At 54.7% G+C, this 55,588-nt stretch carries 54 protein-coding genes and 1 pseudogene (2 of these 55 running past the window's edge); 25 read left to right on the top strand and 30 right to left on the bottom strand.

Annotated elements, in window-relative coordinates; translation table 11 throughout:
* Positions 1 to 228, top strand: the 3' portion of a protein-coding gene (locus tag J2Y56_RS02000) for a helix-turn-helix transcriptional regulator (protein ID WP_310348317.1). 42 nt of this gene lie to the left of the window's left edge; only the last 228 of its 270 coding nucleotides appear in the window; its start codon lies off the left edge, out of view; the stop codon is at positions 226 to 228.
* Positions 229 to 471: 243 nt separating this feature from the next.
* Here the strand turns inward: J2Y56_RS02000 and J2Y56_RS01995 are convergent, their stop codons facing one another.
* The 7 genes from J2Y56_RS01995 to J2Y56_RS01965 form a co-directional block, all read right to left on the bottom strand.
* Positions 472 to 936, bottom strand: a complete 465-nt coding sequence (locus J2Y56_RS01995; RefSeq protein ID WP_310348314.1) for a hypothetical protein — start codon at positions 934 to 936, stop codon at positions 472 to 474.
* The gene (locus J2Y56_RS01990) at positions 933 to 3,278 is read right to left on the bottom strand and encodes a hypothetical protein (protein WP_310348312.1); all 2,346 of its coding nucleotides are present in this window, start codon (positions 3,276 to 3,278) and stop codon (positions 933 to 935) included. Before J2Y56_RS01990 ends, J2Y56_RS01995 begins: the two co-directional genes overlap by 4 nt.
* The gene (locus tag J2Y56_RS01985) at positions 3,275 to 4,786 is read right to left on the bottom strand and encodes a site-specific integrase (RefSeq protein ID WP_310348310.1); all 1,512 of its coding nucleotides are present in this window, start codon (positions 4,784 to 4,786) and stop codon (positions 3,275 to 3,277) included. The genes J2Y56_RS01990 and J2Y56_RS01985 overlap by 4 nt, the downstream gene beginning before the upstream one ends.
* The gene (locus tag J2Y56_RS01980; RefSeq protein ID WP_310348381.1) at positions 4,786 to 5,658 is read right to left on the bottom strand and encodes a site-specific integrase; all 873 of its coding nucleotides are present in this window, start codon (positions 5,656 to 5,658) and stop codon (positions 4,786 to 4,788) included. Before J2Y56_RS01980 ends, J2Y56_RS01985 begins: the two co-directional genes overlap by 1 nt.
* A gap of 1,977 nt (positions 5,659 to 7,635) precedes the next feature.
* A complete protein-coding gene (locus J2Y56_RS01975; RefSeq protein WP_310348308.1) occupies positions 7,636 to 7,833 on the bottom strand; it encodes a hypothetical protein in 198 nt (65 codons plus the stop codon).
* Between the two features lie 207 nt (positions 7,834 to 8,040).
* Positions 8,041 to 8,283: a hypothetical protein gene (locus tag J2Y56_RS01970; RefSeq protein WP_310348306.1), complete on the bottom strand. Its 243-nt coding sequence runs from the start codon at positions 8,281 to 8,283 to the stop codon at positions 8,041 to 8,043.
* Between the two features lie 301 nt (positions 8,284 to 8,584).
* Positions 8,585 to 8,887 carry a helix-turn-helix transcriptional regulator gene (locus J2Y56_RS01965; protein WP_310348303.1) on the bottom strand — a complete coding sequence of 101 codons (303 nt, stop codon included), beginning with the start codon at positions 8,885 to 8,887 and terminating at the stop codon, positions 8,585 to 8,587.
* A 91-nt stretch (positions 8,888 to 8,978) separates the two neighbouring features.
* On the opposite strand from J2Y56_RS01965, the gene J2Y56_RS01960 reads away from it, so the two are divergent.
* From J2Y56_RS01960 to J2Y56_RS01950, 3 genes are all read left to right on the top strand, one after another.
* Positions 8,979 to 9,413 carry a hypothetical protein gene (locus J2Y56_RS01960; protein ID WP_310348300.1) on the top strand — a complete coding sequence of 145 codons (435 nt, stop codon included), beginning with the start codon at positions 8,979 to 8,981 and terminating at the stop codon, positions 9,411 to 9,413.
* A 63-nt stretch (positions 9,414 to 9,476) separates the two neighbouring features.
* Complete coding sequence (locus J2Y56_RS01955) at positions 9,477 to 9,698, top strand: BPSL0761 family protein (protein WP_310348379.1); 222 nt, start codon at positions 9,477 to 9,479, stop codon at positions 9,696 to 9,698.
* Positions 9,698 to 10,066 (top strand): hypothetical protein, encoded by a 369-nt coding sequence (locus J2Y56_RS01950; protein ID WP_310348298.1) that lies wholly within the window; start codon positions 9,698 to 9,700, stop codon positions 10,064 to 10,066. The genes J2Y56_RS01955 and J2Y56_RS01950 overlap by 1 nt, the downstream gene beginning before the upstream one ends.
* 73 nt (positions 10,067 to 10,139) lie before the next feature.
* Here the strand turns inward: J2Y56_RS01950 and J2Y56_RS01945 are convergent, their stop codons facing one another.
* Positions 10,140 to 11,678, bottom strand: coding sequence for an IS3 family transposase (locus J2Y56_RS01945; RefSeq protein WP_310348295.1), 1,539 nt, complete (start codon positions 11,676 to 11,678; stop codon positions 10,140 to 10,142).
* Positions 11,679 to 12,019: 341 nt separating this feature from the next.
* On the opposite strand from J2Y56_RS01945, the gene J2Y56_RS01940 reads away from it, so the two are divergent.
* The 3 genes from J2Y56_RS01940 (at position 12,020) to J2Y56_RS01930 (ending at position 13,321) form a co-directional block, all read left to right on the top strand.
* Complete coding sequence (locus J2Y56_RS01940; protein WP_310348293.1) at positions 12,020 to 12,238, top strand: AbrB/MazE/SpoVT family DNA-binding domain-containing protein; 219 nt, start codon at positions 12,020 to 12,022, stop codon at positions 12,236 to 12,238.
* Positions 12,239 to 12,272: 34 nt separating this feature from the next.
* Positions 12,273 to 12,584: a hypothetical protein gene (locus J2Y56_RS01935; RefSeq protein WP_310348291.1), complete on the top strand. Its 312-nt coding sequence runs from the start codon at positions 12,273 to 12,275 to the stop codon at positions 12,582 to 12,584.
* A gap of 260 nt (positions 12,585 to 12,844) precedes the next feature.
* The gene (locus J2Y56_RS01930) at positions 12,845 to 13,321 is read left to right on the top strand and encodes an antitoxin Xre/MbcA/ParS toxin-binding domain-containing protein (protein WP_310348288.1); all 477 of its coding nucleotides are present in this window, start codon (positions 12,845 to 12,847) and stop codon (positions 13,319 to 13,321) included.
* Positions 13,322 to 14,267: 946 nt separating this feature from the next.
* On the opposite strand, the gene J2Y56_RS01925 is transcribed toward J2Y56_RS01930, so the two are convergent.
* The 4 genes from J2Y56_RS01925 to J2Y56_RS01910 form a co-directional block, all read right to left on the bottom strand.
* A complete protein-coding gene (locus J2Y56_RS01925; protein WP_310348377.1) occupies positions 14,268 to 14,495 on the bottom strand; it encodes a BPSL0761 family protein in 228 nt (75 codons plus the stop codon).
* Between the two features lie 578 nt (positions 14,496 to 15,073).
* On the bottom strand, positions 15,074 to 16,825 hold the full coding sequence (locus J2Y56_RS01920; protein WP_310348375.1) for a UvrD-helicase domain-containing protein: 1,752 nt from the start codon (positions 16,823 to 16,825) through the stop codon (positions 15,074 to 15,076).
* A 41-nt stretch (positions 16,826 to 16,866) separates the two neighbouring features.
* A complete protein-coding gene (locus J2Y56_RS01915; protein WP_310348286.1) occupies positions 16,867 to 18,774 on the bottom strand; it encodes an AAA family ATPase in 1,908 nt (635 codons plus the stop codon).
* Between the two features lie 917 nt (positions 18,775 to 19,691).
* A complete protein-coding gene (locus tag J2Y56_RS01910; protein ID WP_310348282.1) occupies positions 19,692 to 20,687 on the bottom strand; it encodes a DNA-binding protein in 996 nt (331 codons plus the stop codon).
* 179 nt (positions 20,688 to 20,866) lie between these two features.
* Here J2Y56_RS01910 and J2Y56_RS01905 point away from each other — a divergent pair, with 179 nt between their 5' ends.
* A complete protein-coding gene (locus J2Y56_RS01905) occupies positions 20,867 to 21,847 on the top strand; it encodes a tyrosine-type recombinase/integrase (RefSeq protein WP_310348280.1) in 981 nt (326 codons plus the stop codon).
* Positions 21,848 to 21,948: 101 nt separating this feature from the next.
* On the opposite strand, the gene norW is transcribed toward J2Y56_RS01905, so the two are convergent.
* Complete coding sequence (gene norW / locus J2Y56_RS01900; RefSeq protein WP_310348279.1) at positions 21,949 to 23,082, bottom strand: NADH:flavorubredoxin reductase NorW; 1,134 nt, start codon at positions 23,080 to 23,082, stop codon at positions 21,949 to 21,951.
* Positions 23,079 to 24,521, bottom strand: coding sequence for an anaerobic nitric oxide reductase flavorubredoxin (gene norV / locus J2Y56_RS01895; RefSeq protein ID WP_310348277.1), 1,443 nt, complete (start codon positions 24,519 to 24,521; stop codon positions 23,079 to 23,081). Before norV ends, norW begins: the two co-directional genes overlap by 4 nt.
* Before the next feature lie 158 nt (positions 24,522 to 24,679).
* Between norV and norR the strand changes: the two genes are divergently transcribed.
* Positions 24,680 to 26,203, top strand: a complete 1,524-nt coding sequence (norR, locus tag J2Y56_RS01890) for a nitric oxide reductase transcriptional regulator NorR (protein ID WP_310348275.1) — start codon at positions 24,680 to 24,682, stop codon at positions 26,201 to 26,203.
* A 203-nt stretch (positions 26,204 to 26,406) separates the two neighbouring features.
* Here norR and J2Y56_RS01885 read toward each other — a convergent pair whose 3' ends face one another.
* Entirely contained in the window at positions 26,407 to 27,609 is a 1,203-nt protein-coding gene (locus tag J2Y56_RS01885) for a cytochrome P450 (RefSeq protein ID WP_310348273.1), read from the bottom strand.
* Between the two features lie 200 nt (positions 27,610 to 27,809).
* Between J2Y56_RS01885 and J2Y56_RS01880 the strand changes: the two genes are divergently transcribed.
* Complete coding sequence (locus J2Y56_RS01880; protein ID WP_046027260.1) at positions 27,810 to 28,157, top strand: hypothetical protein; 348 nt, start codon at positions 27,810 to 27,812, stop codon at positions 28,155 to 28,157.
* A gap of 19 nt (positions 28,158 to 28,176) precedes the next feature.
* On the opposite strand, the gene J2Y56_RS01875 is transcribed toward J2Y56_RS01880, so the two are convergent.
* Positions 28,177 to 28,350 carry a hypothetical protein gene (locus J2Y56_RS01875; RefSeq protein ID WP_310348270.1) on the bottom strand — a complete coding sequence of 58 codons (174 nt, stop codon included), beginning with the start codon at positions 28,348 to 28,350 and terminating at the stop codon, positions 28,177 to 28,179.
* A 1,333-nt stretch (positions 28,351 to 29,683) separates the two neighbouring features.
* Between J2Y56_RS01875 and J2Y56_RS01870 the strand changes: the two genes are divergently transcribed.
* Positions 29,684 to 29,998, top strand: a complete 315-nt coding sequence (locus tag J2Y56_RS01870) for a c-type cytochrome (RefSeq protein ID WP_046027259.1) — start codon at positions 29,684 to 29,686, stop codon at positions 29,996 to 29,998.
* Positions 29,999 to 30,064: 66 nt separating this feature from the next.
* Here J2Y56_RS01870 and J2Y56_RS01865 read toward each other — a convergent pair whose 3' ends face one another.
* The 6 genes from J2Y56_RS01865 to nosR form a co-directional block, all read right to left on the bottom strand.
* Positions 30,065 to 30,577, bottom strand: a complete 513-nt coding sequence (locus J2Y56_RS01865; protein ID WP_310348268.1) for a nitrous oxide reductase accessory protein NosL — start codon at positions 30,575 to 30,577, stop codon at positions 30,065 to 30,067.
* Between the two features lie 24 nt (positions 30,578 to 30,601).
* Positions 30,602 to 31,432 carry an ABC transporter permease gene (locus J2Y56_RS01860; RefSeq protein ID WP_046027257.1) on the bottom strand — a complete coding sequence of 277 codons (831 nt, stop codon included), beginning with the start codon at positions 31,430 to 31,432 and terminating at the stop codon, positions 30,602 to 30,604.
* Positions 31,429 to 32,352: an ABC transporter ATP-binding protein gene (locus tag J2Y56_RS01855; RefSeq protein WP_310348264.1), complete on the bottom strand. Its 924-nt coding sequence runs from the start codon at positions 32,350 to 32,352 to the stop codon at positions 31,429 to 31,431. Before J2Y56_RS01855 ends, J2Y56_RS01860 begins: the two co-directional genes overlap by 4 nt.
* Positions 32,349 to 33,611 carry a nitrous oxide reductase family maturation protein NosD gene (locus tag J2Y56_RS01850; RefSeq protein ID WP_046027255.1) on the bottom strand — a complete coding sequence of 421 codons (1,263 nt, stop codon included), beginning with the start codon at positions 33,609 to 33,611 and terminating at the stop codon, positions 32,349 to 32,351. Before J2Y56_RS01850 ends, J2Y56_RS01855 begins: the two co-directional genes overlap by 4 nt.
* 74 nt (positions 33,612 to 33,685) lie before the next feature.
* A complete protein-coding gene (nosZ, locus tag J2Y56_RS01845) occupies positions 33,686 to 35,605 on the bottom strand; it encodes a TAT-dependent nitrous-oxide reductase (protein WP_046027254.1) in 1,920 nt (639 codons plus the stop codon).
* Between the two features lie 78 nt (positions 35,606 to 35,683).
* Entirely contained in the window at positions 35,684 to 37,879 is a 2,196-nt protein-coding gene (gene nosR, locus J2Y56_RS01840) for a transcriptional regulator NosR (RefSeq protein WP_310348258.1), read from the bottom strand.
* Positions 37,880 to 38,397: 518 nt separating this feature from the next.
* Here nosR and J2Y56_RS01835 point away from each other — a divergent pair.
* Complete coding sequence (locus tag J2Y56_RS01835; RefSeq protein WP_310348255.1) at positions 38,398 to 38,943, top strand: DUF488 domain-containing protein; 546 nt, start codon at positions 38,398 to 38,400, stop codon at positions 38,941 to 38,943.
* A 31-nt stretch (positions 38,944 to 38,974) separates the two neighbouring features.
* Here J2Y56_RS01835 and J2Y56_RS01830 read toward each other — a convergent pair.
* Positions 38,975 to 39,223 (bottom strand): annotated as a pseudogene (locus tag J2Y56_RS01830) (hypothetical protein); the annotation flags it as partial.
* Positions 39,224 to 39,482: 259 nt separating this feature from the next.
* Here J2Y56_RS01830 and J2Y56_RS01825 point away from each other — a divergent pair.
* The 7 genes from J2Y56_RS01825 to J2Y56_RS01795 all read left to right on the top strand — a co-directional run bounded on the left by J2Y56_RS01825 (position 39,483) and on the right by J2Y56_RS01795 (position 47,707).
* Positions 39,483 to 40,190 carry a succinate dehydrogenase iron-sulfur subunit gene (locus tag J2Y56_RS01825; RefSeq protein WP_310348252.1) on the top strand — a complete coding sequence of 236 codons (708 nt, stop codon included), beginning with the start codon at positions 39,483 to 39,485 and terminating at the stop codon, positions 40,188 to 40,190.
* Between the two features lie 924 nt (positions 40,191 to 41,114).
* The gene (locus J2Y56_RS01820) at positions 41,115 to 41,465 is read left to right on the top strand and encodes a hypothetical protein (protein ID WP_046027251.1); all 351 of its coding nucleotides are present in this window, start codon (positions 41,115 to 41,117) and stop codon (positions 41,463 to 41,465) included.
* A gap of 405 nt (positions 41,466 to 41,870) precedes the next feature.
* Positions 41,871 to 42,086: a hypothetical protein gene (locus J2Y56_RS01815; RefSeq protein WP_310348250.1), complete on the top strand. Its 216-nt coding sequence runs from the start codon at positions 41,871 to 41,873 to the stop codon at positions 42,084 to 42,086.
* Between the two features lie 537 nt (positions 42,087 to 42,623).
* Positions 42,624 to 43,484 carry a cytochrome c gene (locus tag J2Y56_RS01810; RefSeq protein ID WP_310348248.1) on the top strand — a complete coding sequence of 287 codons (861 nt, stop codon included), beginning with the start codon at positions 42,624 to 42,626 and terminating at the stop codon, positions 43,482 to 43,484.
* A gap of 15 nt (positions 43,485 to 43,499) precedes the next feature.
* A complete protein-coding gene (locus tag J2Y56_RS01805; RefSeq protein WP_046027852.1) occupies positions 43,500 to 44,870 on the top strand; it encodes a cbb3-type cytochrome c oxidase subunit I in 1,371 nt (456 codons plus the stop codon).
* Entirely contained in the window at positions 44,870 to 45,685 is an 816-nt protein-coding gene (locus J2Y56_RS01800; RefSeq protein WP_080942983.1) for a CbbQ/NirQ/NorQ/GpvN family protein, read from the top strand. Before J2Y56_RS01805 ends, J2Y56_RS01800 begins: the two co-directional genes overlap by 1 nt.
* Entirely contained in the window at positions 45,686 to 47,707 is a 2,022-nt protein-coding gene (locus J2Y56_RS01795; protein ID WP_310348238.1) for a VWA domain-containing protein, read from the top strand. It abuts the gene before it with no gap.
* Here J2Y56_RS01795 and J2Y56_RS01790 read toward each other — a convergent pair.
* Positions 47,639 to 48,073 carry a CHAD domain-containing protein gene (locus tag J2Y56_RS01790; RefSeq protein ID WP_261398072.1) on the bottom strand — a complete coding sequence of 145 codons (435 nt, stop codon included), beginning with the start codon at positions 48,071 to 48,073 and terminating at the stop codon, positions 47,639 to 47,641. The genes J2Y56_RS01795 and J2Y56_RS01790 overlap by 69 nt on opposite strands.
* 50 nt (positions 48,074 to 48,123) lie before the next feature.
* Here J2Y56_RS01790 and J2Y56_RS01785 point away from each other — a divergent pair, with 50 nt between their 5' ends.
* Positions 48,124 to 48,282, top strand: coding sequence for a hypothetical protein (locus tag J2Y56_RS01785; protein ID WP_185752248.1), 159 nt, complete (start codon positions 48,124 to 48,126; stop codon positions 48,280 to 48,282).
* On the opposite strand, the gene J2Y56_RS01780 is transcribed toward J2Y56_RS01785, so the two are convergent.
* Entirely contained in the window at positions 48,270 to 48,509 is a 240-nt protein-coding gene (locus tag J2Y56_RS01780; RefSeq protein WP_046027248.1) for a DUF3079 domain-containing protein, read from the bottom strand. The two genes, J2Y56_RS01785 and J2Y56_RS01780, sit on opposite strands and share 13 nt — an antisense overlap.
* A 151-nt stretch (positions 48,510 to 48,660) precedes the next feature.
* On the opposite strand from J2Y56_RS01780, the gene J2Y56_RS01775 reads away from it, so the two are divergent.
* The 5 genes from J2Y56_RS01775 to J2Y56_RS01755 all read left to right on the top strand — a co-directional run bounded on the left by J2Y56_RS01775 (position 48,661) and on the right by J2Y56_RS01755 (position 52,212).
* Positions 48,661 to 49,008 carry a hypothetical protein gene (locus J2Y56_RS01775; RefSeq protein ID WP_046027247.1) on the top strand — a complete coding sequence of 116 codons (348 nt, stop codon included), beginning with the start codon at positions 48,661 to 48,663 and terminating at the stop codon, positions 49,006 to 49,008.
* Positions 49,009 to 49,095: 87 nt separating this feature from the next.
* Positions 49,096 to 49,626: an iron transporter gene (locus J2Y56_RS01770; protein WP_046027246.1), complete on the top strand. Its 531-nt coding sequence runs from the start codon at positions 49,096 to 49,098 to the stop codon at positions 49,624 to 49,626.
* Entirely contained in the window at positions 49,627 to 49,959 is a 333-nt protein-coding gene (locus tag J2Y56_RS01765; RefSeq protein ID WP_150636922.1) for a cupredoxin domain-containing protein, read from the top strand.
* A gap of 22 nt (positions 49,960 to 49,981) precedes the next feature.
* Complete coding sequence (locus J2Y56_RS01760) at positions 49,982 to 50,836, top strand: FTR1 family protein (protein WP_046027244.1); 855 nt, start codon at positions 49,982 to 49,984, stop codon at positions 50,834 to 50,836.
* Positions 50,824 to 52,212: a 4Fe-4S binding protein gene (locus J2Y56_RS01755; RefSeq protein WP_310348235.1), complete on the top strand. Its 1,389-nt coding sequence runs from the start codon at positions 50,824 to 50,826 to the stop codon at positions 52,210 to 52,212. Before J2Y56_RS01760 ends, J2Y56_RS01755 begins: the two co-directional genes overlap by 13 nt.
* Positions 52,213 to 52,245: 33 nt before the next feature.
* Here J2Y56_RS01755 and J2Y56_RS28395 read toward each other — a convergent pair whose 3' ends face one another.
* The 5 genes from J2Y56_RS28395 to J2Y56_RS01735 form a co-directional block, all read right to left on the bottom strand.
* Positions 52,246 to 52,950 (bottom strand): methyl-accepting chemotaxis protein, encoded by a 705-nt coding sequence (locus tag J2Y56_RS28395; protein ID WP_405046837.1) that lies wholly within the window; start codon positions 52,948 to 52,950, stop codon positions 52,246 to 52,248.
* 150 nt (positions 52,951 to 53,100) lie between these two features.
* Positions 53,101 to 53,865, bottom strand: coding sequence for an MCP four helix bundle domain-containing protein (locus J2Y56_RS28390; RefSeq protein ID WP_405046832.1), 765 nt, complete (start codon positions 53,863 to 53,865; stop codon positions 53,101 to 53,103).
* A gap of 93 nt (positions 53,866 to 53,958) precedes the next feature.
* Complete coding sequence (locus J2Y56_RS01745) at positions 53,959 to 54,654, bottom strand: anaerobic ribonucleoside-triphosphate reductase activating protein (protein ID WP_310348234.1); 696 nt, start codon at positions 54,652 to 54,654, stop codon at positions 53,959 to 53,961.
* The gene (nrdD, locus tag J2Y56_RS01740) at positions 54,651 to 54,818 is read right to left on the bottom strand and encodes an anaerobic ribonucleoside-triphosphate reductase (protein ID WP_017338867.1); all 168 of its coding nucleotides are present in this window, start codon (positions 54,816 to 54,818) and stop codon (positions 54,651 to 54,653) included. Before nrdD ends, J2Y56_RS01745 begins: the two co-directional genes overlap by 4 nt.
* 32 nt (positions 54,819 to 54,850) lie before the next feature.
* A protein-coding gene (locus J2Y56_RS01735) for a ribonucleoside triphosphate reductase (RefSeq protein WP_310348230.1) crosses the window boundary here: on the bottom strand, positions 54,851 to 55,588 show its final stretch. Its footprint extends 1,278 nt past the window's final position; only the last 738 of its 2,016 coding nucleotides appear in the window; its start codon lies beyond the right edge, outside the window; its stop codon occupies positions 54,851 to 54,853.

The following is a 55,588-nucleotide window of genomic DNA, read 5'->3' as shown; positions in this document are numbered from 1 at the left end:
CGCGTCAGCAAGGGACTTACTCAAGAGGACTTCTCAATTGTCAGCAGCCGCACCTTCCTTAGCTCTCTAGAGAGAGGGCTGAAGGGGGTCACACTCGAGAAAATTGATGAGCTAGCCTCAACAATAGGAGTACATCCGGTGACACTCGTAGTAGCCTGCTACCTTCAAAAAGACTCTGCCTCAGAGCTGAATGAGCTATTTAGCCAAGTCCGCGCGGAGCTGGAGTGAAATCGGAATATTTGACAGCCTTCGAAGCCAAAACATTTAGCCTGGAGGTACGATTAGACCAAGTGCATTCCGAGCCTCCTTGACGCTTCAGCCCTCGATGTTTTCGATCAGCGGCAACAGTATGTCTAAAGGAAGGGCAGGGTAGCTAACCCTGACGGAACCCATTTTAAGGCGGGGAAGTTTCAACAACACCAAACGCGTTTCAGCTGAGTATGGGGGTGATTGAATCGTGTTCCCCTGACATTAGACAGCCAGTTTTTCTGGTTTACCGTGGCTGGGAGTGGAAAACACTTCAGCATTGGGTAACGCTTGCAATTGTCTGAGTTGCTCCCGGGTTTCTTCCCATACAGGGAAAAATTTGCGCCATGCAGTCATACCGCCCATCTCACCAACAGCTAGAAGCATTGCTTTGTGGGATGCTACAAGTAGATCCCGCTCGCCTTTCAGCACATCATTTTCTTGCGTTAGACGCGCCACCTTTGCTTGTAGGTGGGTACGGGATTGTTTGTCTGTCTTTTCCATTAAGTTACGCAATTCGCGCTGACGCGTTTTGTACCGGTCCAGTAACGCTTTACGTTCGGGTTGACGAGTCACATCGCTAGCGTGCTTGAAGGGGCAGTCCGTTTCCCGAATTACAGAGCGCGCACTGATGTCAATGTTGTCGTTGAGCATTCTTTGGAGGATTGCGTCCAGCCTCTGGTCTTTCATGTGGGACTCCAAATCTTGGGTTCATCCAAGATGGTTGACCCTCGTTTGCTCTCAACGGGGTTGTATAGATCTTCACCATCTGGAAATGGCCGCTCGCCGGGAGCAGTAACAAGTATTTTTTCTAGGCTTTCAAGACGCGACTGCGCATGTTTTAGCTGGTTCTGCCAGCCAACATTTCGTGCATGAGGCGGACTTGTCTCAATAACGGTAACGACATCGATCATTCTCTGCTTCAGCTGTTGTAGATTCTGATTTTCCTCGGATATTGGCGAGCGAGTCAGATGCCGACAGTCGTAGCATTCTAGATGTTTAGGGCAGGGGGCAACCGTAAAACTGTTCACGCAGAACCCAAAAGGTGTTGCGTGTAAGCCGTCTGCCTCCGCAGATAAATAGCGAAAAGCTTCGTCGTCGCCCAGATCTTTCTGAATCTTCTGGAACTCGTCGACAATCGGCCCCCTAATTTTCTTGGCCATGATCATTTTCAGGGTTTCTTGAGCTCTAGGAGCCATATCCTCTGCGCCGGATGGCAGATCAATATTGGCTAGGTCCTCCGCTAGGCTACGATGGTCATACACATAGCTCTGGGCAACACTGTGCCTATTGAAGCGTTTGGTGATGATTGTGTCAGCCACGCCAAGTCGAAAAAGTTCAGCATTTTGAAGATGGCGGAGTGAATGTGTATTCAGACTTAGCGCGCGATCCGCTTCCGTCTGACCATAGCGAGAAAATATATTATTAGCGCCTCCGCCAAGATGAAACTGAAGATCTTGGTTAGATGCACGACCAACCGCAAAATAGCGATTGATATCAAGTAGTCCACCATTTCGCAATTCGATATGCGCTCGGATGGGCATAAGGAACATTAGTTCGGTGGGATACAGGCGCCCACCGTCGCGGAGTAAAAAAGCTTTAGTATCCGGCAGTTTTGAGGCCATGGAATTCTGGATCAGAACTTCCACCTCCCTTACTCTAAAATGAGCTTTACTCCAGTCAACCGTACCGACAAAAAGAGAGCCATCGGCGCGCCGAGGAGCGATAGGCCATTTGTTGAAGTACTTCAAACAATTATGGGACAACCCGTGAGTGTCAACGCGGTCAATTTGCCATTTGCGGATTTCATCTAAATATTTGGAGTCAAACGTTTTGCGGTATTTTTCGACTAAATCCTCAGGCATTGGCAGAGAAGTGAATTCAAGAGATCCCGTCACTCGACTGTAGATGTCCCAAGCCGGCGCTAAAGCATCCGATGCTAGCTCTGGCATTAGCCGTCCCGAGGTGATCTGAAGCCGTAGACGTTCGCGTAGAGGCGTTGTAAGTCTTTCTACTTCTCCAAGGGCTTCAGAAATCAGATCTTCGAAGATAGAAGGAGTGTGTTGAGTATTTTCGACAAGTACGATGCCCTCTGCGCCCACATCCTCATCCTGTTTTTCGGCAAAATTCCGAACTGACAGAGAACGAGAAATCCCCCCCTTCGCTCCCGCCGGGGAACCATCAGTTGCCAAATACTCATGCCAGCGTGCCCAATCTAGTGGAAGTAATGTGTTCTCACCAACGCGAAAACCGCAGGCTATGGCGACTTTGATTTGGTTGAAACGAATAGCGTCGACAAAAGTCTTGGGTTGTACGGTAAAGACAATACGAACAAGCTCCCAGAAAGCTTTGTCACTTGGTAGTTTCGCTGCTCCTTTTCGATCGGAAAGCTGCGCCCTCAGCTTGTTCGTTTGACGGTACGTATTATTGCCACGCTTGAGTTCTGCCACTTTATCCTCTGAGGAGGACTGATTTGGATAGGCGAAGCAGTGCGTGGAGAGTGGCGAGCGATCAGCGATATGCAGACCATCGATCAAGGTTCGAACGACCATGGAAATATTAGCGGCTATTTTTCCCGAGGAGCCGATATCTAGGGCGACGTTATATGCGCGCTGTATCGTAGCCGGGGTTAAGTCCCATGGTGCTTCTGAATCAGCGCATGTGGCGATGATCCGAAGAGGGCGCCCGACATTCAGCAGCGCATGTCCTGGCTTGTTACGCTTTACAAGCAGCTCATTCAACAAGGTAGCTTGATAAAAGTCACGCCAGTGTTCTGGTAGGGGCTGAACAGCAAGGCCCGGCAGATTCTGTTGTTCGCGCAGGACATTGAGAATGTCCAGGGCATTGACGTCGTAACCAAGCGATGAGTGCCAGAAGTAAGGTGGTGTTACAAGGCCGCAAAGCGTAGCTAGGTCCCAGCGTGCTGCCTTTGATACCTTTCCCACATCATCGACTGGCAGGTACCAAAGCAGCCCCCGCAATTCTGCCAATGATCTACCGTTCTCGATGAATCTAAGATAAAAATCATTCATGCTGGCTTAGCCTCATCATCAATCTGCATTAGGCGAACTTCCTCCGCTACTTTTAATGCTGCTTGAAACATTCGACGTAGCTGAGTATAAGCAGGGCTCTCGTCGTTATAGCGGGAGGCAGTAGCAAAGGCAGTAACAACTGGTCGCAAGCTCTCAACTACGGATTCATGGATTTTGGGATCAGATAACGGCAAAAATTTTCGGCAAGTGTAGCAACTTAAAATTGGGTTCTTAGTACACAGAGATTGTCCTGCGGAACAGCCACCAATACCGGCAATAGGTATACCGTGTGGAACTCCTCCAATCTGCTGATCTGGAGGAAGGCCGAGGAGGGCGGTCTTGTCTATCGTCCTAGTCCTCGCAACCTCCGCTACATTGGAGTAGATGTTAGAAAGGGCAAGCGCCTGGTTGACCCGCTGCGCCTGAGTAGGGGATGCATCAAAATAGACGTTGGCGGTCAATGTTGTTGCATGCCCCATAAATTCGGACAAGGAAATGTGGGATACACCGGAGTCGACAAGTCGTTGTGCGGCGCTGTGTCGCAGATCTGTCGCACTCCAACGTTGCCCAGTTATCTTCTCTGTCAGGCCCGCAATAGCTAAGGAGACATCTTTAGGAGGCATACGAAAAAATAAATGATTGGGGTAGTCGTTGTTTACAAATAGGTATGAGTTTGCATCAATGTAAGAGTTAAAAATTTTCACCCAGTCGGTTTTTATTCTGCGAGTGATAAGACGTTTTTTTTCTGTACCCCTTTGCTTTCCAAGAGGTACAGAAATGTGGAGTGTTTTGAGATTATACGATCGTACGTCAGCAGTTTGAATGCGGGCAATTTGCCCCGGCCGAAGACCAAACTGATGACTTAAAATTAGTAAACATGCATCTCTAAGGACTAGCGCAGCCTCTAGATTCAAGCTTGAATCCATCCGAGCTGCTATTTCATCCAAATACTCAATTATCAAAGATTGGTGATCAAGCGGAAGAAAACACTCCTGCATGCGAACGGTTTTATATGAGTCCATCTTAGGAGAAGGAAGCAGGCTTACATAATCACTCAAATCTAGCGTCCAACCGCCTAAATTTAATCTGCACATCGAATGAACGGCCGTTCTTGTCGCAAGAGCATTCAAGTATTTCCAATCAGGCACACTGGAAATCCAATAATCACGAAATTTTTGTGGTGGCTCGTGGATAGCTACCATTGCATGGTCAGGGGTGCGAAGAATGTTTTCTAGAAACATAATTGCTGATTTAACATCCAGACGCCCCAACATATCGATTGCAATATGCTTGAATGCTAGCCTTGCACTCTGAGGAATCTTTGTAAATTTCACAGTGAGTTTTTTACCATCGAATTCTGTCTTCCACTCATCCTGGCTCAGATTACTGATGGTGTTATATTTATCCTCAAAGTCATCGTAATAGCGGACAACGCTTGGTAGTACAGGGAGCGAATCATCCAACAACAGCTGATACTGCTGAGGGTAGCCCTCGCTGCGGCTATCCATTAGCGACCTCCCTCAATTTCACGGAGTGCACTAACAAATGTATCGTAGCTATCTGTCCAAACATCAGCAGATTCCGATTCAAAATAGGCTCGTGCGTAGTGTCTTGGCATGGCTGATGTCGCAGACCAGCCAAAAAATACGCGCAATTTATTTGTTGCCGTGTCGAGATCAATCCCCGACTCCATAAACTTAGTTAGCCGATAAACAGCACATGTATGACGAAGATCATGCACTGTAATACATTGGCTTACTCGATTCACCAGAGCCTTTTTCGCTGTCGCGGACAGATGCTCTGAGGCAACCTCAAAAATACGTTGGATGGACCGCAAAGAAATGGGTTTTCCCTTTTGAGATCCAAATAAGTAGCTGTGAGTCCGTGTACGTCTATAACCCATGCTCAAGTTGTCATTGGCAATCAAAACGTCCTGAGAAATGGGTAACTGTCGCCTGGATTGGGAGTTTTTAAGGCTAGGAGCATCAAAGCGAGAGTCCTCTTGCTCATAAGGGCTCTCGTCGACATTAAGCCAGTAGCGCTCCTTGCCTGTAGCAGCGTCGAAGTCCGACTTAATAGCATCCAACGGCAAAATTGCTATTTCAGACCTTCGTAGGCCCATTGTTGCTGCTAGCAAGAAAATCATGTAATTACGCCACCGTAACTGTTCTGTGCGAAATGGGTTTTCATTTGATAGAGGATTAAATACGCGATAAAGATCATCGATCACAATAGACGGCAGCGCCCTTATTGGAGCGGGAGGTCGTGGTTTGCACGGTGCTAACTGAGCGTAGAGTCGCTCAAGCCTGAGAACTCTTACCGCTAAAGTATTACGTATCTCATCGGTCCACGCTCCGACATGCCGGATTACGTCCAGCATGAAGTTAAATGCGGACGCCCACGTTGAGGAGTTGTCCACGCCGTCAAAGGTGGCTTGGTTCCTAAGGGACGAGAGAAACCCCGTAAGACCCGACTCGATTTCGTCAAATTGACAATCAGTCAGTAGGACATCAAGCAGATCAGATCCGTACTGACGCTCGAAATGCAGGTACAAGCGATCTATCGCGTAAAGATGGCGGCAACGCGTGCTGTCCTCAAGTCCTGCGCGAAGAACGTCAGCCCACACGGTGGGCCAATATCTCGGCATTCCTAAGGCATCCGTTAGGACCCAGCCGCCAAGCGCTTTGGGCGTATGAGGTGATCGTAGTCTGAGACAAGGCATCGACTGATCGTAGTCAGTGATCTAAAAAATGCCAAGCAAGGAGCAAGCATCAGAAACGTTGCTAGGGTTAGCCATTGGGTGGAAATGCAACGCTTACGGAACGTCCTGTCTTTAACATAATATACATTACACGTAACAAAGTATTTCTGGATTGGCCCGGTTACACGCAGAATTTGCTGTCGTGTTGCTTTAAAAACGATAAATTTGCGGTTAAAAACAATAATGGAGCAATTACATATGCTTGAAGACTTCATCAGAGGTTATTGATTAAGCAATTATCGTTTTAAGAAGCGCTCCAAGTCCCTCTCAGTACGTTTACGATTTTGTTAATCGATCACCTGGTTCCAATTCTCAGAAGTAAATGTGTGAAAAAACGGGAAGTAATCGTGTGAATCGAGCCTTTCGCTTCACGTTCACGGATTTGCTTACAGATCACCTGTCCGGCAATCATCTGCGCGCTACAGGCTCTGGCACGGCCTTTGCGGCCGCTATCGTGCCCGATTTTACGTCATGAGCAGCGAATCCAGAAATGTCACTCTTGATCAGCTGATCGTGCACCGTATGCGAATTCGCCTATTTGTTTGATTTGAGTAATTTTTTTGGAGGCAGCTTGTTCGTTTACGACATTGCTTACGCCACAAGTCCACCTGCAGGCACGTCGCTGTGTGAAATCTGCAGCGTTCAGCGTGGAGTTGGTGCACAGATTTCAATTGCTGCCACACGTGAAAAAGACAAACTTCGTGATTTAGGCATATGAAGTAAACGGCGCCGTAGTACTTGGAAAAAATCGCGTGAAAAGCTGGTCAACCAAATATAGGAGGGTCTAGAGAAATCTAGTGATGTCTAGCAAATTTTGCTAGACATCACTAGATTTCGCAGTTGACATACATGGAGATGCTGACGGTTTAGCGGTGCACACCTTGTGCTTAAAGTTTGTGGAACGTTCCTTTCACCAAATACCCTGGAAGCTCGCCAGAATTTGGCTGGATGAAAAGCTCCGTAAAATCCTAGTTTGGTACCGTTGTTAACCACAATTTTGACTTGTTAACCATGGTCGTTAACAAGTCAAAAAACAAGTTTGCAGAGTAATACTGAGCCTGCTTGCTAGCCTTGATTTGCCTAGCGCGGCTGGGGTTTCAAAGCTCCGTAATACTGTTCGAATTCCGGGGTTTGCCAGTCGAAATGTATACCCCTATTATCACTTGCGTTTCACTGTCAACAGCGACCGTAATCTATTGAGGATAGTCTATGCACCACCAACCGCCAGAGGTACCTTACCAGTCTTTATATGGAGAACATCAACCAACTCAACTAAACGACCATTTAGTTGACTTAACCTTAAGCCCCCAGCCCTTATCTCACAATAGCCTTTGGCTCTTCCCTGCCCGCCCGATTTTCTTGCGACTCCATGAGCTTGAAACTTTTCCATCAAAAAAGCCGATGGCGCACTGCCTTTGAAATGTAAATTTGAAACTCTCGTGTAAGGAGATCCGCAAATCTGAAACTTTTTTGCAGTCGGGACTCCAGCTCATGGTTCATTGTTTGCGCAACCCGGTCCCGCAGTATCAGTACGATCGTTGGATGAGTTGAAGCGCTTCGGTAACTGTTTGCGAAGCGCTTGGTTTTGGCGCTGGTTCATTCAGTTTCGGTTTTATGCTGGGCCAACCACAGATCGTAGGCCGACTGCCAGCCAAGCCACATGTGCGTCTTGTCCAACCCCGCCAGTTCTAGGCACCAGGCGAGGTCGGCGCTAGTTGCTGTGCGGCAGTAGATCACGTTGGACAGTTGCACCTTGGAATAACCGAGGTGTTCGGCCAATGCTGTCACGGTCATTTTGATTTCAGACAGTAAGTCCTCGCGGAGCCACTTCCCTGGGTGGGAGGATTATGCACAGTCGTCTGTCGTTGTCCTGTGAGCGGTGTAAGAGGTAATCGACCAGCTCTACATCAGTGCCAATAAAGCGGAAAATAACCCGCCTAGGCAGCCACCGCGGTTGAACTATTAATTATTTATCCCACTGCGGCCCCTACTCCAAAGGTGTTATTCGGCCTTTGTGGGATTCATTGGCCGTCCCGCAAAGCTAGACTTTTCGACCTTGGAGAATGCTTCGATTGCCTCTGCGGAAAAGAAGGTTTTATACCCCGCTGACTGATGCATGCGTCTGAGCTTCGCAACCGCAATTGCGACCATTTGCGTGTTTGATTTGCCATTGCTGCTATCCATCGGAATTTGCACCTGGCGAAAAGAGGATCCCATTGTACCGGCAGTGAGATCATCTGCCATGATTCTGCGGTCATATTGAGAGGTATAGCACCGCTGAAGTCTTCCCGAGCCGTAGTGGGCTCCCCCTGCCCCGCTTGGAAACCATCCACTTATCTGCTCCAACTTCCTAGTCTGCTCCCCCGCTCGTGATGCACGGGGGCATTGGGTGATTACCTCTGCTCGTTTGAGCAGCGAGCCAGACTCGTTTGCTTTTGAGAGTGTGAAGGATCTCATCTCCAAGCCAGTGACCAGATTCGATACGTCGCGGAGATCTTCAATGATGGCGTTTTCAATCGACAATAGCAGCTGGCGTTCACGGTGATCATTTACCCGTGGATGGTTGATCGACTTGTAGGCTCTGTAATTCAGAATCAATTTTTCTCAGAAAATCTTCGATTCCCAGTGAGCACTCTTTTCGCATGTAGCACGCTGCCACCAAGGTGACTGGATGAACTCCTAGCACCGAGCACAACGACTCTAGTTTTTCCAGCGTCGGGCTAGTGCCTCCTCGCTCAAGTAAGCTGACATTGGTACGGCTGCTCACTAAAGAAAAATGCTCCTGCGTCAGGCCTTTCTGAAGGCGAGCCTGTCGTAGTGTCGCCCCAAATGCTTCTTTCAGTTCCATTTTGCTTACCCACAAAAGGAACGATAAGGCGACATTGCGCAATATATGACTACAACATATATTGTGCATTCGAGATGCTGAGGTACCAGCGATGAGCAAGAATCATGAAGGGCCGACGATCATTTCCAACCTTTTCAATGCCGATTTTCTGGGGCGTCCGTACATGCGGCAGACGGTCATGATCCCTTGGTTTTACCTCGAAGCACGCGTTCGATACGGCAATGAATTTGTTGCGGAAATGCTCATGGTCTCCTCATTTGACGCGTTGAAAGACATTCTCAAGGTCCAGCACGAGTCATTTCGGGTGCGCTCCATACAGTACGTGACGCCAGGTTTTGTAAATGAAACCGGCCAATGGAAAATGGAGCCGCTCCTCGAGGCAAGTGAGGCGACTAATCAACAGGGTGAGCGAGTTCCACTTTTCAAGGTTCCTGATCGAACCTACACACACTTGGGTGTGAACACCGAGGTGAACCTGAAAAGCGTTAAGGTTCTATTCCCAGCCGTCAAAAAAAAGCGCGACTGAGATCGAGCATTTCTCCTTGATGCACCGGCGCAAACCTTGTTCGTTCTCCTAGCTCAGGAGTCAATGATGACGATGCCGCATGAACGTACGCGATCGATAATTCAGGCCCGAGACTTTCTGGTTGATCTTTCCCATGATCAAGCGTTGCCTGAATCCATACGCAACGAGGCTCGCCGACTCTTGCGTCACTACCCCACTTCAAACGAGATTTTGCTCGCCGCAAAGGTGGAAGATGGAATGAAGAGTGGCCTAACGGAACCATTTTTGAGCTCCAAGATCGAGTAATGGATCTATCGAAGCCTGAGGCGCCGCATCAAGTGTTTAACCTTGAAAAAAACAGTGAGACCGTAAAACTTACTCAACCGGTATGCCTTGCTAGGCTTGCAGCCTGTGCTGTGGGATTTGTTGGTGACGGCGCACTGTCGCCTCCCCCCGCAGACTCTCATCCGAGCTTTCCGTTGCTCACCCATGCAGAACGCATGAACATCCAAACCACTGACAGGCGTCAGGTAGATAAGAAAGGTGAATTGCGCGACACCGCGATCACCGCATTTTTGGATTTCAGCACCAATCGCGTATCACTCAAAGATTCAGAGCGATTGCTTCAGATCAAAACAGGCTTTCCGCTCAACTTTTACAAGTGGTTCGCATAGCCTTTGAACTTCGGGAGTGTTGACGCCGACGCCGAATTGACCCACGGGGGGTGCTGCAAAAAACTTGGACTGCTTATGCCGCGAGACCGAGGCTCTCACGATACTCAACAGGACTGAGAGCGCCGAGAGAAATCTTGATTCGTTTTTCGTTGTACCAGCGAATGTATGAATCCAGGGCCTGAATGAACTGCTCAATGCTCGTTGACTGCCAGTTGCGAGGATAGAACAGTTCCGTTTTCAGCCGGCCGAAGAAACCTTCACAAGCCGCGTTGTCTGGCGAGCATCCCTTTCGCGACATAGAACGAATCAGCTTCGCATCAGCGATACGCGATAACCAGCCGGGCCAGCGATAGTGAGCGCCGCGATCGGAGTGAACGACAGGCCGTTTGCTGTTGCCGGCCACCGTTTCGACGGCGACATCCAGCATCGTGTTAACAAGATCGGCGTCTGGACGCGTGCCGATTGTCCAACTGATGACCAGCCCATCGAAGCAGTCAATCATGGGGGACAGGTACACCTTGCCGGCCGGGATCTGGAACTCCGTGATGTCCGTGAGCCATTTCTCATTTGGAGCAACAGCCGTGAAGTCGCGGTTGACGAGGTTTTCCGGTGCGGGGCTGATCTCCCCGAGGTAGGAACCGTATCGACGCCGTTTCGGCTTGGCGACGACCAGGCATTCCTGCTTCATCAAGCGCTGCACCACCTTCTCTGACAGACGCACACGCTGCTTGCTCAGCGACGCCCGCATCCGGCGGTAACCATAGCAGCGATGATTGAGCTCGAAGATGTCCGCCATGGCACGACGCACTTCGGTGTATTTATCCGCGACCTGCATTCGGGCTCGATGATAGAAATAGGAGCTTCGGGCCAAGTCCAGCGCTTCAAGCAGCTCTGACAAGGAGTATGTCTGCCTCAGGGCATCTGTCAGCAATGTCTTCTCCCTATTGGTCAGGACTTGCCGGTCGATGCCCGTATCTTTTTTTATGAGTTCATTCGCCTTCATCAACAGTTCGTGCTCAAGTTGTAGACGGCGCACGTCGAGCCGAAGAGATTCAAGTTGCCGCTCCAACTCTTCTCGCTCCGGTGAAGATGCAGTTTTTTGTCGGCGTTTCATGGGTGCGGATGCCTCTGGGCCGAGTAACTGATTTTTCCAGTTGTACAAGGTCGGCCTGCAGACGCCCAGCTTTTGAGCCACGGCGTTCGCACTTTCTTGTCGCGTGCACAGCGCGATCACCGCAGCCTGTTTCATCGCTGGCGGACGTGCTCGCCCGTCAGATCGACCAACGACACGCGTGTGAAGATCGGGATGCAACTTGTAAATCCAGGCACGCAACGAATCCCGTGCTGGGTAGCCCAAAGACTTGATGGTGGAGGCAATGCAGCGCCCGTGTTCGAGATAGTACTCGACAGCCTTTTCTCTTTGGGCCCGTGAGTACTTCGGCTTCGAGATCACGTAGCCACGCGATAGGTCGAGGCATCGCTCGTACTCTTCATGCCAGCTCTTCAGAGAGTTCTTCGTCGGGTAGCCCAGCTGGCGAATAGTTGCCCCGATGCGCTTCCCTAGTTTGATGTAGAGCTTGACCGCTCGGATGCGGTCTTCGTATGAATACATGAACTACCTCCAGGTAGTCCAAGTTTTCTACCGCCCCCCCCACGTGCTGACACAAGACTGACCCACCTCCAAATCTGCACAAATCCAGCAAAGGCAATGGTCGCGGGGAACGGACTGGGTGAATTAGGCGTCGGCACCAACAGTTGAGGCTAGTCGACTCCCGACAAGCCCCCCAATCCAGTTTCTAGTCGGGATGAGTGAATGTTAGGATGACATCGTGCCCAACAATTAGCGGTAGCACCTTTAGGGCCCTTCAGGCACAGTTCGACTTCAGTTCGTCACTCACATCTCGGGGTGTGACCTAGTTATCATGTAGGTGATCAATCCCGTAGGTATCCATCATGGCTACTACCACTGTGAGCTCTAAAGGGCAAATCACAATCCCTGCTCAGGTACGGGCTTCTCTTGGACTGCGGCCAGGCGATAGGGTTGATTTCGTCGAGATAGAGAACGGTCAGTTCGCCATCGTGGCTGTCACGCAGTCTGTTAAACGACTGAAGGGGATGATCCGAAAGCCGCAGAATGCCGTAAGCATCGAAGACATGAATACAACTGGCTGAATGCAAATGTCAGCGGCGCGTGTAGGAGTCAGCGATGAAAATAACCGGAAGAGTCGAAATCGAGACCGTCACTGACGTTGTGTGCGATGTATGCCGTTGCTCCACCCGCTTGAATACTGGCGGGCACCAGTTCTGCACCCTGCAAGCACACCGGGGCTATGGCACTGCCCATGATGGGGAACGCTATGAGCTGCACCTATGTGAGGATTGTTTCTTCCGAACATTGGCTTACCTCAAGCAGGAGCGGCGAATTCAACATTTGTTCAGCGAGGATGGTCAGGATCTCACCGATAATCTCGGTCTGGTCGCAAAGGATGATTATTTCGGTGACGCTGGGAGCCGATAGATAGTCTCTGCAAATCGTAAGCGGTCAGATACGAAGCAACGTTTGCCCAACTCACCTTGCCTGGGCAGCCAGACGGCCACTTATGGGGCCGCAACTCGATAATCCATTCGATACATCATGATTCCATAGAGTCGATTCAGTGAGTCATTTGCCGAGCATTGACGAGAACAGAAGCGCAGCGATTAAAGGCAGCAGCTCGGATCAGGTAGGAGGTCTATGCTTCATTTGGCGGGTTTACTTTGTTTTTTGATGGAAACGTGATGAGCGCCCCAACGACTACACTGCATAGGCCAAGCAAGAAAGACGAATTGCGTAACGCCGCTATCGCTGCGTTTTGGGAATTCATCTCCAATCGGGATTTGCTCAAGGAGTCGGAGCGGCTGCTCCATATCAAGGCAGGCTTCTCCGCTCAGCTTTCCCAGGTGGTTCGCATAACCTTTAACCTTCAGGATCGCAGCGTGGAGATACTCCTCAATGCATCGATCTCCACGCTCGAAAGACGTAGACGTGAACAAAAGCCCCTCAACGCTGTTGCGTCAGAACGACTAGATCGAGTTGCCGTCGTCTGTCACTTGGCAGAAGCGGTCTTTCAAAGCAGAGATACGGCCGTATGCTGGATGTCGAAACCAAACAAAGCCCTCGGTGGAGAGACACCGGTTATGCTCTGCGAAACCGAGATTGGAACCAAGCAAGTTCGTCGTGTGCTTCAAGCTTTGGAATGGGGTGGTGCTGCCTGATGGAGGCCAAGTGAATAGCAAAAACGAAATGAACAGACGACCTCTTGCTATGAAGGATAACTGGGCGGGAGCTGATCCACATAAGGCCGCCTTGAGGCCGTTGGAGTCCACAGTCAACTTGGCTTTGCTCTAGGGCTTCGCTCAATGCAACTTAGGGGTAGGCACTCCTAGCGCTTGTCTCTGGTACTTGTTCATAGCGCTTCTGCCTCAAGGTGAAGCTGGATACAGATGTCCGCTTTGAGAAGCGGGACTTACAACTGGCCGGCTATCGATCTGGGCGCACTTCTATTTCTGCCTTCAACCTTGTGGAAATTTCTAAGGTCTTCATCGTCTCGCTGCGCTGACATCTTGCAGTAGATGTCGATTCTTGCGGCTCCGCGGTCAAGTTAGCCAGTGGCTCACGAGGCTATTCTACCGATGGTGCAATTTCCGTCGGACCCAGCATGTGTATCCAAATTAGCGAGTTTATGCTCAGGACATAATTTCACTAATTTCCATATATATCGAGACCGTAGAAAACTCCCTCGTTTGGCTGACTGACCTTTGAGTCGCCACGAGTTTCGTTAACGCCTCTGGGCCTTACAATGAGGCCTTGTAGGCGGTGCCATGAGCAACCTGAATCTCTTTGGCACCCTCCAGCCGGCAAATTACTCGCCCGTTCTTTCTTATGACGAAACTTTGGCCTTGGGCGACCAGTGCAAAAAGGCGACGGAGTCGCCGGCGAGCATGGCTACAGCTGAAGGTTGTACTCATGACGGAGGCACTTCGTAAATGGTGTTCTAGAGAGTAGATTTTGACACCGATGCCGATGTGACCCATGTGCTGACGCAAGACGTGCCCCACGTCCAAATCTGCACAAATGCAGCAAAGCAATGGCTCGCGAGGAATAGACTGGGTCAGTGACATCTCGGCAACTGGGTCTATTCGGCGTCGGTGCCAACAGTTTTTACCAGTCTTCAGTTGAGGAGCTAAAAACGGGGCCAAATGTACCTATTCCTAGTTTTTTCGCTTGCTCTTCAATTCGACCAGCCTGTAGAACATCCTGCTTAGTAGGAAAGTGGCGTAAAAGGAAGTGTGCGTGTTGTCTAACGCGCTCGGGCACTTCTGTGTCGCGAGCAAGTTCCGTCAGGAAAGCGTGAGTTTGTGCTACGGACCTGGTCCGTTCAAATGGCATCGTCATGTAATCCACCACGAGTGAGATCGTCAGTCAAATTCAAGGCAACCAGGCTCGGTTGCCAAATTTCGCAGGCCTAGTCCAGGCTATCGGTCAATATGGACGCCTGTCCAAGGATAGCTTCCGATTCAGAGCTGAATTGTTCACTGGAAAGTGTTTGGTGAAAAAACCACACCACCGAAGATTTAAGGTTTCTCTGTTGAAGACGTAATCAGTAGCGCTCCAGAATCGCCAGGGCACGCACAACGATTTCTGTCAGTGGCATGCATGGGCTTTGTTCAGAGCATAGGGCGCAACAGCTCAAAGCTCCGGCACCTTTTATCCAGGCTTCAAGGTAAGGTTCTTTTACGCAGTTGAAGCAGACAGCGCTTGGTAAGGCCATTGCGAATTTCAGATCCATTTTATACGGGTAGGTATCAGTAGCCGATGGTGTTGCCGGAGCCCTTCACCAGACACTCAATGAAGATTCGTGTGCAAATGGGATCAGCCCCCATCGGGCAACCACCCAGTCCGGGTTGCCTGAAGAGGTAATGCTCCTGGAGCGGATCGCCAGTTCGAGCCGAGGATCGCCAGCGCATTCACGGCAGCTCAAAGCCTAACTGGGCTAGCACAGGCCGATCCGCTGGCTTGAGCTTCTTTACCGCCCAGATCAGCATGTGTTGCGGCCTTGAACTCGCGACGTATGCAAACCGCGTAGCCTCCGATTCGCGATCACGCAGCCAGTCCTGCCAATGTGAGTGATATTTTCCGGATTTCAGGGAGGACACGACGACCGTCACATCGTGAGTTTCGCCCTTCACCTGATGAATAGTCTCATAGCGCAGATTGTCTGGTTGGCCATCCTGGTCTTCTTGACTCATGAGCCGCACTGACACGAGCTTCGCCCCCTGTCCTGGGCGAGCTACAAGGTTCAATGCCCTGAGGGACTCCAGCTCATCGCGGATCTCTGCTGGGATAAAAGCCTGATCGGGGAGTTTCCGGATAGCCAGCTTTGCTGTGCGTACCCAGGCCGACCAGGTTTGATCCGGGTTGCCCGCGCCATTGGCGACCATGAATTTGAGACTGTCATGGATGAACTTGCGCCACGCCAATTTGGATTCCATCGCAACAGGACAATACGGCCCTGCTTTGGTGACCTGGAGCTCCAGTTTCTCTGCCAGCCATTTGGCAAACGTTTTCAGGCTTTCCTTGATGTCCTTCAAGCTACCTGCGCCTGCCGAGATACATGCGACGGCCAGCAACTCAATGCCCTCGAAGGTCTCTCCGTTGCGTAGACGCTGAAGGGTCGTATGACCCCGCGCAACGAGCACCACTTTGCTATACGCCTGTGTCATCGCCCGGATAGTTGTGAGCAACTCGGAGGGGCAACGCTGATATTCGAGAATTTTGGGCTGTACAGAAGGAATGCCTGGATTGCCGGTGATTTTCCCCGTCCCGATGATGCTGGCGCAAACGTCAACGATCGCTTGCCCGCTTCGCCAGTTGGCGGTCAATTCGTATGGTTTGAACTTAAGCTCCTCCATCAGCCTGCCGACCCTGGCCGGGTTTGACTTCCGGAACCCGTAGATGGACTGGTTCAGATCACCGATAAAATGGAACGTCACACCGAAAGCGCTGAGCCTTTTCACTATCTGCAACTGCTCGGCGGAGAGATCCTGGCATTCATCAACGATGAGCACGGGGAACCGACAGGCCACCCGCGAGAAATAGCCGTCGAAGCGTTTATCCTTGAGGGCCATCAGCGCCAGCATGTCGATGTCACCGTAGGTCGCAAAGCCTCCTTGCCAGAGCCTTTTTTTGGTGGCCACAAGGTCTTTGAGCGTATCTCCGGCGATCTCTACTGCGTTCAGCTGATTGTCCAGGCCACGCTCACCTGTTGAAAATACGAACCGCGCGGTTTCCAGGTCATAGTTGTATCTGCAGGCTGAAATCTTGCGATCACAGATAGGGTGATGAGTGCGATAGATGTCGGCGGTTTTTTCGAGGATTCGAATGCGGAAATCCCCATCTTTACCCTTGTAGCTGGTCAGCTCGATGGCGATGTTCGCCACCAGTCGCGAGAGCACGAAGCTGTCGAACGTGGAAATGCAATGGGGCAATCCAATAGGCTCTCCCAGGTATTTGCGCACCCTCCCCCTGAGCTCATCTGTTGCGCTGTTGGAAAAGGTAAGAACCGCAATGCCTGAAGGATAACGAGACCACTCTCGGACGGTCTTACACACCTTGGCGGCGACTACCTCAGTCTTACCACTGCCTGGGCAGGCTTTCAGGTAGACGTGTCTGTCTAGCGGAGAATCGATGTAATCCTGCTGCTCCCGGGTGAACTTCATCTCACCGGCAACCCTTGGCTCCTCACCTTCGGTGTACGCTGTCATCCCGCTGCTCCTGCCTCCAACCCGCAGGCCCAGAGGATGGCAAGGCGGATGTACTCTGGCACCACGAATTCAGTCTCCAGGCCCGCAAGCGCATCTGCAAAGGACTGGGCATACAATCCCTTGCCAATCTCATCGCAGTCAAGCCGATCAAGTAGATCGCCAGCAAAAATCGCCCTTTCGGCAGAGGTCATGGCCCCAAATTCCAGTTTCGCGTCCTTCTCCAGCCTCTTCACTACCGAGCCGTCGGGCACTGGCCAGAGCACGGCCGCGACGGTTAACATGGTTTTGAGATTGTCGCCCTCCATCGCGATGTCGTACTCGAACGTCTTGTACATGCCTGCGAACAGTCGAGCGAATTGCGACCGGTTGATCGGACCCCGAAGCTCCAATGCCGGATTGTTGCCGACAGGGTGGTCATCAGCGTGGGGCAGAAACGGAACTGCCTTTTTTCCACCCTTCCCATCGTCAATGGACGTCAAGGACTTCGGTGGGTCGTTATCGGTTAGCCCGGCGCACCTCACCGGCACATTTTCGCCAGGCTGCTCGCCACTGACATCACAGAACAACTGCATGAAGTGCTTGAAGTAGATCCCGCCCAAATTGATCACCGACACGCCGTAGTCATCCAGGGAGTTTCTCCCCTTGCCATACGGACGCAGGACAATCCGAGCAAGCTCCGGCACAACGATCGCTTCAGCGATGCCCTCGACCAGGATTGCTCCCTTGGAAAACAGCAAATTCGACTTCGTCACATCCAGCCAGCGATCTACAAAGCATCGACTTTGCTCGGGAAGCCCTGAGTTCCTGAGCGGCACTGCCGCAGGCTTATGCTCATTGGAGAGGTGGATGATGTGATCTACGGACACGGCAGCGGAGATCACCGTCGAGTGAGTCGTGATGATTACCTGTATACCCCGCTCCTCAGCGACCGTTTTCAAATGCCGCAACAGGCGTAGCTGAAGTTGCGGGTGAAGGTGTGCCTCCGGCTCCTCGATCAGCAGCAGGCGCAGATAGGTCGCCTCGCCCCGATCTTCCTCCACCTCTAGGATCAGCTCCGCCAGGATCGACGCGATGTACAGGAGGTTGTTGTACCCGAGGCTATTTTCCTCAAGTGACCGAAATTGCGTAGGGTCGGCCTGTGTGAGATTTGGGAAATACAGAAGCCTTAGTCCCTCCACAATGCGTGAGAAACTGACCTCGGAAAACTGGATCATGGTGCCCTGGGACAGGTTCAGCCCCAGTGCAGCCTTCAGGTTGTCGCCGATCCGCTGGTTGGCCAGTTTGATAGCAAACTTGTCGCTCTCGGAAAGCTCGCGGTTGAAGTCGCCCACGTGTTGCTCCAGCGGGTGCAGCTTGCCTGTTTTTCTAGCGGCTTCGAGATCCTTGCGGCACAAAGCTTTCAACAAGCGTGCAAGGCGAGACTGGCGTCCTTCCCGCAGCTTCGTCTCGGCGTCACGTAGCGGTGGTAGGTAAACGCAGTGAATGTAGTCGAGCGTCTCGGTTTCAAATGCCTTGGTGTATTCATGACCGCCGTACGTGTGGTGCTTGAACCGGCCACGCGACTCCTGGTTGAGCGCGGTGAAAGTCAGTTTCGCCTCGTGGTGATTTCCACACCAGTCGTCAAAGGCAATGACATCTTTTTCGTCCAGGCCTGAAAACGTGGCCTGAATTCTGATTTGCTCGGACGCAACAGCACCAGCCTCAAACCCTCTGTAGAAATCACGCTCACTGATGATCCGCTTGCCCGTCTCCGAGTCGTTGAAGAGCTGACGTATCGCGCTGACTATCCCTGTTTTGCCCGCCCCGTTTTCGCCCACTAGGACATTTAAGCCGTCGTGAAACTCTATGGTGAACCGCTCGCCGAAACACTTGAAACCATTGATGTCCAATGCCCGCAGATACATGAGAGTCCTTTCTTCGTAATTTGTCTCAGCGTCGAGCGCAAGCTCATTAGCCGTGGTTGGAGGTATCTAAGCGATGGCCCGGATTGCGGTAGTTTCAAACCCGTGCATTGGTTACGCTGCCTACCAATCCGTGCGATGGTCAACAGTTAGCACCCATGAGTGACGTGATGGCAAGCTCGCCTGCACTACCTCAAAACATGCAGAACCAAACGAGCGCCGGTCGCCCCACCGTTTATAGCGACGCGCCACACGAGGCCACATGAATTACGTAGAGCAGATACAGCATCAAGCCGAACAGATTTTTGGCAGCAAGGAAAAAGCGAGCGTATGGCTAAATCGGCCGAAAACAACCAACGCCTGTAGCGATCGCTCTCCGTGATGAAGGTTATCTTTTGGTCACGAGTGCACTTGAGCGAATCAATCACGGGTACTCATCGTACTTACCGTCTTTGACCTCAACCAGAACGACGCCGAGTCCCTACTCCACCACATCGAAGATGTTCAGGCCCAAGTTAGGTGGCCCGCGTGAAGACGCGTTATCGCGAGATGCGCTGCTCGAATTCCGCGCCGCATTGGTGTCGCTTCTTGGTGATCCAGGCACTCCAGCTGGCCGCGAGATGAACGACAGATTTAAATAGAGATACCCATTACACCAAGACTTACGCAGGGGGAATCTCGCTGCTCCATGTGAGGCGTCAAATGCGAAATCTGCTTAAGCGGCCCTGAAACACGGCCCAAGTAGAGCATCTCAGTAAGACGCTCATGGGCGTATTTCAGAGCCGGCCGGCCTTCTAGAGAGCTACTGCGAACGGTGTTGGTGGCGGTCATACAAATCTCTCCTTGGGGGTCAACTGGTTTCGGCTCAGTGATTCAGTGGGTCGAGCACGGTTTAGTGCAATGGGCTGAGGCCTAGTCAATCATGTGCCACCAGATTGATTCATGTTCCGCTGCAATTGAGCGAGCTCTGAAGATGACTCGGCCAATTGTCTGTTGATCCCAGTCACCTGCTCATTGGCCGCCCCCACCTCCCCCTCAAGCCGCTTGGCCTCTTCCCGCAATAGACCAACCTGCTCCTGCAGCATTTCCTTGGCTCCTTCCGCCTTGTTAACGGTCGTTTTCAAGGCATTGATTTCTCCAGCTTGCCGCTGCATCGCGTCCTCTTGAATGACGATCGTTTTTGCCTGATGGCGTGACTCACCCAGTAGCCGCTCGTTATCCCGATTCAGCCGAGTAAGCTCATCCTGCTTGAGCATCAAAGTTTGCTGCAACTGGCGGAGTTCAACCTGAACTTGCTGCACCTGTCCTTCGTGCCGTTGCTGTTCCTGCTCACGCTGCTCCTTGACTGCATTGCGGTAATGCTCAAGCGCATCTCGAGAGTGCAGGTGCTTCTCTTCCAGGGAGCGGATCTGCTCGTCCTTCTCCTGCACACGGAGCTCCAAGTCACCGCAGCTCTGGCTCAAACGCGCGTTACGAGTGAGTTCGGCTTGCAGGCTTGTCTGACTGGTCTGCAGTTCGGCCGTCTGGGCTTCCAGTGCGCTGCGCTGGCTATCAAATTGGCGCTGTAGCGAGACGAAATGTGCCTGTGAGACTGAGAGCTGTTGTTCTAGGTCAGCCTTTTGCTGATCGAACATCGCCTGGGCATCGGTGATGGCGGCCCCAGACTCTTCAGTCATGCGCTCCAACAGGCGCGATACCAGATTTGTTAGCTCATCGCTGAAGCGTTGAGTGGGCTCCCTAGGATCTCCCCCCATTGAAGCGGCCTCAATCTCCTTCATGTACCGCTGAATAGTGGTTCTCGATCCAGTATTGCCCATCTCAACGCGCAGGGCATCAATGCTTGGATTTCGGCCGCGGGCGAGCAGTGCATTTCTAGCTTCCAACACTACAGCCTTGTTAATTCCGCCGCGAGCCATGTTCTCTCCTGCGATATCGTACTGTGTGATGTATCACGTACATACATAATAGCTTTTGAAAAAATACAGATCAAAAAATAACGCTTTCTCTGATAAAATAATCGAGCGTTATCGCATCATAGAGCCGTTTTTGCCTTCTTCGATGCTGAAATAGGTACGTTTGAAGTGGATGGGTCGACATGAGCAAGGCGGATCAGTACCTGCAGGCCGGCACCCGGGACAACACCCGGCGCAGCTACCGTGCGGCAGTGGAACATTTCGAAGTGACCTGGGGCGGGTTTCTGCCGGCGACCGGGGACGGCATCGTGCGTTACCTGGCGGAGTACGCCGATCAGCACGCCATCAGCACCCTCAAGCAGCGTTTGGCCGCCCTGGCCCAGTGGCACATCACCCAAGGCTTCCCCGATCCGACCAAGACGCCGGCGGTGCGGCAGATGATCAAGGGAATTCGCACCTTGCACCCTGCCCAGGAAAAGCAGGCGGCTCCCCTGCTCCTGCAGCACCTGGAGCAAGCTGTTCAGTGGTTGGAGCGAGAGGCGGAGCAGGCGGCCGCGCGGCACGACCTGACAGGCATGTTGCGCAGTCGGCGTGACATCGCGCTGGTGCTGATTGGATTCTGGCGCGGGTTTCGTGGTGATGAGCTGTCACGTTTGCAAGTGGAGCACACCCAGGCGCAAACGGGCGTGGGCATCACGTTCTACCTGCCGCACAGCAAAGGCGATCGCCAGCACCGCGGCACGACGTTTCGTACCCCGGCGCTAAAGAAGCTCTGTCCGGTCCAGGCTTACATTAACTGGATCACGGTAGCCGGCATTGTGCAGGGCCCAGTCTTCAGAAAGCTCGATCGTTGGGGGCATCTGGCTGAAGACGGCTTTAACGCCAACAGCCTGATTCCACTGCTGCGGCGAATTTTCAATCGCGCGGGTGTGTCTGGCGATCTGTACACCAGCCACTCGCTGCGTCGCGGCTTCGCCACATGGGCGGCGGCCAATGGCTGGGACATCAAAGCGCTGATGACCTACGTCGGTTGGAAGGACATGAAATCCGCCATACGCTACATCGACACGGCAGATTCCTTTGGAGCATTGGCGACAGGTCAGCCGCTCACATCATCAGCTGTTCCCCACCCGCAAGCGTTGACGGTTGCTGGAAAACCCTAGGGCCAGATGAGGTTCACATGGGTAGCCATACTCCAGCTCGCAAAAGTCTTCTGCATAATGCGATTCGATTGGTCGATCCGGGTGAGCTCTGCCAATGTGATTTACAACGAGAGTTGTCGTAGTAATGTAAAGGCCTGCTTCATTTGGTCTTCGCTGACGACGAACGCCCGTAGCTGCCCTGCCATGTCCAGCCCTTTGGCTACCAGCCCCTGTGACTCAAGGCTGATCTGCCATTGCAAGTCCTTCCGGTTGGTTTCTCCGGCCAGGTGCAGTGGCATTTCCGGGGTCTTGATCTTCACCAGCATCGCCGGGAACTTCACTTGCTCATCGCCACCCAGCACATTACGAGCCAGGGTCATGGCGCTTAACTGAATGGGTTGCAGAAACGGCAGCAGCTTGCCCTCGATTTGCGCGCAATCGCCGACGGCAAATATGTGTGGGTCAGAGGTGCACATGCGTTCATCAACTTCAATGCCACGATCCACCCGTAAACCAGCCTGCGCCGCCAACGTCGTATCAGGTTTCAACCCAATTGAGGCAAGGATCACATCGGTGGAGATTTGCCGGCCATTGGACAAAGTCGCCAACAGGCTATCGTCTCTCCTTTCAATGGATTCCAAAGCCTGGTTGAACACCATTTCCACACCCATCCGGCATAGCCGATGCTGCAAGCGGCTACTCACCTCAACAGGCAGCAACGAGGCCAGCAGGCTGCAGGACTTATCCATCAGTACCACTTGCTTTCCGGCACGATTGACATCCATGGCCAGTTCACTGCCAATCAAGCCGGCCCCCAGAATCAGTACGCGCTCTGCCGCTCTCAGAGCATGTTGTGCATGACGGTATTCTTGCTGACTGTTCAGAGTCACCATCCACTCCCGTCCGGGAATCGGCGGAACGATGGCTTGCGCACCCGTGGCAAGAATCAGTTTGTCGTAGCTGAATGCCTCACTGCCGGCGCTTATACGCTTGTTTTCGCGATCAATTGCAGTCAGCTGGCAATCCGCATTCAGGGTTAACCGATACATCTCGGCAAACTCCGCCGCAGACTGACGAGTCATGTCGTCCGCTGTCTGATTGAGACTGATGACGTGACTCAGGTCGGGCTTGTTGTACTCATCGCAACTGTCTGCAGCGATCAACCGAATGGGCACCGCTGCATCGAGCCTGCGCAAGTTCTTGACCACCTGACGAGCCGCGAAGCCGGAGCCCACAATGACGATTTCCTTGTTCATTTCGCCTCCGAAGCAAGCTCATCGAATACCGATTTACCCAGTGAACATTCAGGGCACAGGAAGTAATCAGGCACATCGCACCAAGCCGTATCGGCCTGCACATCCTGCATCGGCTCCCCGATCGCCGGGTCGTAAACCCATTGGCAGACACTGCACTGCATGCGCGGGCCGTTGTCCGCGATGGGTTCCGCCTGGGCAGATGCGGTGGCTGCAGGTCGTGCGACTTGTGCGTCCGTCGATGGATGCAGCGCCCATTGCCGAGCGATTTCGCGGCCATGAGCTCGGCAAACCTCAAGCGAGTCACCGTCTGGCCGCCACTTGGCTTTGAGCGCCAATGTGGTTTCAAAACCAGCGTCCATCAAGCGCGTCTGGATACGGTCTACCGCCCCACCATTCCAGCCGTAACTGCCAAACGCCGAAGCCTTTTTATTACGAAAACGCAGCCCGGCTATTTCCTCCAGCAGGCCGGCGACTTTCGGCATCATGACGTTGTTCATGGTGGACGAGCCCACCAGAACACCTTTTGAGCGGAACACGTTGGTCAGAATCTCATTCTTGTCGTGGCGCGCGACGTTGAAAATCTTCACCGCCACACCCGGATCGACTTCGTGAACGCCTTGTGCGATGGCGTCGGCCATCATGCGGGTGTTGTTCGACATGGTGTCGTAGAACAGTGTGATGCGGTCCTCCTGATAGTCCGCCGCCCATTCCAGATAGCGGTGCACAATCTGCGTCGGATTATCACGCCACACCACGCCATGGGCGGTGGCAATCATATCGACCGGCAGATTGAAACCGAGGATCTCGGTAATCTTGGGAATGACCAGGCGACTGAATGGCGTAAGGATGTTGGCGTAGTAGCGTTGGCACTGATCGAACAGTTCGTTTTGATCCACTTCATCATTAAACAGGTGTTCGTCGCAGTAATGTTGGCCAAAGGCGTCGTTACTGAACAATACGGCATCGCCGGTCATGTAGGTCATCATGCTGTCTGGCCAATGCAGCATCGGGGTCTCCACGAAAACCAGCTGTTTGCCATTGCCGACATCCAGGGTGTCGCCGGTATGTACGACGTGGAAATTCCACTCTGGATGATGGTGATGACCGTTAATCGAGTCCACGCCATTGGCGGTGCAATAGATCGGCGTATTCGGGATCCGCGACATCAACTCTGTCAGCGCCCCTGCATGGTCCTCTTCCGCATGATTGATGACGATATAGTCCAGCGTGTTCAGGTCGATTTCCATCGCCAGGTTCTGTATGAACTCCCGGCTGAACCTGTGATCAACCGTATCAATCAATACGGTCTTTTCTTCACGGATCAGGTAGCTGTTGTAACTGCTACCTTTGTGGCATTTGTATTCAGTGCCATGAAAGTCCCGCACTTCCCAATCGCGCTGACCGACCCAATGAATGTTGTTCTTGACGTGAATTGACATGGCTACCTCAGTATAAAAATGATGTTCTACACCGAAGATGGCAATGTTCGTGCCAGACCTTAAGTTATTGATTATAAAGATAAATAAAACAACGATTGTCAATATGACATTGTCCGACTACTGTCTTTATGACTAATTCATTGTCAAAGTGACAAAACATGAGTCTCTCCGTTGAATCCCTGGCACGCATCGCTATTCAGTTGCAAAGCGGCATTTCCCATCAGGACCGCTTTCAACGTCTGATCAATACCTTGCGCCAATTGCTGGGTTGCGACGCCTCTGCCTTGTTGCGTTATGAACAGCGACAGTTCCGTCCGCTGGCGATTGACGGCCTGGCACCGGATGTTCTAGGGCGCCGCTTCAGCCTTGATGCACATCCGCGACTGGAAGCCATCGCTCGCGCCGGTGACGTGGTTCGCTTTCCGGCAGAGAGTCATTTGCCTGATCCCTATGACGGACTGATACCGAGCCGGCAGGACCTCAAAGTGCATGCCTGTATCGGATTGCCGTTGTTCGCGGACCAGACGCTGATTGGTGCGCTGACGATCGATGGCATGGACCCGGCACAGTTTGATCACTTCAGCGACGAAGAGCTGCGATTGGTGGGAGCCCTCGCTTCTGCTGCCTTGGCCAATGCATTGCTGGTGGAGCAACTGGAAAGTCAGACCATTACTCCTCTCTCCATCAGTAATATCCCGGCGGGCAAACCCGACACCGAAATGGTCGGGCTCAGCGAAGTCATGCGACAGTTGAAAAGAGAGATCGAAATGGTGGCAGGTTCCGACCTGAACGTCTTGATCACTGGAGAAACCGGAGTCGGCAAGGAACTGGTCGCCAAGGCCATACATGAAGGTTCATCACGCGCAGGTCAGTCTGTGGTCTATCTGAACTGCGCTGCGCTGCCGGAATCAGTCGCTGAGAGTGAGTTGTTCGGCCATGTCAAAGGGGCTTTTACCGGCGCAATCCATCATCGCACCGGCAAGTTCGAAATGGCTGATAACGGCACACTGTTTCTCGACGAAATCGGTGAACTGTCACTGAATCTGCAAGCGAAACTGTTGCGGGTACTGCAATACGGCGACCTGCAACGGGTTGGTGACGATAACGTCTTGCGGGTCAACGTACGGGTGCTTGCCGCGACCAATCGTGATCTGAAGCAGGAGGTGTTGAACAATCGGTTCCGTGCAGACCTGTTCCACCGTTTAAGCGTATTCCCTGTGCATGTACCACCACTGCGTGAGCGTGCGCAGGACATCACGTTGCTAGCGGGTTTTTTCTGTGAGCAGAGCAGGGAACGCATGGGATTGAAACGGGTGGCTCTGGCTGCCAACTGTCTGTCGTTGCTCAAGCAGTACACGTGGCCAGGAAACGTTCGCGAACTGGAGCATGCTGTTTATCGAGCGACAATCATTGCTCGTGCGACCCAGCAAAGTGACGAACTACTGCTTGAAGCACAGCATTTCAATCAAGTACCCGAGCAGATGGATACGCCGCCTGTTGCTCTGGATGTTCCTTTCCTCGGCGTTGACCAGGGTCTGCGGGATGCGACGGATGACTTCCAGCGTCAGCTGATTGACAACACGCTGAATAATTGCGCAAGGAAATGGTCTGCCTGTGCTCGAATGCTGGATATGGACGTGGCCAACTTGCACCGACTGGCGAAGCGGCTTGGTTTGAAATAACACTCACGGCCGATCAGGGCTCAATTCAGCCGGAACCAAGCATTGATCGACTGGCCGATTGCAGGTCAGTCAAGGCCGTTACCGACACCGGCGTTGCGAAGCTGCATTACCCGACGCACTACCCTCTAAGCTGACGTCAATCATGCTGACCTACATGTCGGTCTCGCCGCCAAGCCGCCCAGCATTAAAGGACTGTCCCGGGATCATCGGATCTCGCGGGTCAGGCAGGCTCCCAAAGTTTGGGAAGACGGTTTTTGAATCCGCAGGGGTAGAGAAGAAAACCCGCTGGCAGGGAAAAACGCGTTCACTGGTTCCTTATCCGGCACCAGTGTGATCCGGTTTGTGCGTCCAAGCAGTTCTTCCATCACGATCCGTAGCTCCAGTCTGGCAAGCGGTGCACCGGGGCAGACATGAATGCCGGCACCATAGAGCAGGTTCAGCTCGGGATCGCGATCGAGGCGCATTTCATCGGGATCTCCAAAGACCGCTTCATCCCGATTGGCGGACGCCCAGTTGAGGGCGATACGCGACCCCTTTGCCAGCGTGCGCCCGCCCAGCATGACCTGTTTCGTAGTCATCCGACGGTTCATAATCAGCGGTGCATGAATACGCAGTATTTCATCGATGGCGGTAGGTAACAGCGCGGGTTGTTCGCGCAATTGCTGCTGCCATCCGGAGTTGATGGCCAAATAATGCGCGAGAATGCCGACTGAGGCGGAAATGGTTCCGAGTTCGCCGACCGTCCAGTTACGTAAAATACTGACGATCTCATCGTCTGTCAGAGGCCTTCCCAAGGACTGATCGCGTAACAAGATGGTCGTAATGTCGTTCGGCGCAGCAGCGCCGGCTGTACGGCGCACCTCCAGCAGATCCTTGATGTAACCGTCAAACTCGAGGGCCACGGCGGCCAGGGCAGCGTCGTCTCTGGCCAGAGTGGCCGCGTGATTCTTCAGCGTCCACAGGCGCAGCGGTTCATGAAGATCGGCCGGCCAGCCCAGCCAGGCACACTGGATCTGCAACGCAAAGATTTGAGCAAATTCCCCTATCAGTTCTGAAGGGCCTTCATCCGGTAACGCCCGCACCAGACGAACAGCTATATCACGGCACACCGGGGCAAAAGCATCCATATGCTCCGGGCTGAAATAAGGCTTGATGAGGCTCCGGTACACCGTATGCTCGGGCGGATCCATGCCATTGGGGACCGAGGGGAAACGCGAGACGGCATTACTGAAGGATTCATGATCCTTAAGTACGCGCAGCACATCCTCATGCCGGAATAAGGACATATAGCCATATTGACTGTATGCGACCGGGCAACGGTGGCGCATGTCGTCGTAGGCTGTCGTCTGATCCTTTAACACAGCTTCAGACCTCGGATCCCAATCAGGTAGTGATTTCTCGTCCATCGTTTACTCCATAAACCCGTCCCACTGAATCTGGAAACTAGGTAGCAAGGTTTGTCGACCTACCCGTACTCGGTCGGGACATGTCGTAAAAGCCCGCTAGACTGAAACCGTGCACGACGTCCACTACGTCGGCATCACCCGGGTGAAGTCTGTACGGGCTTGTAGGGAAAATCGGGCCACTAGCTGGCCAGGGAGACATGATGAGTAAGCTTCAGCAGTGGTTAAACTCGCAGGGCAGCACTGCGCTGTGGGTGGTGTTCTGGCTCTACGGCGTAGTGCTCAGCAATTTACTGTTTGGCCTGATCCTGGTCGCCTTCAACAAAGTTGCCCCCTCCCTGTTTGGTCTGATGCTGCTGGGTTTTGTGGCCTACACCGCTTCCATGCTCAATGCTGTATGGCGCAATGCGGATAATGTCCGTGACCCCGTCCACGGTCAGATCGCTCGTTTCCTCACGGTGGCCTGGTCGATCAACGCGGTATTGGTTTCGGGGTTTCTCTTCCTGAGCCATCTGAATGCCATGGCCTTCCCCCTACCGCTCCCTTTTTAACTCCAAATAACCAGGGCCCTTAATGTGGGCCTTGAACGTTAAAGCCTTGATTATTTAACTTCTCGATCTGGTCAGGCCTCAGCAGCCCCCCAGCTATTGCGTCGAAAACAGCGGCAGGCGCGCAATGGTCAGCCTGGGCGATTTCAATCTCGACGATGGCATCCCGGGCGTGATCGGCCTTGACCCAGGTCATTGCGGAGTCACCGATTATCGCGCCAATTGATTGTCAGCATAGTTGATCAATATCAAGTCCATGATTTCTGGCGATCGCCATCACCGTTTTCAACGCTATCTTAAGCGCAACAACTCGATGTTCGCTCCTGACGCATAACCGCTCTGTAGAACGTTAAGCGCAGTTCAACCCTTCCCTTCAACGAATTACCTCAACCGACGATAGATCAAACACAACCTGTCGCAGTGGATCTCAAAGGATGAAACACGTGACACCCGTCAGCCGGCCTTCTCACCTCACCGAGGTGGCACCATTGCCATGCCAGTTGACGACAAACAGTTTTTCTCAACTAGGGTTTCTACCGTATCGAACCGCGCCCGGTTTGTTTGGCAGGCTCAAGGGGAGACAGAGGACATCGATTCGTGTTGCTAAGCAAACCTATCGTAGTTGGCGCTCAAACTTGCTTGAGCTTAAGGAGAGAGACCATCATCTGCCCCCTTCAGACCACCAGGCACTTGAAAATAACTTGGCGGAGAGAAGACTGCTGCACATCAGCAACTCTTGCGGCTAAGATCGTCGCAACGCTGATCCGACTCAAAACGACAGACATCAATAACTGCCGTCACTCACGCGGATAAATGATCCACTGCCGGCACTCTGCCGGCAGCGCCCATCCCCTAATGCTCCAGCAACTCCTACCCCGACTCCGACGATATTTGGCGCCCTGCAGAACTCGATTTAATTTAGCGGACGCGCCCAAGAGCTACCTCCTACGGGAGGAATGGGATGGCATGGGCGGTGGATATGATTGACTTTCCGAATTCCTCATAGTCAAAACAACAACTATTTCAGCAAAGCTTTACTTCAAATAAGTTTTCTTTTTTTTCGAGAAGCGATTTTTAATTTAACCACCGCGGACATATTACCGAGCGCACACAGGGCTTTCTTGACGTCCAACATATCCTTCCCGCAACGCTTTAAATTCAATATATTCTAGTGACTTACGCAACACCAACTTAAAGGAACGATTATCAAGATAAATCACCAGCACTCAACTCCGGGAGTTGCGAATGCGACACACTTAGCATGCAACAATTAATTCTCCACTGGCGACAATTAACCACACGCCTTCCAATACATCCTGATAAAATTGAACGATTGCTCAAGATGGTAAATCTAATAAAGGTGTAAAGAGCGTTTTTACACAAGTCGGCTCCCAACCGACAACATCAGCACCTGAAGAAATGAGTTTGTATTGCCGACAAATTCACCCTAATAATATTCAATGCGATGCCTGTTGAATTAACCGGAAGCGGGTCGTTTCGAATCTGCTTCTTTGTCTGAGGAGACACTGATGAAAAGTATTCTTGTTCCACTGCTGGCCCTGGGTGCCGCGCTGACGCTGCAGTCAGCTCAAGCCGTTGATGGCGAGGCGCTCTTCAAGAGCAAACCCTGCGTTGGCTGCCATATGATCGACGCCAAAATGGTGGGGCCAGGCTACAAGGAAGTTGCCGCCAAATACGCCGGCCAGCCCGATGCATCTGCCACGCTGATCAAGAGCATCAAAGAAGGCAGTACAGGCAAATGGGGGCCGATCGCAATGCCGGCCAACCAGGTAACTGATGAAGAAGCGAAGACCTTAGCCGACTGGATCCTGACGCTGAAGTAAGATTTGAGAAAAAACATCCAGATCGCAGAAGCGAGTCCGCTCTCTTCTGCGAAACGGGCCGCTCGGCTACATCGTCGGGGTTTGTTGCAAAAGACTCAGATCGATTTCCTCAAAGCGCAACACCCTGCCGCCCTGCTCGCTGGCCAGTTTGTGTGCAGTCGCCTCTTCGGAAAATGACGCCAGGACAACCCCCATGGACCCTTTAAGCTGAGTGCCGACGACATAGTAGGCTGTGGTTGCATCAATCAGATAATGGTCGTCGGGTTTCTCCCAGACACTTTTTCCCATGTCGTGCACATACAATTTCGCCTCAGTGTGGTGATTCTCTGGCTGAAGCCACCATCCGAGCATTTCTGCGGTGGAGCAGAACTTCTTGACCGTGCCTTTCTCCACGACTTCGCCTTTGGGGCCCGGAAAGTCGGCGATGACCATCCCGCAGACATGACACTCGTCACTCTGATGGAAGGCCACGGGCCCAGGGGTTTGCTTTTCCTCTGCGCGATCGTTGCACGCCGCCAATCCCAAACAGGTAATGATGACGACCATAGCGCGAGGCCAGGCCAGGTACATAGTGTTCATCTCATTGTTCCCGAGTGAAAAAAATCAAGACAGCCGACGGCGAAACATCCAGTAAGCCAACAGCAGCGAAACCCCTACCCAGATCAGCAGACAGAGCCATAGAAGCGAAGCCGGTACCGGTAAATCGCGGCTCAATGCCATAAGACCGACGGCATTGCCGCTGCCTTCGAAACCGGAAAGATTGATCAGGCGATAAATGTCGGTCGGGTTGAGTAGCAGTAACCACGGCAACAGATCCGGGTTGAAGCTGCCTTTACTGAGCACCAGCAACGCCAGCAGCGCCAGATCGAACACCAATACAAAAAGGAACCACACACCCAACGCCATTCCGGCTGCACTGGATTTTTCACTGGCCTTGCTGCTCAACACGTAAGCCAGCGCCAGGAACACCCAGCCCAGTAGCGTGGACGACACCATGAAACGGCCGAACGCCCAGAGCAACAGCCCCAACTCGACATCATCGACCAACAAGGCGATGGCCACGGCGGCACAGCCGAATCCGATCAGCGTGGCCAAGGCCAGGATCAGGCCGTGACCGACAAACTTGCCCAACAGGATTTGTCCACGGCCCAGCGGATAGGTCAGCAACAACATCAGCGTGCCGCCCTCGTCCTCGCCGACGATGGCATCGTAGGCCAGCAATAGCGCGATCAGCGGCATCAGAAAAGTTGCCAGGCTGGCGAGGCTGGCGATGGTTGCCGGAATCGACGTGAAGCCCAGTTGCCCGGATGCCGCCGCACCGAGCCAGGCGATACCCACCGCCAGAATGGCGAACAACAGGCTGATTGCCAGAAGCCAGCGATTGCGCAGCCCGTCGCTGAACTCTTTGCCGGCGATACTCCAAATCTGCTTCATCGATGAGGGCCTTCTGTTTCGGTGGTCACGCGACTCATGTAATAACCGTAGAGGTCCTCCAGGGACGGCTGCAATATCTCGATGTCCTGGGGCTGATCCTCGTGGAACAACTGACGTAACAGATCGACTTTATGGCCGTTGACAGCTATCACCTCGACTCCGTTGCCGCCCATGGCCGTGGCGGTGTGCCCGGCGGCATTCCAGCGCTGCAACCACTGCTTTCGTTGGGAAAGACCACTGGCACGGATGCGCGCCGGCAAGTCGGCGTCTTCGCGCAGGCTGGACAGGCTCCCGATCGCCTGTAAGCGGCCATTGGCCAGAATTGCCGCACGGTTAATATGCGCTTCGACGCCTGCCAACACATGGGAGCAAAGGATGATGCTCGCGCCCTGTTGGCGCAGACGGTCGATCAACAGGTAAAGATCCTGGGTAGCGATCGGGTCCAGCCCCACAGTGGGCTCGTCCAACAGCAACAGACGCGGCTCGCCGAGCACCGCCTGAGCCAGGCCCAGACGCTGGCGCATGCCCTTGGAATAGGTTTTCACCCGTCGGTCTGAGGCCCCCGTAAGGCCGACCTGCTCGAGCAAGTCGTCCACTTGCGTCAGGGCTGCGCCTTTTAGGCGGGCGAAATACCGCAGGGTTTCGCGGCCACTGAGTTGAGGGTAGAACGTCACGTTTTCCGGCAAGTAACCCAATTGGCGACGCACGTCGGTTTGTGCGGGTCGGCAGCCGAGTACGTGCACCTGACCGGCGCTGGCCTTGAGCAGACCAAGGATCAATTTCATCACCGTGGTCTTGCCCGCACCATTGTGGCCAAACAAGCCCAGCACCTCGCCTTCACCCAGACTCAGGGTCAAATCGTGCAACACGGTCATGCTGCCGTAACGCTGGCTTACGCCTTCGATCTCGACGGCGTTCATAAGGTCGGCCGCTGTGTTTGAGGCATCGTGGGAAGGTTCATCAGCGGGAAACTGTCTTTGACCCCCGGCGATTTCGTCACGGGGAAACTGCTCTGAACCCAACGCAGTAATTGAATGCTCGGGCTATTCATCAATAGACGGACCTGCGGGTACAGCCACAACAGACGGTCGACGTTGTCGTTGGGCTCGTAGATCACGTCGCCCACCGCATCGTTATTGCGATCCCAGCCCAGGTAATCGCTCCAGTAATTGCCCCGCCCCTCGGCCGACCATTCCTGTAAGCGGGTGGCGACGTATTTGACCTGCTGTTGATTGTCGACGAAGGCGTTGTCGGTGATCCGGTTGTCTTCGGAGCCGGCGGTGAGGTGAATCCCTACGGCGCTGCGCTCAAAGTGGTTGTGTTCGATGACATTGAACAGCGAGTTGTAGATGAACAGCGCCTTGCCCTCGGCACCGCTGACCATACCGCCATCGGCAGAACCGCTGCGCACATCGCTGACGAAGTTGTCGCGCAATTCGGAATAGGTGATGTAGTTCATCAGGATGCCATAGCTCTCGTCCTGCTCGGAACGGTTGCCAATCACCGTCAGCTTGCGGCTCTGCATCAAGGCATAACCGGTGCGTGTACGGCGGGTGGTGTTGCCGAGCAACTGGTTGTCGTTGGCGTACATGTAATGCACGCCGTAGCGCAGGTCTTCCAGGGTATTGCCCTGCAGCAGGTTGCCGTTCGAGGTGTCGATGTAGATCCCGTCGCGGGTCAGCCGCACGTGATTACCGATCACCTTGGCGCCGTGCACGGCGTACAGATGAATCCCGTTGCCGCGATCCTGGGAGCGAATGCTCGGGTCACCTTCGATATCGTTGTCAATCAAGTTGACGTCGTGGGTGCTGTCCACCCAGATGCCGAAGCCTGGCCCTTTCATGCGGTTGTTGCGTATCACCGCACCCTGGGCTTTGGGACCGATGAAAATCGCTGAGTTCATGGCCGTCATGTCGCGCCCCCAGTCAAGCAATGTGCAGCCCTCGATCCGCACGTCGGGGGCGCTGATGAACAGAGCATTGCCCTGCCCCTGCGCATTGATGACGGCACCTTTCTCGCAATCGATCTGCATCGGCTGATCGACACTGAATTGCCCTTGGTATTCTCCGGCCGGCAGCTTCCAGTGGAGATCGCCATCGGGTTGCAGGGGCAACTCGGTGATGGGCCGTGGCGACGCGTGGGCGAATACCGATAGAAACACCAACACCAAAAGTGCCATGCCGTGTAATGAGTCATTTGCCAGGGGTCTGAACACTGCGTTTACCTTTTCGCGGCCCTGATACGACCAGCCGCTCAAGCCTTCTCGACGAGCATCCGGCCGACCATTTCCATGTGCAGCGCATGACAGAACCAGCTGCAGTAGTACCAGTGCAACCCCGGCTTGTCGGCGACAAAGGTGATCGACGATGTCTGCTGCGGGCTGATCTCCATGCTTGCACCGTGGTTGGTCATGACGAAACCGTGGCTCACATCTTCCACCTTATCGATGTTGGTGATGGTCACCGTGACCTCATCACCCTGCTTGACGGTGAACTCGGTGACACCGTAGACCGGGGCCATCGACGTCATATAGACACGCACCTTCTTGCCGTCATGGATGACCTTGTTGTCGGTCTCCAGCTTGATCCCGTCTTTTGCGGCGATCGCCACGGTCTCGGCGAAAAACGGGTCGTTGCGGTCCCAGATCTTTTTGGTCCGGATCTGGTCGCGACGGGCCATGACGCAGTCGTGGGGTTCGGCGAAGGCCGGGCCGTCGTGCACCAGTTTCATCTCGTCGCCGGAAATATCGATCAACTGGTCGTTCTCCGGGTGCAGCGGACCGGTCGACAGGAAGCGATCTTTGGAAAACTTGCTGAGCACCACCAGCCACTGGCCGTCGGCCTCACTGGTTTCGGTCAGCGAGGCATGGTTGTGGCCCGGCTGATACTGCACGTCGAGTTTCTGCTTGATGCAGTTGACCTTCTCACCGGTATACGCGCGAACGGCTTCATCGACGTTCCACTTCACCACCTGGCTGTCGATGAACAGTGTGGTGTAGGCATTACCGCGGCCGTCGTAGGTGGTGTGAAGCGGCCCGAGCCCCAGTTCCGGCTCGCCGACCACCACGTCACGCGGGTCCTTCAATTTGTCGTCGAACAGATCGTCGAGCTTGGCGGTGGCGATGATCGTGCAGGTCGGCGAGAGTTTGCCGGCGGCAATGAAGTACTTGCCATCGGGCGTCATATTGATCCCGTGGGGGTTCTTCGGCACCGGGATATAGCGCGTGAAATCGCTGTCCTTGCCTTCGGTTTTACGACCATCGACCACCGGTGACTTGGCGTCACCCAGGGTGATGAACTTGCCGGCCTTGATCGCCGCTTCGATGCGCGGGATGTTGAACACCACCACCCAGTCGCGCTCGTTGCGCATCATGCCGCCCAGGTCGTAGGCCTTCTCCGAGTTGTAGCAGGTCGACGCCGCGTATTTGCCGGTGTAGTCGGCGTCGGTGTTGTCCAGGTTGCCGTCGACGATCACCTGGAACGCCATCTCCATTTTTTCGGCGTCAATGACGTTGAACATGGTGTAGCTGTTCTTGTCCTGCAGGTCGAAGGTGCTGCCGTCATTGGGGTGCGGAATGACGAACTCGGAATTGGCAAACACATATTGGGTGTGGGGCATTTTCTGCAGACGCAACCCGTGAATGGCCTGCACGTTAGGCACGGTGAGCATCTTGTCGCACTTCATAATGTCCAGACGGATACGCGCAACGCGGCTGTTGGCCTTGTCGTTGATGAACAGGTATTTGCCGTCGTATTTGCCGTCGGTCATGGACAAATGCGGGTGGTGGCAGTCGCCATTCTGGAAATGTGCGCTGTCGCCCATGATCCGTTTGCTTTCGTTGGTCAGGCCCCAGCCGGTGGCGGAATCGACGTTGAACACCGGGATGCGTAACAACTCACGCATCGACGGAACGCCCATGATCCGTACTTCGCCCTGATGGCCGCCACTCCAGAAACCGTAATACTGGTCCAGCTCGCCCGGCCCCACATGAATTTTCGATTGCGCGTCCTTGGCTGCCGCCGCCCAGGTCTCGCGGGTGAACACCGCACTGCCAAGGGCGGTGCCACCTGCCAGCGCGACGCCGGTCAGGGCTGAAACGCCGAGGAAACCGCGTCGGTTAAGGCCTGTGCCCTCCACCGTTTCATGATCTTTTTTCGACTTGTTATCGCTCATGGGTTTTGCTCCATCGGAGGCAGATAAAAATAAGCTGGGTCAATCGAGTCTTGATCCCTCGCGTGCTGCGAGGGCGGGTCAGGGTTCGAACACTTGCACCACTGGAATCAAGTCGGCGTGCGCTGGTACGGGGGCTGGTTTGTCCCGTGTCTTGCGCTTGTTCTTGAGTACTAGTGGCGGGCATTTGTTTTCGTTGTGATAGGTCATCTGGCAATCGAGGCAGTAGTGACACTCGTTGGCGTTGATATGACCATCGGGGTGGATCGCCTGGATCTCGCATTCCTTGGCGCAGAGCTGGCAGGGAGTGCCGCACTCCTTGCGTCGTTTGAGCCAGTCGAACAGGCGCAGCTTGCTGGGAATGGCCAGCGCTGCGCCCAAGGGGCAGACGTAGCGGCAATAGACCTTGCGGGTAAAAATGTTGATGACCAGCAGCGCCACCGCGTAAGCCACGAACCACCACTGGCGGTCGAACTTGAGGGTGATGGCGGTCTTGAACGGTTCCACCTCGGCAAATTGCTCAGCGGTGGTCATCGACTCCAGGGAGATGCCAAATAACACCAGCAGAATGATGTACTTCACGGCCCACAAGCGTTCATGCAATGCGAAGGGCAATTCAAATTGCGGAACCTTGAGTTTGCGCGAGGCTTCGTTGATCAACTCCTGCAACGCACCGAACGGACACAACCAGCCACAGAACACGCCTCGCCCCCACAGCAGAATGCTGGCGGCGGTGAATGTCCAGAGGATGAAAACAATCGGGTCGGTGAGAAACAGTTCCCAGCGAAAGTTCTCGACCAGGGCATGGGCGAAGGTCAGCACGTTGACCACCGAAATCTGCCCCAGGGCGTACCAGCCAATGAACACCACGGTGAAGATCAAATAGACGCGACGCAGCCAGTGGAGGAAACGCGGGTACTTGGTGAAGGTGTCCTGCAGGAACAGAATCACCATCAACACCGCCAGAGCCGTGCAGAGGATCCCGATCTGGAAGGCTTTCTGGTACCAGATGTTGACCCATGTCGGTCTGTTGGCAACCTCGATGGCGGCCAGTTCTTCGGCGGTAGGCGGTGGGCGCAAGAGGTATTGTTCGGGCAGTTGGTAGGAAAGTTCGAAGCTGCTGAATGTGCCGCCGGTTGCACCGGTCTGACGACGCACCAGCAACTCCAGGGACCAGGGCGATCCCGGATCAAACTTGGCCGGTTCGCGCACAATGAAAATCGACATCTCAGTGAACTCGGGCATGCCTTTGGCAAACACATCCGAGAGCCGCTGGTGGTCCATGTCGCGAAAGCTGATGATGTTGCCGAACTGGCGCAATTGCACCCGGTCGAAAATGCCGCCGCGTACATAACCCGAGCCTTTATAGGAATAGAGCCCGCGACCCAGTACCGCGATGGCCTGTTCGCCGGGCTTGAGATCTTGCATAAGAAATCGGTATTGATTGTCGCCCAGCAGGTTGCGACCGATGGCCGGCGGGTTCAAATCGGCGGTGAACAGTTCGATGAAGGTATCGTCAACCTGATCCGCGGCGGCATTGTCGAGCCCCTCGGCCTCAGTGCCTTTGAAGGCAGCGTCGACTTGCCCACGGGTCAGATTCAGTCGGCGAATGGCGCCGTTGCCGGTCAGTTGCTCCCAGGTGGCGGGCTCGAAAAAGTCTTCGCGCACAGTGGCGGGTTTCTGTGTAACGCCGCCATTGTCTGCAACCAGTTTGAGCGATACGGCCACCTTGTGCGCAGCGCGCATGATGATCTCATTGACCACCATGACGGTCACCGTCGCCCCGGCGATCCCATCGACTGTCACTGTCACTGCCTCTGGATCACTGGAGTGACCGACAACCACCCTTCGGTCGGCCTTGATGCCCTTATATTTGGCATCGAAGGCATGGAGCTTTTCCACGGGAATGCCGATCAATAGGATCGGCTCATGGTGCTCCAGCACGTAGGCATCCTGGATCACCCCGGCAGAATCGAGAATCACCTGCATGTTGACCGGCTTGCCTGAATAGGCCGGGATATCCACCACGTCCTGACTCTGGAACACATAACCAAGCAGGTTTTTTCCGCTGCTGATGGTGCGAACCTTGAACTCGCCTGTCGGCTCGGAAAGCTTATCACTGCCAGGAAATATGGCGTCTACACGCTGCTGCTCGAGCCCGCCGTAGTCCTTCGCCTGTAATCCGGAAAACCCACCGAACACCAGACACAACAAAATGATCAGCCCATATTTAAATGGACGCCGGACACCGGACAGTGAGAGCTTGGAAGCACGCATGGGTTCGCTGAGCGATCGACCTCTGACGAATGACCCGCCGAGTAACGATTATGCTCCATCGCCTCTTTTAATTAGAATTATGCGATCAACACTCCTCCTTACTCACGGACATAGCAATCATAATCTATCAGCGGGTCAAAACAATTTTCAGCACCAATGGTTCAATATTAATTTAAGGAAGGCTATCCAGTAGACAAATAATCATCTTCAAATAGATCGGTATATTTTTGGTCATTCCACAAAAAAACCTCGGAACAATGGGTGACCGTCCTCCCCTGACGAGCGTTCATGTCTGATTTTCATCGCGTTTTCGTCTAAAATACAGGCCTGAATAAATTACTTTCTTGACTATAAACCGGAATTTGCGAATTACCCACTTGCGAATATAATTGCAGTCGAAGGACCATCAATCGATGGTGAAGCGCTTGACCCTACGCCTAAGCGTTCTAGGAGACAGTAAACGAAGACAATTATTCATTGTCATAGTTAGCACTATTGGTATTTTTGGACCCTGGCTAATGTTCGAGCTCCCAGTAATTCATACAATAGGCCACTCCACCAGAACCCTATCTGAGTTCGTTGAGCTACTTCGGGCCGAACATATTGAATTGCTCGCGGACATTCGCACCGTGCCACTATCGCGAACTAACCCTCAATTCAATTTTAATACATTACCGCAAGCGCTTGCTGCGAAAAACATCGATTACATACAACTAGCCAAACTTGGCGGATTACGAAAAAAATCAAAAACTGTGGCGCCAGACATTAATGGATTCTGGATCAATCAAAGTTTTCATAACTATGCCGACTATGCGTTGTCCGAAGAATTTGAACAGGGCTTGCTGCGTTTGCAAGAACTCTGTCAGGACCAGCGATGCGCGATCATGTGTTCGGAGGCCGTCTGGTGGCGTTGTCATCGCAGAATCGTAGCGGACTACCTTCTCTATCGCGGCAGAATGGTTGTGCATCTTATAGGCCGAGGCAGAGCCGAACCCGCAACTTTGACCGCGGCCGCGACCCCTTTGGGGAATTCGCTTCTCTACCCAGCGCCAGTTGTCGGCTGAAAGGTGTCCGGCATAAGGGTCGCGGGCACCCTCATGACTCGGACAGCTTGCGAAATCGCATTGCACGGGCGACGCTATCGATCATCTGCGAAGCCGCATGAATGGTTTGGGGGTGGTGGGTGAACCCCGGTCTTGGCGTGATATATGAGGCAATTTCACGGGGGACGGCCAGCTGCTTATCCGAATCTTGAGCGAGCAGCACGATCACTAGGTTTTCCAAGGGAATAGCTCGGTTACGAAGATGGACCAATTCGACATTCGACAACTCTGGAGTCTCGGTAGCCGCTGATTTGCAGATCTACTGCTGCTCCCTCGTTGCCCGCGCCGATGCGTCGCACAGTCTCAGGAAGCGGATTGTCTGTCAGCGACGCTTCACCGTCCGCCTCGTAAACTCGCGCCGGATGCAAATTCGCTCTGACATCATCAACGTCTATGCTCCACGTGAGGAATTCTTCTGATCGACCGGATGTGGGCACCGTGCGCTCACCAGATCAAGGTGCTGTCCACTCTCGTCGTAATCGGTGGAGGAAAAACGAGCCATGATTGAAGTACAGGTATATCGATACCACCCGGAACAAGAACGGTCGCCTTGGATGCAGTCGTTGTCGTTGCCCGAGGAGTTCCGAGTGCGAATGGTGCTGGATGCGTTGGAGTTCCTGCACGAGGCAGATCAGACACTGGTCTATCGGCGCTCCTGTCGGGAGGGTGTTTGCGGCTCGGATGGCATGAATATCAACGGCAAGAACAGACTGGCTTGCATCACGCCAGTTTCGGAGGCGCTGGGCACGGCCAGCATACTGATCATCAGACCTTTGCCCGGCATGCCGGTCATCCGCGATTTGGTAGTCGACCAGAGTCTCTTCTTTCAGCAGTACGAGAGCATCAAGCCATGGCTGATCAATCACGAGCCAGCACCGGCCATCGAGCGTCTCCAGTCCCCCAAGGAGCGCGCTAAGCTCGATGGACTGTATGAATGCATTCTCTGTGGCTGCTGTTCCTCGCAATGTCCATCCTGGTGGTGGAACCCGGAAAAGTACGTAGGTCCAGCCGGGCTGTTGCAGGCTTGGCGTTTCATCACCGACAGCCGCGATCAGGCCACGGTAGAACGGCTAGAGCGGCTGGAGGACCCGTTCAGCTTGTTCCGTTGTCGCAGCATCGGCAACTGTTCATGGGTCTGCCCCAAGGGCCTCAATCCCATGGGGGCCATCGGAAAAATTCGCCAAGAGCTGTTCCGAAAATCTACCTAGGACGTTGGATCAACTCGATGAATCGGCTCGGCTCCTCAAGACTCTTTAGAGTGCCTCTTTTTGGCCGTTGCGTTGAGTTGAAATAGTCGGCTTCGGTTTCCACGCCAGAAATGTACGCGTCTGAGATTTTTAACACTGATGGATCGCCTACCACCTCCTCGCTTTGACTGAATTGGGTGCCCTTCGGCAAGCGCTCAGGCTCATCATTTTTCAGGCACACAATGCGGTGCGGTAGAGATCGCCATGCTTGTTTGGTTGAGGTGTTACGTGATCTATCGCTGGTCACCTCGAATGCAAACAAGTGGTCAGTGGGAAAGCAAACGACGGGGCAAGTCGAGTGCAAATGGGTGGGCAAGTCTGTGCAATTACCCAGCACGCCCCCCTAAGCTTTTCGTTGATACGCTATCTCATGTGTTTAGAGTAATGACTCCGCTCCCGCAGAGAAGGTCGGAGACGGCGAAGTAAGCGCTAAAACACGCTATGACCCATCGAGCCCAAGCTATTCGGTGAGGGTCACTTACGGGAGAAACCTCGGTGCAGAGGAATTCGCACACCCTTTTCCTTGATTTTGACGGCGCTTACACCCCGACGCCGTCGACTTGTCTCGCCTAGGGCCGACACGGAAGACCGAAGGTACGCTTTTTATGTGTTAGTTGAGCACTGGAGGCGTCGGAATTTTCCCTGCATTGGTACTGCGCCCCCATGTCAAAGTCACTCATCGAGTACCAATCGTCCAGTTACGCACGCACGCACAAGCTATCAGTCGAGAAGTCATATTGACTATTTATTTGTCATTATGACCTTTTCCGCATTAGGTCATAATGACTATTCGTATACTTATATTATTGATATTAATCAATAAAATTATTGGCCCGTTTTGTGTATTGAATAGCGAACTTAACGCAAACCCAAAGGGACAATGTCATGACTCGTTCAATCGTGCTCAGTTTTACCCTGTGTACACTGCTGTCTCCGCTATGCCAGGCAGACCAGATAATCCGTGAAGTCCCCGACACAACCGCTGGCAGGGGTTTCGGCGCCTTGACCGGAATGATGGTTGGCGCGGCAGGCGGCCCGATTGGTGCACTAATCGGCGCAACTGGCGGTTTTTTCGCCGGCAGTGCGGTGCAAGCAGGCATTGGCAAGTCTGAAGCCGCTTATGAAGTGAAAAACGCGCAAGGCGAGATTAGTACGGTGCGCTCACCCAATGCGATTTTTGAAGTCGGGCAGCAGGTCACGCGTAAAGGTGCGCGACTGGTGGCATCTGAGGAGTAAGAAGCTGAAACAGTTTCATGTGACTAAATAGAACTGCTTTTTAGGCCCGCTTGCGGGTCTTTTTTTAAGTCGTTTTTTGAAATGTATTATTAACGAATTCGATGATCGATCAGCTTTCTAATAATGAGCGATTTTTGATGCATGGTACTTCATGAGCTCTCGGAACTCAAAACGGAGCAGACAACAAGTAACTTGAATACCGCCAACAATGGCTCAACACCAAAGACAAGATCAATCGGTAAACGCATTCAGTATGCAAAGGTGGAATCGAGAAGCCCTGCTTCGTGGCACAACTTTGAAGTAGCTTTGCGTGTACTTCGACGTTTCTCGCCCAGCCAGCCTCCAAATCAGAGAGCAGGATTGGGCGCAAAAAAATAAGAACAGGTCAAGCAAAAAAGCACAGCAATGAACGACACGAGGATTTCCGGTCAAGCCGAAGTATGTCCAAAGCTGATGCTTGAACGTAACAACCAGCTGTTCAGCGAAGCACATCGCTTGAGCTGCGCCGCCCTTGATCTTCTCGATCGGCTCTATCTGGTTTGGAAATTTTCAGCCAGTATCATGAGAAGAGACGAAATACCGATCTCAAATATCCTGACGCCATCAAGCACTTACGGTTGATCATGACTGAATACCATGCGCCTCCGTCCTCAATAGAGATAATTTGATTATTTACTTCGCCTCGATTATTTCAATTTCTTCTGTGTGACCGCCACTACGACTGGTTAAAATGTTATTCAATTTCTTGACAGCTATGCGAAGTCTACTACCCTCAAGATCATTCAACTTCCCAACTTGAACCACGGCACTCAAATATGCAGCGCTTGGTATCGTTAATAATTAGTGCCTGTTCTCGGCTATTTGAATCCTGACCTCAGGCAATCGTCAGTGCAGCAGAAGTCGAGGTCGCCTGCCTTGTTCCGAGCACCGCAAAGCCGCTGTGCATGCGCCTAACGCTCTTCCTGTTGATTAATACCTACCCGGCAGAGCGTTATCCCAGGAACTTTCCACCTGCATTTTCACATTGGGAGGCAGTCGTGCAAAAAGTCTTGAAGCTTGTCAGCTATGCAGTGCTCGTGCTGATGGCCAGCGCGGTCGTCTATGCCGGAGTGATCGGCATCACCTATTGGACCGGCATCGGCGTATAGGGAGTTCGCAATGAACAAACGCCAGACACGCTCATTCGCGCTGATATCGACGGCTATCGCCACTGTGGTGTTTCTGGGCATGACTGTTGATAGTCACCGGCAGTTTCCCACACTGACCAACGCTCAACAGATCACGCCCCAGGTCACTCGCGGCAAGGATGTCTGGCATCAATACAATTGCATCAATTGCCACACCTTGTTCGGCGAGGGTGCTTATTACGCCCCGGACCTGACGAAAATCACCCAGCAGCGCGGCGCCCCTTACCTCACTGCGTTCCTCAAAGATCCCTCAAAGTTCTATGACGAGAAACGCCATCGCCGACTGATGCCGAACCTGAAACTCGGCGATGAGGAAATCGCCGATTTGATCGCCTTCCTCGACTGGGTGAGCAAGGTCGACAATCAAGGCTGGCCGCCGCGCCCGATTCTGGTGACCGGTGCGTCGATCCCCGGCATGGACCTCACCGTGGCACAGCAGAATGCGACCGGTGGCGACCAACCCCCTCCCGCCGCCCGCCCAATGTCCGGCAAGGAAGACCCGATCGCCCTGGGCGAGGCGTTGTTTCGAACAACCGCCACCCCGGTGTGCAGCGCTTGTCACTCGATTGCGCCGGGCGTCAACCTCGCAGGGCCATCGCTGGCCGGGTTGGCCAATCGGGCCAAGCAGGTCATCGCCTCGCCTGACTATAAGGGCAAGGCCAAGGATGCCGTAGGTTTCATCCGCGAATCCATCGTTACGCCGAGTGCCTACCTGCATCCGGGCGACATGTTTTCCGCCAACGGTATGTCCTTCATGCCGGACACCTTCGCCAAATCGCTAACGCCCGAACAGATCGATCAACTGGTCGCCTATCTGGCGTCGTTCCAGTAACCGCAGGGGATGACCATGCGCTACAGATCTCAATCCGTCGCCTACTGGTATTTCGCCGTTGCCATGGTGTTGTTTGGCCTGCAATTAGTTTTCGGCCTGCTCTCGGCGGCGAAATACCTCGGGCCGGATCCGCTGCTGAACCTCTTGCCATTCGATGTCACCAAGTCCATTCACACCAATCTGTTGATCGTCTGGGTGCTGACCGGGTTCATGGGGGCGACCTACTGGATGGTGCCGGACGAGTCCCGTGGCGAGTTGCACAGCACCAAACTGGCCTACATCCAGCTCGGGTTGTGGACGGCCATGGGCGTCACCGCCGTTCTGGGTTACCTGTTCGGTTATGGCACCGGGAACAAGCTGCTCGAACAGCCGCTGCCCCACAAAATCGTGATCGTGATTTGCATGCTGATGTTTCTCTACAACATCGGCATGACGATCAAGAAAGCCGGGCGTTTCACCGCCACCGAGGGCGTTCTGCTGCTAGGCCTGGCCAGCGCCGCCGTGCTCTTTCTGCCAGCGCTGCTGCATTATGAAAATTACGTGGTGTCGATCTATTACCGGTGGTGGACCATCCACCTGTGGGTCGAAGGTGTCTGGGAGATGATCCAGGGCGGCTTTCTTGCCTATCTGCTGATCCGGCTCTCCGGCGCTGACCGCGAGGTGATGGAGAAGTGGCTGTACGTCATCGTCGGCCTGGTGTTTATTGCCGGCATTCTGGGCACCGCACACCATTATTACTGGATCGGCGTTCCCCATTACTGGCTGCCACTGGGCGGCTTCTTCAGTGCGCTAGAGCCATTGGCGCTGATCGGCATGGCGATCTATGCCTACAACGCGATGCGCCGCTCGGGCCTGTCTCACCCGAACAAACTGGCCTTGCACTGGACCTTGGGCAGTGCCGTGTTCACCATGTTCGGTGCCGGCCTGCTGGGGTTGGCTCACACCTTCCCCGACGTCAACAAGTGGACCCACGGCACCCTGATTACCGCCATGCATGGCCATGCAGCCTTCTATGGTGCTTACGCCATGATTGTCCTGGCGATGATCACCTATGCGCTGCCGGGCCTGACCCGTCGTCCCGTGGAGGAAAGCAGTATCGGCTATTGGGCGTTCTGGCTGCAGTTGGGAGGCATGTTCGGCATGACCCTGTCATTTGCCACCGCGGGCATTGGTCAGGTGTACCTGGAGCGCATTCTCGGCCTGGGCTACCTGGACGTGCAGCTGAAAATTCAGGTGCACTTCCTGATGCTGGTGGCGACAGCATCGATGTTCAGCCTGGGTGCGGGGCTGTTCATCTTCGAGTTTTTCCGCCATGCGCCGGACTTCAATGTCGATGAAGCCGATCCGGTCCAGGCCACACCTCATGCCTCAGGCGCGGCGCTGTGATGGAACGTTCGCTGATGCACGCCGAACCCGCACCGCTGCAAGCTGAACCCTATTACCAGCCCAGCGGCGACGAGGTCGCGATTTTCGAGCAATGCCATGCGCAGCAACTGGCCGTCATGCTCAAAGGACCCACCGGGTGTGGCAAGACCCGTTTTGTCGAACACATGGCCTGGCGCCTCAAACGCCCGTTGATCACCATTTCCTGCCATGACGATCTGAGTGCCAGCGACCTGGTCGGGCGTTTCTTGATCGGTCACCAGGGCACCCATTGGACGGAAGGCCCACTGACTCGAGCGGTGCGCGAAGGCGCTATCTGTTACCTGGACGAGGTGGTCGAAGCGCGGCAAGACACGATTGTCGTCCTGCACCCGCTGACCGACCACCGACGCATTCTGCCGCTGGACAAAATCGGCGAGATCCTCGAAGCCTCACCACATTTTCAACTGGTGGTCTCCTACAACCCCGGCTACCAACGCATTCTCAAGGATTTGAAACCGAGTACCCGACAGCGCTTTGTGGCGCTGGATTTTGACTTCCCGCCGCCCGAGCGCGAAATCTCTATCATCATCCATGAGGGTGGAACCGACTACGCCACCGCCCACGCCTTAGTCACCCTCGCCCAGCGGCTACGTGCCTTGCAGGACCGAGGCCTGGCGGAAGTCCCTAGTACCCGTCTGCTGATCGCCACTGCGCGGCTGATCACCCACGGCATTGCTGCGCCCGTCGCGTGCCGGGTCGCGTTGATCTCGCCGCTGTCCGATGACGCGATACTGGTCGCGGCCATGCGCGACCTCGTCGACCTGACGTTTATCTAGATGGCCGAAGCCGAGGACCTCATCACCGATGTCGCACGCCACGCAACGGTGTATGCACATGCGTTGTGGCGTCGTCACCAGGCACCCTCGCCCCCTGCAAAAATCGTCACCCTAGGGGATGTCGCACAACACCTCGACTTACTGATCAAGGCGGTGTTCAACACCCACTATTCGCTGCGTGTCGCGCAACCACCCTCGCCACCCACATTGTTAAAAAGGCTTTTACAGCGTAGCGAAATACCTTGTCGGCAAAGCGCGATCCCGGCTACCGATGGTGTGTCTATCTGGCTGCCGGAGCACCTGGGCAGCGATGATGTTCCACTCATGCGGGAACGTTATCGAACCCTCGCCTTGCAACAAGCGATGCGCGCGCAAAGAGGCAGCGCCGCCGCCCTGCCGACCCTTGCCAACCCGATGCAGCGCAGCGTCTATCTGCTCCTCGAAGCCTGGGCTGCCGATACCGATTTGGTGCGAGTGCTGCCGGGACTGGCCGCATCGATCCAAGGGTTGCGTCAACATGCATTTGCCATGCGCCCCCCTCTTCACGCATTTCCCCGCCAGCGACAGCCCCTGGAAAACTTCCTTCGGTTACTGCTAAGCAGTGAATGCGGCAAGCCTCTGGAGGGACTGGTGATACCTGCCAAAACGGCCGACTCGCTGCGCCATTCAGCAACCCTCGCGGCACGCCTCATGTCCGCCGAAGAACCTCGCAAGCTCGGTGCCAATTGGCTGTTGCTCGATGCCTGGACCGGCGATCTGCGCGAGCCGTCGGCGCGACGGGCGGTCCCGACGCTGCCTGGCGAAATCGACACCGCCGACACCCAGCCACGCAGCGCACGCCTTGAACGCCAGCCAAATGTGCGTGCAGCCTGTGCCGACGAGGACGACGATCAGGAACAAGGCCTGTGGATGGTGCAGCCCGCCGAACCGCTGGAAAAGGCCGAAGACCCCATGGGAATGCAGCGTCCTGCCGACCGGGATACCGACACCCCGGCGGCTGATTTTGCCGAGTCATTGGCCGAACTCGAGGAAGCCCGACTGGTGGTCACGGCCGGTCCCACGAAAGAAGTGCTGCTGTCTGACGATCTGCCACAGACCCGTGCTCAGCACGGTGCACAGGATCTTGCCAGCAACGCAATCAGCTACCCCGAGTGGGATTACCGCCGGCAGGTCTACCGTGATCCGGGTGCAACCCTGCAACTGTGTCCCGCCCTGGCAGGCCCACAGCAGTGGGTCGAGCGAACCCTCGAGACTCACCGTCCGGTGCTCGATGCCATCCGCCGGCAATTCGAAAGCCTGCGGGCCCAACGGGTCAGGCTGCGCAAACAATGGGAGGGCGACGATATCGATCTGGAGGCGTATATCGACGGTTGCGCCGAGGCCCGCGCCGGCCTGAGCATGCCGCAGGCGCTGTATCAGACCCAGCGCCGGGGCCGGCGCGACATGGCGATCATGTTGCTGATCGACGTCAGCGGCTCCACTGACAGCTGGCTGTCCTGCCATCGCCGGGTCATTGATGTCGAGCGCGAGGCGTTGCTGCTGGTCTGTCTGGCGCTGGAGAGCCTGGGCGAGCCTTACAGCGTGCTGGCGTTTTCCGGCGAGGGGCCACAAAGTGTCACGATACGCACCCTGAAAGCATTCGATGAGTGCTACAGCAGTGAAGTCGGCCGGCGCATTGCCGCACTCGAACCGGAACGTTATACCCGGGCTGGCGCTGCCATTCGTCACGCGAGCACATTGCTGATGCGCGAAGCGGCCACACACCGGCTCCTGTTGCTACTTTCCGACGGCAAGCCGAACGATATTGACCAGTACGAAGGTCGCTATGGCGTGGAAGACATGCGTCAAGCCGTGACCGAAGCCAAGCTACAAGGCATGCACCCTTTTTGTTTGACCATCGACCGCCAGGCAGCGAACTATCTACCAGCAGTGTTCGGATTGCGGCAGTACGTCTTACTGCCCAGGCCGGAGCTGTTGCCCAGCGCGCTGCTGGAATGGATCAAGAGGCTGGTGATGGCTTGATCCCCCTTCAGACGGCTTTTTTTTGCCTGATGATGTTGGCAACAGGAAACCAGTAGCTGCGCAGCTCTGCCAATTTTTTTCCAACGAACGCAGATCAGATTCGATCAGCACCTTTTGGCACCATTTATAATGGTCATGCCAGGAACCTAAAGCCGATTGAAGTGCTTTCAGAGAACTCGCCGCTTTGCGCGAAAGCGGTGAAATTTCGGGAAAAGCCTCCGTGAGGTAGCGAGTCCGCTTGACCAGGATTCTCAACTCGTGTCGATCAAATCCAGTGTCATCCACGGCAGTATTCAAGCGGTCGATCTGCAGAGAATGCGGCGGCGTGTTCTGCTTTCCTGCGAAACCTGTTGCGATGATCCGCATCGATTCCATCTTCACTCAATGAAATCGCAGCGAACCACGCGAGTATGGCTATGGCAAAGGCAGAAGAGTCGGCCGAACTGAGGGAGCGACACCTGCAAATTGTGGGCAGTCTGGAAGTCCCGTCCATTGATACGCAACAGATGCCACTGCACCTCATCGCCGGCGTGCAGGACAACCACCCCGGACAAGCAACCAGCTACTCGCTCTGACTGCCAGTCGAGGGGTCCGCTACGTCCTCCGTCGGCTTGTCTGTAGTGATGAGCGTCTCGAGGCCCCAGTCACCAGGCAGATGCCAATCCTCGCCGAACAGCTCGGCCGGATGCATCGTACGGTCGGAGCCATTGCCGCAGGCCAGGGACTTCGCCGGACAATACCGGTCGCACCCCCAACAGATCCGTTCGGGGTGCTTGGGGTTGACGGGGAAGTTCTTGGCCATGCCGATCTCCGATCATTGAGAGGCGTTCTTCCAACCTACAGCCCTTGCGCAAAGCTAGCCTTGATACACATCAAGAATCGACATCCGGCGACTACCTCCTTCGTAATCCCGGGGCTAAGCTAACGGCTGAATAAACTTGGAGACGTTTCTCATGCTCAATAAAAATCCTTTCCCAAGCGGCCATCCAACCCTGTCGACCTGGGACAACCAAAACGCCGCAACATCTCTCGATGACGAAGTTTTTGCCGCTCCGCCAGCCTTGACGAACGCCGAACTGGTTCATCTGCGTGTCCGAGTGATTGCCCTGGAGAACCTGGTCATCGCCCTGCTGGCCGAAGGCTCGGAACACCAGCTCGCCGTTGCCCGGGAGATGGCCACCTACATTTCCCCCAGACCCGGCTTTACTCAGCATCCGTTGACCATTCACGCAGCCGAACAGATGATCTACAGCGTCGAGCGCGCCCAGCGATTTCGCCAACGTGACGAGCCATCGGTTTAATTGCTCGAAACTTGATACTAATCATTATTGTTCGCAGCAAAGCTTCCTAGACTCGGGCTCCTACTCGTCAATGCCCAGGAAGAAATTATGCGTACCCCCTTGTCGCTTTCGCTTGCCCTGCTCTTGCTCACACCGTTGGCTCAGGCCAAGGAATACCCGATCGGGGAACCCCAGTTGTGTCCGGGGCTGGAAGTCGGGGCGGTGTATTTGCAGCCGATCGAGATGGCGCCTGCCGGCATGATGCGCGCCACCGCGGATTCCGATGTGCATCTGGAAGCCGACATTCGCGCCACGGCGGACAATCGACAGGGCTTTCAGGAAGGCAGTTTCGTGCCTTACCTCAATGTCTCGTTCAACCTGAAAAAACAGGGCAACGAGAACGAACTCAAAGGCGATTTCCACGCCATGGTCGCCAATGACGGTCCGCACTATGGCGACAATGTAAAACTGCTCGGCCCAGGCAAATATCAGCTGACCTTCACCGTCCTGCCACCCGGCGGTCATGGGTCCCTTGGCCGCCATACCGATAAGGAAACCGGCGTAGCCCCATGGTTTGAACGCTGCGAATTGCACTATGAGTTCATCTACGCCGGCATTGGTAAAAAAGGCGGTTATTGAATGAAGCGCCTGCACATAGCCTGGCTGATGCTGGCCGGAGCAGTGGTGCCATTGACGGTTCATGCCGAGTTACCCAGCTACGAGCTGAGCCTGAGCGATGGCCACTTCTCCCCCGCCCTGTTGGAGGTTCCAGCCGGACAGCGCTTCAAAATCGTCCTCAAAAATATCGGCCAAGGGCCAGCCGAGTTCGAGAGCACGCCACTGCGGGTTGAAAAAGTACTGTCGCCGGGTGTGACGACCTTCGTGGTCATTCACCCCCTCAGGCCCGGTCACTACCCCTTCTTCGACGAGTTCAATCCGCAACTGCCCGAGGGCGGCATCCTCGCGAAATAACCCGTTCAAACACGGAGTTTTCATGAATCAATCAATGTTCATTGTCTGGCGCGAAAGCGTCGAGGCGCTGCTGGTGATCGGCATTCTCCAGGCCTGGCTCAGTCAGCAGAGTCAGGGCGTTCGTCTGGCCAAGTATTTGTGGGCGGGTGTGGTGCTGGGTTTGATGCTTTCGGGCCTGCTGGCGGTGTTGATTCTGTTTGCCGGTGAGGCCATGAGCGGCTCAGCCAGTGAATGGTTCCAGGCCGCGCTCGCGCTGGTGGCCAGCCTGCTCATTGTGCAAATGGTCGGCTGGATGCACCGCCACGGACGCACGCTCAAGCACGACTTACAACGACACGCCGATAGCCACCTGGCCCGGCAAGGTGGCGCAGGTCTGTTACTGCTGGCCATGCTCGCCGTCAGCCGTGAAGGCAGTGAAACAGTGGTGTTTCTCTATGGCGCCGGTGCTCAGTTGCGAGGTCCGCAGCTCGGTTTGTTTGCCATCGGTGGCGCAATGGGACTGGTACTGTCGGCGTTGACCATTGCCCTGCTGCACAGCAGTCGCCGGTTCATTTCGTGGCAACGATTCTTTGCCATCAGCGAAGCTGTTTTGCTGGTACTCGGCGCGGCATTGCTGGTCAGCGGCACCGAGCGAATCGGCGGCCAATTACTCGCCATGGATTTACCGGAGGTGATGTACAGCCTCGTAGGTGATGCGCTTTGGGACAGCAGTGCCTTGCTCAGTGACAGCCATGGGTTGGGTGGTTTTCTAGCCGGTTTCGCCGGTTATCGAGCAACACCTAGCGGCATGACGTTACTGGTGCTGGCAGGTTATTGGCTGGCCGTCGGCGGTTGGCTGCGTCAACGTACTGCGGAAAAAGCCCCATGCCTGAGCTGAGTCGCCACAATCGATGGTTGCAACGCCTGGGCGACGGCATGCGTCGTCACGCGCCCGTCATTCGTGCCGTGCAGTGGGCCGTTGTACTGTTCTACGCGTTGCTGTTGGTGATCCCGGCGGTGTTGCCGCTGCCGGACAGCCAGGCACGGCTACTCGACAACCTGACCCTGTTCGCGCAGTTTTTGTTCTGGGGCATTTGGTGGCCGTTCGTGCTGCTGTCGATTGTGCTATTCGGCCGACTCTGGTGTGGCGTTTTGTGCCCGGAAGGCTCACTCAGCGAATGGGCCAGCCATTACGGCAAAGGTTTGGGTGTACCGCGCTGGTTGCGCTGGGGCGGCTGGCCAACCCTGGCGTTCTGCCTGACGACCCTCTACGGCCAATTGATCAGCGTCTATGACTACGCTCAAGCGGCGCTGTTGATTCTGGGCGGGTCGACGGTCGCGGCAGTCGTCGTCGGGTTGCTGTTCGCCCGGGGCAAGCGGGTCTGGTGCCGTTACCTGTGCCCGGTCAGCGGCGTCTTCGCCCTGCTCGCCCGTCTGGCGCCCGTGCATTTTCAGGTAGACGAACAACGCTGGATGGAAAACTCCGCACCACGCCTGCCGCCGCCCAACTGCGCCCCCTTGCTCGATATTCGTCGCATGCAAGGCGCAAGTGACTGTCATGCCTGCGGACGCTGCAGCGGCCAACGCGGTGCCGTTCAACTGATCGCCCGCTCCGGCAATCAGGAGATTCTTCACGCAACGGCGCAAACGCTTTCACCGTGGGACGCGCGTCTATTGCTGTTCGGTGTGATCGGCTTGGCGATGGGCGCCTTTCAGTGGACAGTCAGCCCATGGTTCGTCGTCCTCAAACAAACCCTCGCCGAATGGCTGGTCGAGCACGACCAACTCTGGGCGCTGCAAGACAACGCGCCCTGGTGGCTGCTCACCCATTACCCACAGCTCAACGACAGCTTCAGCTGGCTCGACGGTTTCAGCATCGTCGCTTACTTGAGTTTGAGTTCGATGGTGTTGGGCACGGCGTTGATGATCCTTCTGCGCCTGACGGCGCGACTGGCGCAACTGGCGCAAGATCCTGCACTGTATTGGCCCCTGGCGCTGACACTGACGCCCTTGGGTGGTGCGGGATTGTTTCTTGGGCTGTCGGCCACGACGGTGAAATTGCTGCGCTACGAAGGTCTGCTGCTGGAATGGGTACAACCGGCCAGGGCCTGCCTGTTACTGGCCGCGATGGGCTGGAGCTTGTTGCTGGGATGGAAACGGCTTAACCGCGAAGGCCTGTCCCAGGCTCGTCGCTGCGCTGGCAGCACTTGCCTGTTACTCGCCATCGGCTTGGTAGGGTTCGGCTGGTGGTTGCAGTTCTGGGGCTGGTCCTGAGCGCCCTCATCCACAACCACCAGCCCGAATTACCTAGACCTTAAAACGCGCCACCGTCTGGTGCAGCGCCCCGGCCATCTGCGCCAAATCGTGACCCGCCGTGTGAGTATGCTGGGCCCCCAGCAAGACCTGCTCGGACAAGTTGCGAATCCCCATCAGATTACGATCCACCTCCCGCGCCACCAATACCTGCTCTTCCGTAGCACTGGCAATCATCATGTTGCGCTCGTTGATCTGTGAGATTGACCGGGTGATTTCATCCAGTGCATCCCCCGACCGTTTCGCCACTTCAAGGGTGGCCCGAACCAGGTTGCTGCTGCTTTGCATGGCAGTCACCGCATGGCCGGTATCGAGGCGAATGTTGCCGATCATCTGCTCGATCTCCTGGGTGGACTCTTGAGTGCGATGCGCCAGGGCGCGCACTTCATCGGCGACCACGGCAAAACCCCGTCCGGCATCACCGGCACGGGCCGCTTCAATGGCGGCGTTGAGGGCCAGCAAATTGGTCTGCTCGGCGATGCTGCGAATCACGTCCAGCACCTTGCTGATGTCCTGCACCCGGCCCGCCAGTTGCTCGATGCGCTGTGAGGTGTCGGTGACGCCATCGGCCAGTGGGCCGATTGAAACCACGGTTTCCTGAACCTGCTCACGCCCGCGTTGCGCGGTTTGCTCGGACTGCCGCGAGGCCTCGGAGGTGCTTACCGCATTGCGCGCCACTTCATCGACCGCCGCGGTCATCTGGTTCACTGCGGTGGCCGCCTGCTCGATCTCCAGCCCCTGCAATTGCAGGTTACTGCTGGTTTGGCTGCTGACCGCACTCAGTTCTTCGGAGGAGCTGGCCACCTGGTCCACCGATGTCGCGATGTGCCTGACCATGGCATTCAGACTTTACTGCATCTGATGCATGTTCATCATCACGCTGCCGCCAACACTTGAGTTCACGGGCACCTGAATCGTCAAATCACCTTGAGCGATTTGACTCAAAAACTGTGCGGCATCATCCGGCTCGCCGCCCAATGGACGGGTCACACTGCGCGTGACGATCACCGCAGCAGCAATAACCAGCGCCACACAGAACAAAAACAACCCGAGCATATTGCGTCGGGCATCGCTGTACAGTTCCTGCGCAGACTGTTCCCGGTCGGCGAATATTTTGCCTTGCAGCGCCATCAACTGATCCAGGCTGCCATAAACCTCGCGCTCGGCCGGCACGACCTTTTGTTTCAGCTGTGCCATGGCGTCATCGAAGGCACCTTGCCGGATCAACACCTGCACTTGAGTGAACGCCGCCACGTAGGCTTCGCGATGCTTCTTCAGCGCGGCATAAGCGGTTTTGCCCTCGGGCAAATAGAACAACGGCTCGAGCGTTTCGAGTGCCTGAGTGATCCGTTTCTTGGTGGTGTCGATCGATTGCTGCACTTGCTGATTGTCTTTATCGATCAGCAAATCCCGGGTGTTCCTGGCGTTATCACGCACGCCGGTGGCGATGACCATGATCGGATCGATCTTCGGCCAGTCCTGCTTGACGATGACCACTGCCTGATCCTTGAGCGTTGCCAGATCGTGCAACGCGTAAAACGCCATGCCCATCAATGCCAGCGGCGCGATGGCAAAGCCGATGACGATACGTTGTGCTGTCGTTAATTTGGCCATATCAAATGCTCCCCGTTTGATACCTGCCGATTGGCAGCGCATTTGAAAACCTAATGGTGGATCTCACCGCTAAACGTTAAACCTCAGCCTCTGTTACCCCCGTAACACGAAGGCTGGAAACAACTCGCGCATGGCCTCCCACAGCTCTGGTAGCAAGGCTTGTGCCGAAACACTCGGCAGCAGCGGATCGAACATCCGCTCGGTGCGAACCAACTGCACGGCGAAGCGTTTGACGCCGAGTTCGCTCAAGCGCTTGGCGAGGATCAGCAGACGCGCCGGCTCGAACAGATGCCAATGCACCGTGGTGCGACATTCGTAGTCGACACCGCTGGCCAGCAGATGCTCAAGGCTGCGCCAGTTGGCCGTTCCGCTGCCCTCGACCCGGGTGATCGCCTGGCAATCCTCGGGCAACGCCTTGACATCGAAACCAACCCAATCGGCCCCGGCCAGTGCCTTGGCGAACGCTGCGGGCTTGATGCCGGCGCTGTGCAAACCAATGCGAAATCCCATCGCCCGCACTTCATCCATGGCGCCGAGCAAACCGTCCTGCAAGGTCGGCTCGCCGCCACTGAACACCACCGCATCGAGCAGGTCCTGACGCCGTTGCAGAAACGCCAACACCCGCCGCCAATCCACTTCGTCTGTGCCACGAGGCGGGATCAACTGCGGGTTATGGCAGTAACGACAACGCCAGGCGCAACCCTGGCAAAACAACACGCAGGCGAGCTGTCCCGGATAGTCGATAGTGGTCAGGGGCACCATGCCCCCGACCCGAAGCGCTCGACTCATTGGCGCCCGGCCAGCGCCGCGCTTTCAGTGAAGTGCACCCGCTCGCGGTGCTCCGACTGTTTACCCGGGTTGAACGCCGACACAGGGCGGTGATAGCCCATCACCCGGGTCCAGACTTCGCAGCGTTGACGTTGAGCCTGGGGCAATGTTTGCGATGCAGTCATGGTGAAGCTCCTTGCAGTTGAGTGGATCGAAATCAATGAACGGTGCCGAGCTTCTGTTCTTGCAGTAGCAGGACCTCGTCGCATTTCGGGCAGAACTCATGTTCGCCATCGAGGTAGCCGTGCACCGGGCAGATGGAGAATGTCGGGGTCACTGTCAGGTATGGCAGGCGGAAACGCCCCAGGGCTTTGCGCACCAGTTGCTTGCAGGCCTGGGTCGAGGAAATCCGCTCGGCCATGTACAAATGCAAGACGGTGCCGCCGGTGTATTTGCATTGCAGCTCGTCTTGAAGTTCCAGGGCCTCGAAGGGGTCTTCGGTGTAGCCCACGGGCAGTTGCGAGGAGTTGGTGTAATACGGCGCTTGCACGCTGCCAGCCTGGAGAATGTCGGGGTAGCGCTTGAGGTCTTCCTTGGCGAAGCGGTAGGTCGTGCCCTCGGCCGGCGTCGCTTCCAGGTTGTACATGTGACCGGTTTCTTCCTGGAAACGCAGTAACGTGGCACGCACATGATCGAGCATCTTCAGGGCAAACTGCCTGCCGTGCTCGGTGTGCATGCCCTCCTCGTCGCCGGTGAAATTGCGCAGCATTTCATGCAGGCCGTTGAGGCCTATGGTGGAAAAATGGTTGCGCAAGGTGCCCAGGTAACGCTTGGTGTACGGGTACAAACCGGCATCCATGTGGTGCTGAATCACCTTGCGCTTGACCTCCAGGCTTTCCATCGCCAGTTCCATCAGCGTGTCCAGACGCTGCAGTAAACCGCTGGTATCACCCTT

Source organism: Pseudomonas sp. BE134 (assembly GCF_031456105.1).
In the GTDB taxonomy this organism is placed as follows: domain Bacteria; phylum Pseudomonadota; class Gammaproteobacteria; order Pseudomonadales; family Pseudomonadaceae; genus Aquipseudomonas.
The sequence above is the reverse complement of the archived record's forward strand: the minus strand, read 5'-3'. Positions and strand labels throughout refer to the sequence as shown.

What these genes read in the sequence shown, in the direction of transcription:
- J2Y56_RS01995 (WP_310348314.1), bottom strand. Translation starts at nt 936, where the DNA reads ATGAAAGACCAGAGGCTGGACGCAATCCTCCAAAGAATGCTCAACGAC.
- J2Y56_RS01990 (WP_310348312.1), bottom strand. Translation starts at nt 3,278, where the DNA reads ATGAATGATTTTTATCTTAGATTCATCGAGAACGGTAGATCATTGGCA.
- J2Y56_RS01985 (WP_310348310.1), bottom strand. Translation starts at nt 4,786, where the DNA reads ATGGATAGCCGCAGCGAGGGCTACCCTCAGCAGTATCAGCTGTTGTTG.
- J2Y56_RS01980 (WP_310348381.1), bottom strand. Translation starts at nt 5,658, where the DNA reads ATGCTGGACGTAATCCGGCATGTCGGAGCGTGGACCGATGAGATACGT.
- J2Y56_RS01975 (WP_310348308.1), bottom strand. Translation starts at nt 7,833, where the DNA reads ATGACCGTGACAGCATTGGCCGAACACCTCGGTTATTCCAAGGTGCAA.
- J2Y56_RS01970 (WP_310348306.1), bottom strand. Translation starts at nt 8,283, where the DNA reads ATGGCAGATGATCTCACTGCCGGTACAATGGGATCCTCTTTTCGCCAG.
- J2Y56_RS01965 (WP_310348303.1), bottom strand. Translation starts at nt 8,887, where the DNA reads ATGGAACTGAAAGAAGCATTTGGGGCGACACTACGACAGGCTCGCCTT.
- J2Y56_RS01960 (WP_310348300.1), top strand. Translation starts at nt 8,979, where the DNA reads ATGAGCAAGAATCATGAAGGGCCGACGATCATTTCCAACCTTTTCAAT.
- J2Y56_RS01955 (WP_310348379.1), top strand. Translation starts at nt 9,477, where the DNA reads ATGATGACGATGCCGCATGAACGTACGCGATCGATAATTCAGGCCCGA.
- J2Y56_RS01950 (WP_310348298.1), top strand. Translation starts at nt 9,698, where the DNA reads ATGGATCTATCGAAGCCTGAGGCGCCGCATCAAGTGTTTAACCTTGAA.
- J2Y56_RS01945 (WP_310348295.1), bottom strand. Translation starts at nt 11,678, where the DNA reads ATGTATTCATACGAAGACCGCATCCGAGCGGTCAAGCTCTACATCAAA.
- J2Y56_RS01940 (WP_310348293.1), top strand. Translation starts at nt 12,020, where the DNA reads ATGGCTACTACCACTGTGAGCTCTAAAGGGCAAATCACAATCCCTGCT.
- J2Y56_RS01935 (WP_310348291.1), top strand. Translation starts at nt 12,273, where the DNA reads ATGAAAATAACCGGAAGAGTCGAAATCGAGACCGTCACTGACGTTGTG.
- J2Y56_RS01930 (WP_310348288.1), top strand. Translation starts at nt 12,845, where the DNA reads ATGAGCGCCCCAACGACTACACTGCATAGGCCAAGCAAGAAAGACGAA.
- J2Y56_RS01925 (WP_310348377.1), bottom strand. Translation starts at nt 14,495, where the DNA reads ATGCCATTTGAACGGACCAGGTCCGTAGCACAAACTCACGCTTTCCTG.
- J2Y56_RS01920 (WP_310348375.1), bottom strand. Translation starts at nt 16,825, where the DNA reads ATGAAGTTCACCCGGGAGCAGCAGGATTACATCGATTCTCCGCTAGAC.
- J2Y56_RS01915 (WP_310348286.1), bottom strand. Translation starts at nt 18,774, where the DNA reads ATGTATCTGCGGGCATTGGACATCAATGGTTTCAAGTGTTTCGGCGAG.
- J2Y56_RS01910 (WP_310348282.1), bottom strand. Translation starts at nt 20,687, where the DNA reads ATGGCTCGCGGCGGAATTAACAAGGCTGTAGTGTTGGAAGCTAGAAAT.
- J2Y56_RS01905 (WP_310348280.1), top strand. Translation starts at nt 20,867, where the DNA reads ATGAGCAAGGCGGATCAGTACCTGCAGGCCGGCACCCGGGACAACACC.
- norW (WP_310348279.1), bottom strand. Translation starts at nt 23,082, where the DNA reads ATGAACAAGGAAATCGTCATTGTGGGCTCCGGCTTCGCGGCTCGTCAG.
- norV (WP_310348277.1), bottom strand. Translation starts at nt 24,521, where the DNA reads ATGTCAATTCACGTCAAGAACAACATTCATTGGGTCGGTCAGCGCGAT.
- norR (WP_310348275.1), top strand. Translation starts at nt 24,680, where the DNA reads ATGAGTCTCTCCGTTGAATCCCTGGCACGCATCGCTATTCAGTTGCAA.
- J2Y56_RS01885 (WP_310348273.1), bottom strand. Translation starts at nt 27,609, where the DNA reads ATGGACGAGAAATCACTACCTGATTGGGATCCGAGGTCTGAAGCTGTG.
- J2Y56_RS01880 (WP_046027260.1), top strand. Translation starts at nt 27,810, where the DNA reads ATGAGTAAGCTTCAGCAGTGGTTAAACTCGCAGGGCAGCACTGCGCTG.
- J2Y56_RS01875 (WP_310348270.1), bottom strand. Translation starts at nt 28,350, where the DNA reads ATGACCTGGGTCAAGGCCGATCACGCCCGGGATGCCATCGTCGAGATT.
- J2Y56_RS01870 (WP_046027259.1), top strand. Translation starts at nt 29,684, where the DNA reads ATGAAAAGTATTCTTGTTCCACTGCTGGCCCTGGGTGCCGCGCTGACG.
- J2Y56_RS01865 (WP_310348268.1), bottom strand. Translation starts at nt 30,577, where the DNA reads ATGAACACTATGTACCTGGCCTGGCCTCGCGCTATGGTCGTCATCATT.
- J2Y56_RS01860 (WP_046027257.1), bottom strand. Translation starts at nt 31,432, where the DNA reads ATGAAGCAGATTTGGAGTATCGCCGGCAAAGAGTTCAGCGACGGGCTG.
- J2Y56_RS01855 (WP_310348264.1), bottom strand. Translation starts at nt 32,352, where the DNA reads ATGAACGCCGTCGAGATCGAAGGCGTAAGCCAGCGTTACGGCAGCATG.
- J2Y56_RS01850 (WP_046027255.1), bottom strand. Translation starts at nt 33,611, where the DNA reads ATGGCACTTTTGGTGTTGGTGTTTCTATCGGTATTCGCCCACGCGTCG.
- nosZ (WP_046027254.1), bottom strand. Translation starts at nt 35,605, where the DNA reads ATGAGCGATAACAAGTCGAAAAAAGATCATGAAACGGTGGAGGGCACA.
- nosR (WP_310348258.1), bottom strand. Translation starts at nt 37,879, where the DNA reads ATGCGTGCTTCCAAGCTCTCACTGTCCGGTGTCCGGCGTCCATTTAAA.
- J2Y56_RS01835 (WP_310348255.1), top strand. Translation starts at nt 38,398, where the DNA reads ATGTTCGAGCTCCCAGTAATTCATACAATAGGCCACTCCACCAGAACC.
- J2Y56_RS01825 (WP_310348252.1), top strand. Translation starts at nt 39,483, where the DNA reads ATGATTGAAGTACAGGTATATCGATACCACCCGGAACAAGAACGGTCG.
- J2Y56_RS01820 (WP_046027251.1), top strand. Translation starts at nt 41,115, where the DNA reads ATGACTCGTTCAATCGTGCTCAGTTTTACCCTGTGTACACTGCTGTCT.
- J2Y56_RS01815 (WP_310348250.1), top strand. Translation starts at nt 41,871, where the DNA reads ATGAACGACACGAGGATTTCCGGTCAAGCCGAAGTATGTCCAAAGCTG.
- J2Y56_RS01810 (WP_310348248.1), top strand. Translation starts at nt 42,624, where the DNA reads ATGAACAAACGCCAGACACGCTCATTCGCGCTGATATCGACGGCTATC.
- J2Y56_RS01805 (WP_046027852.1), top strand. Translation starts at nt 43,500, where the DNA reads ATGCGCTACAGATCTCAATCCGTCGCCTACTGGTATTTCGCCGTTGCC.
- J2Y56_RS01800 (WP_080942983.1), top strand. Translation starts at nt 44,870, where the DNA reads ATGGAACGTTCGCTGATGCACGCCGAACCCGCACCGCTGCAAGCTGAA.
- J2Y56_RS01795 (WP_310348238.1), top strand. Translation starts at nt 45,686, where the DNA reads ATGGCCGAAGCCGAGGACCTCATCACCGATGTCGCACGCCACGCAACG.
- J2Y56_RS01790 (WP_261398072.1), bottom strand. Translation starts at nt 48,073, where the DNA reads ATGCGGATCATCGCAACAGGTTTCGCAGGAAAGCAGAACACGCCGCCG.
- J2Y56_RS01785 (WP_185752248.1), top strand. Translation starts at nt 48,124, where the DNA reads ATGGCAAAGGCAGAAGAGTCGGCCGAACTGAGGGAGCGACACCTGCAA.
- J2Y56_RS01780 (WP_046027248.1), bottom strand. Translation starts at nt 48,509, where the DNA reads ATGGCCAAGAACTTCCCCGTCAACCCCAAGCACCCCGAACGGATCTGT.
- J2Y56_RS01775 (WP_046027247.1), top strand. Translation starts at nt 48,661, where the DNA reads ATGCTCAATAAAAATCCTTTCCCAAGCGGCCATCCAACCCTGTCGACC.
- J2Y56_RS01770 (WP_046027246.1), top strand. Translation starts at nt 49,096, where the DNA reads ATGCGTACCCCCTTGTCGCTTTCGCTTGCCCTGCTCTTGCTCACACCG.
- J2Y56_RS01765 (WP_150636922.1), top strand. Translation starts at nt 49,627, where the DNA reads ATGAAGCGCCTGCACATAGCCTGGCTGATGCTGGCCGGAGCAGTGGTG.
- J2Y56_RS01760 (WP_046027244.1), top strand. Translation starts at nt 49,982, where the DNA reads ATGAATCAATCAATGTTCATTGTCTGGCGCGAAAGCGTCGAGGCGCTG.
- J2Y56_RS01755 (WP_310348235.1), top strand. Translation starts at nt 50,824, where the DNA reads ATGCCTGAGCTGAGTCGCCACAATCGATGGTTGCAACGCCTGGGCGAC.
- J2Y56_RS28395 (WP_405046837.1), bottom strand. Translation starts at nt 52,950, where the DNA reads ATGACCGCGGCGGTCGATGAAGTGGCGCGCAATGCGGTAAGCACCTCC.
- J2Y56_RS28390 (WP_405046832.1), bottom strand. Translation starts at nt 53,865, where the DNA reads ATGGCCAAATTAACGACAGCACAACGTATCGTCATCGGCTTTGCCATC.
- J2Y56_RS01745 (WP_310348234.1), bottom strand. Translation starts at nt 54,654, where the DNA reads ATGAGTCGAGCGCTTCGGGTCGGGGGCATGGTGCCCCTGACCACTATC.
- nrdD (WP_017338867.1), bottom strand. Translation starts at nt 54,818, where the DNA reads ATGACTGCATCGCAAACATTGCCCCAGGCTCAACGTCAACGCTGCGAA.